This is a genomic window from Streptomyces sp. CBMA123 (genome assembly GCF_014596465.1).
Classification (GTDB): Bacteria; Actinomycetota; Actinomycetes; order Streptomycetales; family Streptomycetaceae; genus Kitasatospora.
In genome coordinates this window covers 1-57,671 of the sequence record NZ_MECK01000610.1, presented here as the reverse complement: position 1 = coordinate 57,671, position 57,671 = coordinate 1, and the positions used below count along the sequence as shown (strand labels likewise).

Genomic DNA, 57,671 nt, shown 5'->3' with positions numbered 1-57,671 from the left:
GGTCAGCTCACCGGGCAGGCCCTCGCCCCGGTCGGTCCGGTCCTGCTTGACCCACCCCCGCAGCCCCTCCGGACTGACTCCGAGATCCCGAGCGATCTCGGTGACGTTCCGGTGCGGCGACGAGCGCACCAGCGCCACCGCGTCCCGCTTGAACTCCGCCGAATACCGCTTACTCATGTTGCTCTTGGTTCCCACCTGTGACTGCTTCCTCTGGGCTCATACGCCCCAGTGTCCAGGTGTCCAACCAGAGGGTGGAACTTCACCCGACGGCTCACCCACCGACCCGTCCACCCTGACCCGGCACTTCACCGCGCTGTGCCGGGCAGCCAGGCTCCGCCGCATCCGGTTCCACGACCTCCGACACACCGCCGCGACCCTGCTCCTCGAACAGGGCGTAGAACTCGTCGTGATCAAGGAACTACTCGGCCACGCCCACATCGGCGTCACCGCCACCGTCTACGCCCACGTCCGCTTCCGCCTCCAGCGCCAAGCCATCGACACCCTCGGCGACGCACTCCGGGGCCCCGAGAGCACCGACAACCCGCCAAGTGCAGAACCCGTCCGCTGACGTTGCCGTCAGCGTTGCCGTCAAGAAACCCGGAAGCCCTCGCCAGATTCGCTCTGGCGAGGGCTTCCGACTGCGAGGGAAACGCTTTGTTCCCTATTCAAGCAATCCTTTAGATCTCCAACTCGGATTGCAGGACAAGCCAACTCTGGATCTCCCGATAAATCCGCTCATCGACAATTCGATCAGCAATCCACTCGAGAGATGATAGAACCCGCTCAATCTCCTGGAGCAGTTGAACCTCTTCGCTAGCCTGATTTCGAATATCGGAGAGGTCATCGCCGGGCGAGTAGAACCGGTCCCTGCCCTGTTGGAGATCGTTACGGCGGCGATTAGCTGCCATTAGCACTTCCTCCCGAGAAAGAGGAATCCGCGCTACCGCTAGCCGTGCCGCACCATCCGGTGTCACCGACTCCGGCAATCCGCCAATTGGGGTGCGGCATCGCAATGCCAACGCGGCCAGCCTCACCATCCAGTACGCGGAATGGCATGGGCTCATGCCCCGTTCGTCGAGGGCGAGTTCCAACAACGAAACCGCGAAGTCGAAGTTCTCCCTGCGCTGATCAGTGGAGAGCACTCGCGCGGGGCTTACGCCCAGCTCAGCCGACTCCACCATGGCTAGCCACCACTGGGGCGACGCACCCTCGGGGAACTTGCTGTGAACCCAGCCCCGTCGCTCATCGCCCGGCAGCTGCCGGAGCTCGCTGTACTCTTGCTCGGTCCTTGTCACGGAGCCCTCCCGCCGTAATCCTTAATCGCCGACAAGGGTACGCGAATCCCCGCCTGCTCGAATGCATTGACGCCCTGCTGAAGGAATTGTGCCGCACATTGAGGACATGGAGTGTAGTGGCCGGTCATGTTGTCAATGGATGAGGCAACGCCGCGACTGGTGATCGTGACCTGCCCGGCGCCAATTACGGAGTTTCCGCCGGTCATTACCGTGTGATGAATGCCAGGCATGTCCGGAATGATATGCAGAGAGCCATTCTCTCCGACTGCCCAGAGGAACCGGCCGCCGCCACTAGCAGCCTGAGCGAACTCCGACGTTCCCGCCGTCATGGGCGTCACCCCAGCAAAGTCAGCCTCCATCATCTCGAGCGCCAGATCGCCCGGCTTGTTATTCGCGACCGGCCCACAATTGCTGTTATGCACGAGGACTGGCGTAGCCCCCGCCAGCACATAGTACGTGTGGATGTCGGCGATGGTGAGGTCATAGGCAACCTGAGGGGCGGTATCGTAGTTCCTTACCGCCAGGACAGTGGGAGTTCGGCCGTCTACGGTGCGGACCTTGTCGCCGGGGTTCAGGTCCGCGGCGTCGGTCCAGCGGTGTGTGGTTTCGTCCCAGAACGGGTGGTGCTGGGTACTGGTGAGGCTTTCCACCTTTCCGGGCTCGCCATTGGAGGCGTCGACCTGGAGTTTCAGATCGGTGAAGTGGTCATCGTCGGGCGTGCGGATGGTGCGGATGACCGACTTGGACTCGGTGTTCCCGGTGGCTGGATCCGTTGCCTCGACCTGATCACCGAGCCGGAGATCCTCGATGGCCTGGGTTGTTCCGTCAGCCAGGAGGACCCGCGTGCCCGGTGGGAAGCTGTGCGTCGCGCCCGCGAGCCGGCCGGCGAGGTCGCAGGCCTCGTTCGTGGCGGCTGCGGTCGAATTCTCTACCTTCTCCGCTTCGTTGGATGCCTTTCCTGCCTTTCCTGCGAACTGTCCGGCCTTACCGAGGAGGCGCTCACCTGGGATGGCACCCGCGAGGTTCTGGACGGCGCTCAGGTAGTTGCCGTCGTGGGCGTCGATGGCGGCGGACCCGAGAGCGCCCAGCGTGCTGAATCCGGGGGCGTACTGGAGCGAGTCGAAGAGCTCATGGAAGCTGTCCTTGAGCGTTCCGCCCCTGTAGATGATGAAGTTGTGGTTGCTGACGTAGTTGGGGTGCTCCTTGTTTCCGCTCCAGTCGTTCCAGTAGCCCTCAACCCATCCGTCGCGCTTGAACTGGAACGTTTCGGTGGTGACGTTGCCCTTGTCGTCGGCGCAGGTGCCGAAGCCGCCACAGACACCGTCGGGCCTGAGTCCACTGGGGTCGCTGAGGTTGGCGGGGTTGTTGTTGCTGTAGGCGTAGCCGTTGAGCTGCTGGGCGTCGGTGAGGTCGAGGACCGGGTCGACGGAGATGAAGCGGCCGTTGGCGGAGTCGTATTCGCGGGCTCCGAGGTGGGTGAGGCCGGTGGTGGAGTCGTTGGTGCCGCCGACGAAGCCGCGTTCGGTGGGCCAGGTGGCGGGTTTCTTGCCGCGGGGGGTGCCGAACGGGGTGGTGTCGCCTCGGGTGTAGGCGAGGTTGTCGGCGCTGATGGTGAGTTGGGCGGTTCCCTGCTGGTCGGGGATGAGGTAGTTGAGGCTGCCGTCGGAGGACTTGACGAGGGTGACGTTGCCGGCGGTGATGTAGCGGGTGCCGGTGACCTTGTTGGCGTTCTTGTCGAGCTTGAGCTCCTGGCCGTCCAGGTAGAGCGTCACCGCGTCGGGTTCGCGGCGCAGGAGGCGGGTGCCGTTGGCGTCGTAGAGGAAGGTCGTGCTCTTGCCCGCGGTGGTGGACTTGGCGAGGTGGCCCTCGGTGTTCCATTCGAGGGTCTGGTCGCCGTCGGCGGTGACGCGGCGGATGGTGTTGCCGGCCTCGTCGTAGGTGAAGGTGTCGGTCCGGGCTCCGGTGCCGGTGATGTCGACGCGGGACAGGGCGTGGGGTCGAGTGCCTCCCGGCACGGGGTAGGTGGAGGTCCGCTGGCTCTGGTCGCTCTGCTGGTTCTCGGTGGTCTGGGTGAGTTGCGTCCAGGGGAGCCAGCTGCCGGTCGTGTAGGCCCGCTTGGTGTAGTTGAGTGCTCCGCCTGCGGCCGTGATGAGCTTCAGGTCACCGCCCGAGCTGACGACGGCTGCCGAGGTGGGCTGGTCGAGCTGGCCGACGACCTGGCTGACGTTGCCCCAGCTCTGCCAGCTGGCGTCGGGCTTTCGGACGGTGTGCCAGATGGATCCGCCGGCGATGGCGGCGACTTCGAGGCCGGCGCCGGTGGCGGTCGCGGTGAGGTTGGTGGGCGTGCTGAGGGAGCCGGTGACGCTGTAGACGTCGCCCCAGCGCTGCCAACTGCCGCTGGAGTTGCGGATGGTGTGCCAGAGCTTGTCGCCCGCGATGACGATGACCTCGAGGCCGGTGCCGGTGGCCGCGCTGGTGACGCGGGTGGCGCCGGTGAGGCTGCCGGTCTCGCCGTAGACGTTGCCCCAGGTTTCCCAGTTGCCGTCGGGCTTGCGCAGGGTGTGCCTGAGTGCGCCGTCGGAGAAGGTGAGGACCTCCAGTCCGGAGGCGGTGGCGGACAGGGACAGCTGGTTGGGGTTGGACAGGGACCCGACGACGCCGGTGACGTCGCCCCAGGGCTGCCAGGAGCCGTCGGCCTTGCGCAGGGTGTGCCAGATCCTGCCGCCGGCGACGGCCATGATCTGCAGGGTGTTGTCGGCCCAGGCCGCTGCGACGTGTTCGACCGGGGCGGTGAGAGGGCCTGCCTGGGTCGTGGTGTGGAGGTTCTCGAAGTTGCGCCAGGTCCCGTTGGCGCGCTGCTGGGCGAGGTAGACCTGACCGTCGGAGATGGCGACGGAAGCGGTCTGGCTGTCGCCGGCGATGGCGACGGAGGTGACCTTGCCGGTGTCCATCAGCGGCCCGGGTGCGGCTCCGCTGGTGCGGTTGGTCGCCTGGGTGCGGTTGCCGGCCGCGTCGTAGGTGTAGCTGGTCCAGTACGGGTCGGCTCCGCCGACGTTGGGGCCGATGCCGGAGGTCGGCTTGGCGACGCAGTCGTCGGTCGCTGACCAGGCGTTGGTCAGGCGCTGGGCGAAGTCGTAGGTGTAGCACTGGGTGTCCGTGACAGCGGCGTCGTCGCGGTCGTCGCGGACTCGGGTGATGCTCCCGACCGGATTGTAGGTGTAGGTCTTCTTGTCGAGTGTCTGCGGTCGGGACTCCTCACGATCGGTCTGGGCGAGTGCGAGGCGCTGGGTGGCGTCCTCGTACACGTAGGTCTGAACGGCCCTGGATCCGATGTTGCCGATGACGCTCTGCTGGAGCTGTCCGGTCGGCGAGTACTGGTTGCCGAGGGAGTAGACCCGGCTGCCGCCGCTGACCGAGGTGGGCAGGCCCAGCGCGGTGTAGTTGCGGTGGACGGACTCCTGCGCGAGTCCTCCGCCGGCGGGATAGGTCGTGGTGTCCACCAGTCCGGTGTCGGGCGTGTAGGTCTGTGAGGTGGTGTAGGTGCCGGTGAGGAGTCCTTCGCTGTCCGGGATGGTGACGGCGGTCCCGGTCGGCTTGCCGGCGCTGTCGAAGCCGGTGGTGCTGGTGGTGTAGGCCTTGCCGTTCTCGAAGCGGGTGCTGCCGGTGGCCAGGCCGTTGCTTCCCGGGAGGGCGTCGTAGGCCCACTCCGCCAGCTTCGGACCGCTGGTGGAGCCGTCGAACATCGCCGTCTTGCGGCCCAGGATGTCGTAGGCGTACGCGAGCGTCTTGCCCCGCGCGTCGGTGACGGTGGCGAGCGTGCCGTCCGCGTTGTAGGTGCTGGTGGAGGTGCCCTTGTCCGGGTCGACGGCCTTGGTCTGGCGGCCGAGCAGGTCGTACTCCCAGCTCCAGGCGTTGCCCGCCGGATCGGTGAACCGGGTGAGCTTGCCCGCCGGGTTGTACGTGTACTTCAGCGTCTCGTACGCCGAGGCCGGCGCGTCGTAGTCCGGGCTTCCGCTCTTGTAGTGCCGCACCTCGGACGTGCGCCCGTGGGCGTCGGTGATCGTGAGCGTGGGGGTGCCGCCGTCAGGCGGGGTCGTCGCACCCCAGTTCACGCCGTAGCGCGTGGTGGAGCGCCACTTCTCGACGTTCAGCGACTTGAAGATGCTGGCGGTCGGCCGGTCGAGGCCGTCGAACTCGGTCTCGGTCTGGGACGGGACCTTGTTGTCCAGTCCGATCCACAGCGCCGCCTCCGGGGCGCCGTCGGCGTGGTACGCCGCGTTGGCGCGGTAGACCCGACCGTGGCTGTCGTAGAAGCTGTCGGTGATGTTGCGGCCGCCGTTGTGGGCGGTGCTGCCGCCGTGTGCCTCCTCCTGGACCTGGCGCGGGCGCAGTAGGCCGTCGAACAGGGAGATGCTGGTGCGGTAGTCGCCGCCTTCCAGGAGGGTCCTGGTCGTGATGGCGGGCTGCTTGCCCGGTTCGATGGTGTACGTGTACGTCGCGTTGGGCGAGGCGCTCTTGTCCCGGCCCGGGTTCCAGACGGCCGTGGTGCGGCCGAGGGCGTCGTAGCCGATGGAGGTGGTGCGGTTGTTGGCGTCGACGACCTTCACCGGCAGGGCGCGCAGGCCGTCGTAGGTGGTGGTGGTCGTGAAGCCCTTGGGGTTGGTGGACTGGACGACGATGGGCTGGGTGCCGCTCGCCGGGGTGTAGGACGTCGTGGTCTCCGCGTTGTTGACGTCCTTGACGGAGGTCACGCGGCCGTACTGGTCGTACGCGGTGGTGGTGGCCGTGAGGTAGTGCGGGGTGCCGCCGTCGTAGCGATCGAGGCCCTCCGCCGTGGTGACGTTGCCCTTGCCCGGTTCCGGTGCGGTGCCGAGCGGTCGGCCGTCGTAGGACGTCCTGGCTTCGCTCGTGACCGTTGCCGGTGTGGCGTCCGTCGAGCAGAGGGTGCTGGTGGTCTGGACGGACTGCGGGTAGGCGATGAGCCAGTTGGCGGTGTCCGGGGTGACGTAGGTGGTGCGGGTGCACTGCTCGTCGCCGGTGACGTTGGTGTCGCCCTCGTCGGAGACGGTCCTGGTCTGGCCGTAGTCGTCGAAGGTGCGGCTCAAGCGGAGCGTGCGGGCGGTGCTGCCGTCCGGCTGGAGCGCCTTGGTGGTCTCGCTCTCGGTGCGGACCATCGTGGCGGTCAGCGGCGGCAGGGCTGCGGCTTCGGGCCGGCCCGGCTCGGGCGGCAGCGTCGTGGTGGGCTTGCCATCCTTGGTCGGCAGGGCCTTCACCGCCCGGCTCGCGGTGCCGCGGAGCCAGGGAGTGCTCACGGTGCTCGTGAGGGGCCGACCGCCGTCCTGGTCGTAGGTGATGGTCTCACGGACTTGGCCGGCGAGTTCGTTGCTGTCCTTGATGCCCTGGAGCGGATTGACGGGCCTGGACTGGCCGTTGGCGAGGGTGTCGCCGTCCATGCCCTGGAAGTAGACGGTCTCGGTCAGGCTCTTGTTGGAGTCACCGACGCGGGTGCGGACCCGCTGGTAGCCGCGGAAGTCGTTCCAGGTGCGGTCCTTGTCTGCGGTGAACTCGGAGTTGTCGCGCCGCCAGGCGGGGCCGTCCAGGTACTCGTATCCGGTGACCTTGTCGGGGGATCCCGAACCGGCTACCAGGTCATGCTCGGTGACCGTGACCACGAGGTACTTGTGGAACCAGTCGAGGACCGGGTCGACCGCGCCCTCGGGGGTCCACCAGGACGGGTAGCAGCGCCTGGCGTTGCTGTCCGGAGCGGGCAGGGATCCCGCGACGCAGTCGATGTCGCTGTACTTGATGTCGGTGTTGGAGCCGGTCTCGGAGGTGATCCGGTTGATCCGGTACCGGTTCATCGGGGGGCGGCCCTCGGCGGAGTCGACCCGGTTGGGGCGCAGGTCCCCGCCGAAGGTCACGGGCTGCAGGGTCGACTGGGCGCTGCCGGCTTTGGCGGTGCGGGTGATGGTCTTGAGCCACAGGGCCCGGCCGCCGCTGTCACCGGTGGCGGGGAAGTCCTGGTCCAGGCTCCAGGCGTCGATGTCCTTGTAGCTGCCGTCGCCCTGCAGGGCCTGGGTGGTGATGCCGGTCAGGCGCTTCTTGGACCAGAAGGTCGGGGCGCCGTTGCGGCAGTCCTGGTTCTGGTCGCAGGACTGGTCGACGGGGGTGTCGTACCAGTTGGCGGCGTTGGCCTTGGTGAAGGAGCAGTCGGCTGCCACGCACCGGTCGGCGGTGGAGAAGAGGACCTTGCCGGCCGGGGAGGCGCTGTAGACCTGGCCCGCGCGGTGGCCGTACTCGATGTGGTTCAGCGTGGCGGCGCGGGCGTATGCGGCGTCGGCCTTGGGCGTGCCGGTGCCGGCGCCGATGTTCTTGGCGTAGGCGTTCTTCTCCTGGTCGTAGAAGTACGCCAGCGCGTTGCCGTGCGGGTCGACGACGTAGTCGAGCTGCCAGCGCCAGGCCCGGTCGCGCGAGGAGTCCTTGAACGCGGGGGCGTAGCCGGGCTCGCCGGGCTGGTTGCCGAACACCGGGACGGTCAGGGCCGAGCCGGTCTCGGGCTTTCCGGCGCTCCATCCGGGCAGGCGGTTCTTGCCGAAGAAGTACTGGGTGCCGTCGGTCGTGGTCACCTTCCAGTACTCGTTGTCGGTGTCGCCGTTGGCGGTGTCCGACGTGTTGCCGTTGAGCTTCTCCACCCGCGAGCCGTCGTCGTTCGACAGCTTCCAGGTGCCGGTGGCATCGTCACGGACCAGCGCCGAGGTGTTGCCGTTGAGCGAGACCGCGGCGTTGTCGGACTTCCAGCACAGGTCGCCGCCGGAGTCGGGAGCGTTGTTGCCGGAGCCCTTGTCTCCCGCGCAGGCGGTGTAACTGCGCTCGATGAAGCCCGGGTTGTAGTCCCAGCCGTCACCGATCCAGGAGGACTGGTTGTTGGTGGACGCGGTACGGCCGTCGATGGCCGCGGACGAGTAGCCCAGGGCGACCTTGGGCACCATGCCACCTGGCGCCGGCGGCACCTGGATCGGATAGGACCAGTTGAAGGAACCGGTGTTGCCGCCCACCGACCAGGTGCCGGACGGAGACAGCGACGTCGCCTTGTAGTTGCCCTCGGGGCCCGAGGCACCGGCCGTGGCGGCCAGCACGGTCGCGCCGCCGGCCGACGTGTCGGCGGCCTGGGCGAAGGACGCCTTGACCGCGCCACCATGAGCCTGGCTGTCGGCGGCCGCGACGGCGACGTCGGCCGTGAGGGTACCGGTCTTGGTGTCGTTCGAGGTGGCCAGCGCCGTGGCCGTGCGGCACTGCGGCTGATCCGGGGTGGTCAGCGCGCATGCCGGCAACTGGACGAAGGTCAGGCGGGAGCCCCAGTCCGCGCCGAACGACTCGCGGAAGGCCTTGTAGTCCAGTTGGACACGCGCCTTGTCCGGGGCGGCGCTGCCGGCCACGGGCTGCAGATGGACGAGGAGTCCGTCGAGGCCCACGGTGGCCGCTGCGGTTCGGTCGGACAGCGCCACGCGGACCTTGGGCTGCTGCCCGGCTGCCGGGCTCGCTCCGACCGACGTGACGGTCAGCGGCAGTCCCGGCGCCTTCGCCTGGGCGGACTGCTGTTGCGCTGCGGTCGGGGGCAGGGCGATTTCGGCCTGCCCTTCCTTCGGCCATGCCGCTGCGGGAGGCGCGGTCGGGGGCTGGGCGGCCTTCGAGTCCGGGCGTTCCGCCACGACCCGGGACAGCGGAACGGACTCGGTGTGCTGGACGGGCGGGAGCTTGAACTCGTTGCCGGCAGCCGCCGCGATGGCGGGTATCTGTACGGCAGCGGCTATCAGGGCCGTCGCAGCCATGGGCGCGAGTTTACGGAGCACAGGTCGTGTTATTGCCTCGGAACGGCGCTTTCGCGGTCCCGGCGAGGCGCCCGTGTCGGATGGATACATCCGCTTCATTCCTCTTGGTCGTCTTGTGCGGGTGCGATCACACCCGGCGGGACGCTACCAAGACCGACGGACGGAACGGGTACCAATGGTCTGTCAAAACTTGGACCTGACCCGTCTTTTATCTCTCTTTCATAACTCATCCACATCCCGGCCGACACTATTCCGAACTAGTGCCGCACCATAAAAGACCGACTTGTCCGCTGATATCCGACGGGTTGACTGACACTCCGTGACATGTGATCACGATGTGGTATCCGATTTCTCCGTCCTGCGGGGCACAGCCGCCGGTATGCCCCCTGGGTCGTCACTGCCCGCTTGCATGATGAGGGCGCCTGCGAACCACAGAGAAAGAGAAGGGGATGCATCATCACAACGCCCACCGAATAGGGCGAACCGCCCGGAAGTCAGTGGCCGCACTGATCGCCGCAGCCGCCGTCAGCTTCGCCACGCTGGGCCAGATCCCTGCCCACGCCGACACCGGAAGGCCGTCCACCGCTCATCAAGCGAACACGCTTGAAGAAGCCGCTGTTCTGAAAGCACGTCAGAGCGGAAAGTCCGTCGATGTCACGGATCGCCAGGACGAGTCCACCGATCTCGTGGCCAACCCCGATGGCAGCTTCACCTGGCGTCGCCACGCGAGGCCGGTCCGCGCCAAGGTCGACGGACACTGGCAGGCAGCCGACGCCACCCTGGAGCGCCGTCCGGACGGCAGCATCGCCCCCAGGGCCTCCGTCTTCCCCATGACGTTCTCCGCCGGCGGCAACGGACCGCTGGCCACCATGGCGAAGGACGGCAAGTCGCTCGCCATCACCTGGCCGGCCGCGCTTCCCCAGCCCGAACTGGACGGCACGACGGCCCTGTACCGGGACGTGCTGCCCGGAGTGGACCTGAAGATCCTCGCCGAGGCGGACGGCTTCGCCCACCATCTGGTCGTCAAGACCCGCCAGGCCGCGGACGACCCCCGCCTGGCCCAGATCACCTACGGCCTCAAGACCACGGGCATCACCCTGAACAGCGGCCCGGACGGCCAGATCGCCGCATCCGACAACAGCGGCCGTGCGGTCTTCACGGCAGCGGCTCCGCGCATGTGGGACTCCCACGCCCCGGCCGACGCACCCCAGCCCACCACCGCTGCCCCCTCACCGATGGCCAAGGTCGCGCTGGCATCAGCCGCGCAGTCCGCCGACAGTGCCCCCGTACCGGACCCGGTCAGCCCCGGTGCCGCCGAGCACGCGCCGAAGACGATGACCACGCATGTCAGCCCGGACTCGCTGCGACTGACTCCCGACCCCGGGCTCCTCCACGACCCGAACACCGTCTTCCCCGTGGTCATCGACCCGACGTTCACCGACGGCTGGCGCAACCGGTGGGCGGTCGTCTTCTCCGCCACACCGGACGCCGCCTACCCCAACGGGGACGGCTGGCACTCGGACAACCCACCGGACGAACCTCGCGTGGGCTACAACGGCAGCGGCAACACGCGCTCCTACTTCGAGATGAACACCCGCGGCCTGGCGGGCTCCACGATCCTGTCGGCGACCTTCCATGTCGACGAGACCCACTCCTGGGGCTGCGACCCAGCCGCGGCGGGCAACACCGAACTGTGGGTGACCGGCCCCATCAACTCCACGACACCCACCTGGAACCGTCAGGCCTCCTGGGACCGGATCCTGGCCGCCCAGGCCTTCGCCCACGGCAACCCCACCTACTGCCCCGGAGTCCAGGGCCAGGACTTCAGCACCGACGCCCTGCGCGAGGCCGTCCAGGGAGTCGCCAACAGCGGCGCGGACAGCTTCACCCTCGGGCTGCGCACCCCTGACAACTACCTCGGCAACCACAACAGCTACAAGCGCTTCAAGAACAACCCGTACCTGGAAGTCACCTACAACCACCCGCCCTCGCTCGACGACTACGCGGCCTGGGAAGGCCAGTGGACGCCCGGCAGCAGCGGCAACGTCAACGTGCCGTGCGTCAGCGACCCCGCCGCCTGGCCCACCATCGGACGCAACGACATCGTCCTGACCGCCAAGATCTCCGACCCCGACGGCTATGTGAAAGCCAAGTTCGAGGCCTGGGACCACGACAGCGGGCAGGCCTTCCCCCCGGTCTGGGCGGAGGCCCCCAGCGGCACCTGGGCCATCACGAGGATCAGCGCCGACAGCCTGCGTGACGGAGGCCGCTACAAGTGGCACGTCCAGGCCGAGGACGGCCTCGCCGTCACGGGCTTCGGCCGCGACTGCGGCTTCAACGTCGACCGCACACCACCGACCAAGCCGACCGTCACCGCCGCGGACGGCCACAGCATCGACGTCGGCGAGGTACCGCCGCGCACACAGCGCACGCTCAAGTTCGCCTCCAGCGACCAGTTCGGCCTGAAGGGCTTCTGCTACTCCCTCAACAAGCCCCTCCCTGTGGTCAACCAAGGCTGCGGCGGCACCTGGGCTGACGCCGGTCCGGACGGCACCGCCACCGTCTCCGTGACCCCCACCATGTGGCCGACCAACCGGCTCACAGTCCAGGCCATGGACAAGGCCGGCAACCTCTCCCCCTACGACGGAACGGACGGCGGTCCCAACTCCAGCACGACACTGATCACCACGGCCAAGAACCACTTCGTCCACGACGCCACCGACCCGACTCTCGACGGTGACCGGCCCGGCGACCTCACCGGCGACGGGTACGCCGACCTGGTGGCCGCCACCAGCACCGGCGACCTCGTCCTCTACCCCGGCCGCGGCGACGGCACCTTCGACCAGCCCCGGACCGTCGCCACCCCTGGCTGGTCCGGAGCCCTGATCACCCACCGCGGTGACTTCATCAGCCAGACTCCCGGCCAGACCAAGGACGGCTACGAGGACTTCCTGGTCAAGCAGGGCAGCAGGCTCTACCTCTACCCCGGCAACGGCATGGGCGCCCCGGACGAGTCCCGGCGCACCGAGCTGCTCCACCCCGGCGGAGGCGACTGGTCCAGTACCAGTCAGATCGTCGCCGCCGGCAACCTCGACGGCAAGCCCGGCAGCGACCTGATCACCAAGGACGGCGACGCCCTCGTGCTCTACAGCGGCACCGACGCCGGACCGCTCGCCGCCGAAACAGGCACCACCCAGCTCAAGCCGGGCGTCGTCATCTCACCCGCCGGCTGGAGCGACTACGACGTCCTCGCCCCGGGTGACGTCAACGGGGACGGCATCCCCGACCTGCTCGCCCGGCGCAACACCACCGATCCCGGTGGCGGCGACTACGGAAACATCCGGCTGGTCCTCGGTACCCGCAGCGCCGACGGAGGCGGGTACCAGGTCGGCAACCCGGCCACCGGCGCGCTCTACGCCAAGGGTTTCGACCCGCAGCACCGGCCGCTGATCACCTCACCCGGCAACCTGTACGGAAGCGTCACCGACAGCGGCCGTGGCTACTCCGTGTTCACTCCGACCCCGGGACACACCGTCGGCGACGTCGTCGCGGCCACTCCAGCCGATGCCACCGCCACAGTGACGTACTACACCGCCGACGGGACCGCGCAGACCACCACCTGCCCCACCGGCTGCCTGCTCACCTACCCGGGCACGCCCACCGGGCTCGGCCTTCCGCGTCTGGCCTCCCGGGGCGACCTGCACACCACCACCGCGCTCGACGGCGGGCAGAGCCTGCGGAGCCCGGCCACCGCCATGACGCGTGCCGCCAACGGCACGCTCGTCGCGGTGAAGGTCACCGCCGACGGAAGCCTGTGGGCGACCAACCAGGTGAACACCACCGCCGGTTTCCGCAACTGGTACGCGCTTAGCGGCCAGGGCCGCCACACCGGCGACCCGGCGTCCATCCTGTCGCCGGCCGCCGGAGGCACCGTCCATATCTTCGCCCGCACCCGCACCGGCCAGATCGTCGACTACGCCCAGACCAGCCCCGACGCGTCCTTCAGCCCCGCCGTAGCGGTCGGCAGCTCCGCGCCGGTGTTCGCCCAGGACCCCGCCGTCAGTCTCGCCACCAACGGCGGCATGATCGTCACCGCCGTCGACACGGCGGGCGACCTGTGGGCGACCAACCAGTCGGCCGCCGGATCGCCGTTCGCGGCCTGGAACAAGATCAGCATCGCAGGAGGCCTCACCGGGCGAACCGCCTCCGTGCTGTCCCCTGGGGCCGGCGGCACCACCAACGTGTTCGCTCGCACCACCAACGGGCACATCGCCTACTTCGGGCAGAGCGGCCCCACGAGCGCATTCGGCACCGGCACCTACCTCGGCGGCAACTCGCCCGTCTTCGCGGGCGACCCCAGCGTCACCGTGGCGGCGAGCGGTGGCATGATCGTGGCCGCCATCGACGTCAACGGCGACGTCTGGGCCATCGACCAGTCCGGCCCCGGAACCGACTTCCGCAGCTGGTACCGGATCAGTCTCAACGGCGGCACGGGCGGTGCCACCAGCATCGTGCTGTCCGCCGGAGCAGGCGGCACGGTCAACATCGTCGCCCGCACCGTCAACGGACACATCGCACTGTTCGGTCAAGGCGGCCCGACCACCGGATTCAGCGCCGGCGCGTACCTCGGCGACCCGAGCATGATCTTCGCCGGCGACCCCCGCGTCATGCTCTCCGACAACGGAGCCATGATCGTCACCACCACCGACGCAGCCGGCACCACCTGGGCCATCGACCAGCCCGCAGCGGGGGCAGACTTCCGCTCCTGGTACCAGGTCTAACCACCAACCAGAGGAACGAAGCCGGCTGACCTGGCGGAAGACGCCAGGTCAGCCGGCCTTCTCGTCTCCTCTGTCATAGGACCCGGCCGTGCTGTTCCCCGGCCATCGGCACGCCCACCGCCGGTACCGGACCGGGGTCTTCCCGGTCGCTGAGCACACCCACAGCGCACACGATCAAGCTTCCCATCGTGCCATGCTGCCCGGCTCTGAGGGTGAGGTCAGATCAGCATCCCCGCGCACGCACCAAGGTGTGGGGGTCGAAGGGTTCGTCGTTCCAGCCGTGGGCGGAGAAGCCCCGTCCGCCGGAGAAGTAGTGGGTGAGGGCGGCGTGGGAGGGCGGGAACATCGGCAGCGGCAGTGCATCGGCTGGGGACCAGATGACGTCCAGGTGCTTGTCCGGCTCGGTGTTCGTCAGTCCGCCGTGCCAGGCGGTGGCGAGGAACACGGACAGGAGGAACGGGCCCGTGCCGTCCCAGCTGGCCCGGACCTGGACCGTGTGGACGAGCCGCAGGTGCTCCGGGGCGACGATCAGCCCGGTCTCCTCCCGGAGTTCGCGGGCGGCGGCTTCGTCCAGGAGCTCACCGACCTCGACCTTGCCGCCGGGGATCGTCCACACCGGTGTCGTGCTCCACCTGGTCGCGGCGTAGTGGACGGTCGCGACCACGCCCCGGTCTCGGTCGTGGGCGATCACGGCCACGACCTGGCGAAGGCTTTCCACGTGCTACCTCCAGGAAGGTTGTTCGGGCGGTCGGTGCGGGGTGGCGCAGCTGCGCCGGTACGGTGCGGGCGTAGCCGATGATCTCCTCGTCGTGGTGGTCGAGGGCCCAGCGCGGGGTTGGTGCGAGCTCCCCGCCCGCCGACTCCGGAGACGGGCACGCCGCCAACGAGATGGACCTGGAGTGAAGCTTCGCGTCGGAGGGGCCACGCGCGTCACGATGGTGACCCCCATCAGCACGAGGAGGACACCATGAGCGGCACGATCCCCCCGGGCGCCCGGGGCCGGTGGCGCGACCAGCGCGGCCGCGACCTGCGAGGCCCCACTCGGGTGCCGAAGCACCCCACTCTGCCCCAGCCGGGCCAGATCCCGGCAGACTCGGAGAACGAGGAGGAGACCATGACGCCCCAGAAGGGTCCGGGTGGCGACGACAACAACGGGGTCGGCGGCGCGCCGCCGACCCCGCCCGACCCGGCCAACCCGCCGCCGTCGAGCGGCAGGTGCGGAGTGGAGTCTGGCCGAACACCCGGATCCGGTACGCCGAACGGCTGACCCCCGCAGGTGTGGGGAGGAGGCTTTCCGACCTGCGGCGTAGCGCGGCCTTTGCTGTTTCTTGGCCCTGCCGCGTAGCTGGCAAGAGGGCAGGCTTGGCGGGCTGTTGTGGTGTCAAGGAGCGCGCTCCATCGTGCCATGCCGTTCGCCGATGTGGGTTGCGGGCGGAGATCGGCTCTCTTGACGAGACGTATGACCAAGGGGCGGCGCCAACCGCGACTGGCCGCTTCTACGCCGGCGGGTCCGGTTTGAAGGTGCGGGTGCGGTGCCAGGGGCTGATGTGGCCGGTGTCGGTGACGGTGATGTAGCCGCGTTCGTAGAGGCTGTCGCAGCCGAGGCTGCAGGCGACCATGGCGATGGTCGCGAAGTCGCGTTTCTCGTCGTCGGTGCAGATGGCGCGCTTCGTGATGTGGGCGGCTATCAGGAAGCCGGCCGGCAGGGTGCGGCCGCAGAGGGCGCACTCCTCCGTGGGACCGGGGAGGAGGTGGCGCTTCAGGGCGGCTTGTTCTCCCCGGCGGGCGCTCGTCGCGGTGCGTTCGAGTTCGCCGTCGTAGGCGGTGGCGGTGGCGGCGTTGGCGTCGGCCTGGGGGTCTGGGGGGGGGTGTGACGGCAGAGGAGGCTTCGAGGGCGAGATAGGCCTGGAGGGTGTCGCTGTCGTCCTGGTCGAGGATGTAGATGCCCTGGATGTGCGCTCGGGTCTCCAGGCGAGTACCGGCCCAGGAGGCCTGGGCGGGCTCCAGCGGCTCCGCGCCACTCCTGGGCGGTGGCCACGGGAGCTGACCGCACCACCAGGCCAGCCCTCTCCGGGGCCGCGACCGGACCTGCGTCGTTGGAGAGATCCTCCGCAGGAACCGGAGATGCCCCGGCCAACGGCGCAGGACGCGATCGCCGGCCTGAGATCAAAACATCACGTTGTCACCGTCCTGCTACGGGCGTCCGAGGGAGGAACCCGTCCGATGCGGTTGACGTCGTGGACCACGGAATCAGGCAGGTGCGGTCGGAGGAGTGGTCGTTGATGGATTTCAAGGCGCGTATGGGGAACCTGGGCAACCGCTCGCGGGCGGCTCTCGCCGTGGCGGTCGTCGTCGTGGCGGCGAGCGCCTGGGTCGTTCCGACGGTCACCGGGTCGACCCCCACCGCCGACCGGAACGTCACGCACGGCCAGGACGGGACCGCCGACGGCCACGGCGCCCAGGACGGCGGCGCCCAGGACGGTGGCGCCCCGGCCACTGGCGGCGGCGCCGCACAGCAGGGGGGTGTGCCGGAGGGCATAGCCCACGCCTCCGAGGCCGGTGGCAACGCCGTCAACATCACCATCGACGACGGCCCCGACCCGGTCTGGACGCCGAAGGTCCTGGACGTGCTCAAGCGGTACGGAGTGAAGGCGACGTTCTGCATGATCGGGCCGCAGGCCAAGGCCCACCCCGACCTGGTCAAGCAGGTCGTGGCCGCCGGGCACCGGCTCTGCGACCACACCGTGGACCACGACACCACCATGGACAAGAAGCCCGTCGCCTACCAGGAGAAGGAGATCCTGGACGCCAAGAAGATGATCGAGGAGGCGGCGGGCAGTCCCGGCGTCGTGCAGTACTACCGGGCGCCCGGCGGCTCGTTCACCCCGGACAGCCGGCGGATCGCCGCCGCGAACGGGATGCGTCCGCTCGGCTGGAACGTCGACTCCAAGGACTTCGAGAAGCCCGGCACGGCCGCCATCGTCGAGACGGTCAAGAAGGAGCTCTCCAACGGCCCGACCGTCCTGTTCCACGACGGCGGCGGCGACCGCCAGCAGACCGTGGACGCCCTCGGTCAGGTGCTCGGCTGGCTGAAGGCCCAGGGACGCCCCACCGGCTTCCCGGTCCGCACCACCCCGTGACACCTCGTCCGCCCGTGAAGCCTCGACGCCCGGCCCTTCCCCGACCACAGCCGCCCCGCCGTTCGGGCAATCGTGCCCGCTGCCAGGGCGACGCCGAGAGACGACGACCCGCCGGACCAGGCGTCACCCTGCCGCTCCGCCCGGCCTGGGACCGGCCAGGCAGGCCATCGGCGGTCACGGTGTCGCGTCGGGAGCGCCCTGCGAGCCGGGGCGTGCGATCCGCTGTCAGAGGGGCTTGGCAGGATGCTCCCCATGCTCGCCATCCGTCCTGACCAGCGCCGTGACAACCGGCCCGCCCGGACTGCTCCTCCCGACGTTGAAGAAACGGGCACCACGTCCCGCCGCCTCGCCCAGGACAGAGCCAGGCAGCAGCAGGACCGGCAGAAAGTAATCGCCTTCAACTCGGAGGGCGCGAGGTTCTTCACCAGCGTGAAGCAGTAGGCCTCGGCCAGGTCGGGGAATCTCTCCTCGAACCACAGGTAGTCAGCAGCGGTCACCGTCATGACGCAGATCGTCGCCCATACATCCGACAGCGCGGCAGGAGAAGCGTGGGCCCTGTGGTCGGGAGCGGACCAGGCTACGGCGCGATACGTACGCGTCAGAGAGCAAGGTTGAGGATCGGCTGCTGTGGCCGCCTGGTTGGATTCCCGCGACTGCGGTGAGGTTGACGGTGGGCGTCGGCGGCCGCCCCGTTGGCGCGGGGATGAGCTTTCCGACCTGCGGCGAAGCTTGGGCTTTCCAGTCCAGACTGGGGGAACTTCACGGTCGAAGCCGACGTCCATCTCCGAGGCCACCCGGAACCGATCGTCCTTCAGCGCTCCCTCGTGCTCTGACGCCAGTGGGGCGGGACCTCTCCGGCCAGGATGGGGGAGGGGGCGTACTCCTCCGACTTGGGTGGTCCAGGCACCGGCTGACCCCCGCTGGCGCGGGGAGGAGCTTTCTGACCTGCGGTACGGCTTGGCCTTTGCTGTTTCTTGGCCATGCCGGACGGCTGGCAGGAGGGCGGGCTCGGTGAGCTGTTGTGGTGTAAAGGAGCTTGCTCCATGGTGTCACGCTGCCCTCGAGCCGGGCGGTCACAGCCAGTAGCTGTGCAGTTGGCGCGTTGCCGTGCCTCGCGGCTGCCACTGTGACGGTCCGGGTGGGCGGCGGTCCAGTTCACGCTCTCCGGCCAGATCCCTGGTGTGGCGTCAGAACATGCTAGGGCAAGGGCTCGTGAGTGTCCGAATCTCTGTGGCGTGACGTGTACGCACCTCGTTAGACTCCGCCAGCTCGATCACATGTGTGATCTTTTCGTGAGCATTACCTGCCCAATCTGGGGGGAACAGATGAACGTGCTGCCGATCGGCAGAAGAGTACGACGGAAACGAGGTCGAGGCGGCCGAGCAGCCGCCTCCGGAGCGCTGCTGTTGGCCGTCCTGGCCTCGATGGCGGGCCAGTCGGCGCCGGCCCAGGCCGCTGGGGCAGCGCCCACGGCAGCCGCCGCGCCACAGGTGAGCCCGAGCCCGACTACGAGCCCGAGCCCGATGCCGAGCAGCACAACCGCCACGCCGCAGGCGAGCCCGAGCCCGACCGCGGGCATCACGACCGCCACGCCGGACCACAAGGCCGGCCAAGGCCGAGAGGCGGGCCCATCGGCCGCCGCCCGCGAACTCAAGCAGGCCGACCCGAGCGGCCCGTGTCCGACGGCGCTGCAGCCCGGCACGGTCGCGAGCTGCACCCTCGAGCAGAGCGCGACTGCGGTCTTCAGCCTCGCCCTGCCGCAGCAGAAGGACCTGCTGCTCGCGCAGATCGTCGCCACCCAGGGATCGATCGTCCCGACCGTCGTCGCGCCGGACGGCACCACCGTGACCTGCGACGATCCGGTCGGTCCGAGCTGGGGCAGCAGTCAGGCCCTGCGGTGCGCCACCACTCAGGCGGGCACGTACACGCTGAAGGTCCGAACCGTCACCAGTTCGGCGACCGGCCTCGCGCTCTCCTACCTGCCGCTGCAGTCCACCACGGACTGCCGGACGGTGAACGCCGCCGACCTCGCCCTGGGCGCCCCGACCGTCTTTAGCGGCTCCCTGGCACTCGGCGCGGCCGGCGACTGCTATCAGGTGAAGGACCTCGCCGCCGGCGACGTGCTTCGCACCGATGCCACCCAGCCCGGTGTCACCCCCGTCGTCTACGACGCCACCGGCGTCCAGGTCTGCGACAAGTGGACCTACCCGGACTGCCGGCTCACCGGCTCCGCGCCGTTCCGGATCACCATCCAGCGCTACAACGGCACGGCCCAGGCGTACAACGTCTCTGCGGCGCGGCTCTCCCATCCGGAGGGCTGCACCCTGGTCGAACCCCAGGCCTTCGGCGACTCCCCGGACCTGGCCTCCACCGCACACTGCCGGACGCTTCGCGTCACGGACTCCGCGCGGTACAGCTTCGGCCCGGTCAAGAACGACGGTTCCGTCCCCGGCAAGCTGTTCGCGGCCGACGGGACCCCGCAGGGAGGACTCTGCCCGCAGGGCGCCTGCGACCTGACCCCGGGTGACTACACCTGGGCCGTCGACGCGTACACCGCCCCGGCCGGCGCCTTCGGCATGGCCTTCCACTCGGCCAAGGAGACCCGGGGCTGCGTCGCGACCGGCGACACCGGCCTGGCGACCGGTCCGGCCACCGGCACCTTCGGCGGGCCGGGCCAGCAGCTCTGCCTGTCCCTGCCGACCGCTTCCGGCAAGGGCGTCTACCTGCTCAACCGGACGCCCGCCGACGGCGCGCCGGTCGCGGCCCAGCTCCTCGACGCCACGGGCGCCAAGCAGTGCGAGACCAGCGGCAGCCGGGCCACCGTCTGCAAGCTGACCGGCACCGCCCCGTTCCGCGCGGTCCTGACCGGAACGCCGTCCAAGGCCTACGGGCTGGTGCTCCACCGCACCGAGGAGACCGCCGGCTGCACCGCCTGGCCGCAGAGCGGCTTCGACGGCACCTGGGGCGTCGAGGTCCCGCTGACCGCCGCCGCACCGCAGGCCTGCCTGAGTCTGCCCGCGGACCAGCACTCCACCGTCGAACTGGTCGACTACACCAACACCAAGAACCAGCTCAACGCCGACGTCACGGTGGTCGACGCGGCCGGAACCCCGGTCTGCACGGGCGTCTCGTACGGGAACTCGGCCAAGACCTGCCAGCTGGCCGCCGGCACGCCGTACACCGCGCTGCTGGACGGCTGGGGCGGGGCGGACGGGTACAAGCTCGTCCGGCACGACATCTCGCCGGGCGCGAACTGCCTGACCCCGGCCTCCACCAACGTCGGCGGCCCCGGCGTCTCCTTCGACCTGACCTCCGCGCTCGACGCCCGCTGCGTCCGGGTCACCGCCGAGACCAGTGACAAGTTCATGCTCGCCGTCCGGACCTCGGACGGCCCGAACGGTACGAACGCGCTGCTCAGCGTGGTCGACGCCCAGGGCAAGCCGCTCTGCACCCAGATCGGCGCCGCCTGCCAGCTCACCGGCGCGAAGTCGTACACCGTGGTCGTGCTCGCCTCCGGATACAAGGGCAACCCGATCCACACCATCGTGGACACATGGAAGGTGCGCACCGCCGCGGGCTGGGCGCCCGAATGCACCGCGAACCCGATCGCCGTCGAGGGCTTCCCGCAGCGCAGCGGAGTGCTCGCCGACGACTCCGCCGCCTACTGCGCGGTGATCGACATGAAGGCCAACCAGTCCTTCAACGTTGTCGGCACCAGCAGCGCCGCCGGGCCGAACGACATCCCGCGGCTGCGCCTGGTCCGGGACTCCCGGTGGACCGGCGACTACGGATACCAGTGCACCTCCAACTACGGGTCCTTCGGGGGCCGGTGTCTGTCCGACTCACAGGCCGAGCAGGCCGTGCTGCTCCTCACCAGCGCCACGGCCGGCACGCCGGTCGAATACAGCATGCAGGGCGTCTGCGACTCCGCCTGTCCGGTGCCGCGGCCGCAGACGGCACTGACCTCGGTCAGCCCGTCCACCGGCGCCGCCGGGACGAGGGTCCAGGCCGTGATCAAGGGCACGGGGCTCAACCTGGGCAGCAAGGCCAAACTGGTCGGCAACGGAGCCGCCAGCCGGCCGCTGATGTCCACACTCTCGGTGAACGCCGGCGGCACCGCGCTCGACGTGCTGCTCGACACCAACGGACTGGCGCCGGGCAGCTACGGCATCGCACTGGACGGCGTCTACGGGGTCTCGCTCCCCGACGCCTTCACCGTCACCGCCGCCACCACCCCGGCCAAGAGCCGCTTCCTCCCGATCGACCCGGCCCGTTTCCTGGACACCCGGGACGGCACGGGTGCCCCCGCGCAGAGGGTCGGCCCCGGTGGTGTGGTCAGTCTGCAGGTGGCCGGGGTCAAGGGCGTTCCGGCGTCCGGGGTCACGGCGGTCGTCATGAACGTCACGGCCGTCGACCCGGCTGAGCCCGGGCACGTCACGGTCTACCCCGACGGCGAGCCGCTGCCGGACGTGTCCAACCTCAACTTCGACACCGGGCGCACCGTCGCCAACCTGGTGACGGTGCCGGTGGTGAACGGCAAGGTCGACCTGCGCAACGCCTCCGGCACGGTCGACCTGCTCGCCGACGTCACCGGCTACTACACCGACGGGGCCACCGGATCCCTGCTGACGTCGATCGACCCGGCCCGTTTCCTGGACACTCGGGACGGCACGGGTGCCCCCGCGCAGAGGGTCGGCCCCGGTGGTGTGGTCAGTCTGCAGGTGGCCGGGGTCAAGGGCGTTCCGGCGTCCGGGGTCACGGCGGTCGTCATGAACGTCACGGCCGTCGACCCGGCTGAGCCCGGGCACGTCACGGTCTACCCCGACGGCGAGCCGCTGCCGGACGTGTCCAACCTCAACTTCGACACCGGGCGCACCGTCGCCAACCTGGTGACGGTGCCGGTGGTGAACGGCAAGGTCGACCTGCGCAACGCCTCCGGCACGGTCGACCTGCTCGCCGACGTCACCGGCTACTACGGTGACTCCGGATCGACCTTCTCGCCGACCACTCCGGTCCGGCTGCTGGACACCCGCAGCGGCATCGGCGCCCGGGCCGGAACGGTGGGCACCGGAGGAACAGTCAGTGTGCCGGTGACCGCGCTCGAGGGCGTGCCGGCCGCCGGCGTGACCGCCGTGGTCCTGAACGTCACGGTCACCGAGCCGACGGCGGACAGTCAGCTGACCGTCCACCCGCACGGCACCGCCCGCCCGGACACGGCGAACCTCACCTTCGTCGCCGGACAGACCACGGCCGGCCTGGTCGTCGTCCCGGTGGTGGACGGCCGGGTGACGTTCTTCAACGGCAGCGGTGACACACACGTGATTGCCGACCTGAACGGCTACTTCACGGCCTGACCCGCATACCCCCGAACGTCGTCGTGCCGCCCGAAACCCCGGGCGGCACGACGACGCCGTTCGGCGGACCCGCCCGTCACGAACGTGACCGCCGGAGCACGCCTCCAGCGACCTGCGGATGCTGGCCAGTCCTCGGCTGATCCCTGCGGGTGCAGGGAGGACTGGGTGCCGGTCGAGCCGCTGGTCCGGTACACCGGTTGACCCCTGCGGGCGCAGGGAGGACATTTCTGAGCTGGGCTGATTCGGCGGTTTTGCTGTTTCTTTGCTATTGCTGCCATGCGAACGCGTCAGTGGCACAGCTGATCTGTTGAGGTGTCAAAGAGTCGACCCCATCGTGCCACCCTGCCAATGATTCCGTACCGAGCTTGTGACTGATCCAGGGCTGGACCGACCCGGTGGGTCCGCGCTGATGGGAGCTGACCGTGGACGCATGCGATGACGGCGAGCGTCCCCCGCCCGCGTTACCTGGTTGCCCAGTCTCGCCCGCCCGCCGTCCGGTAGATTCTGCGGCCTGCTGATCGGCACACGAAGCGGCTGCGGGCCGCAGGTTCGACACGGGGGCGTGGCATGCGGGGCGGACAGGGGCGGGATCGGCGGGTGGCGGACCTGCTGGAGTGCTGGCGGGCCATCGAGTTGTTCAGTCCGCCGACGATCCCGGAGGTTCCCCGCAAGCGCCGTGCGGGCAGGCTCCGCGCCTCCGACGCGCTGGTCGTGGACCTCACTCCGGCCGCGGGCCAGGCCGCGCCGGTGCTGCCGTGGGATGCGGAGCACCCGGAGACCGCGGCTCACCTGGCGCCGCACGGGATGGTGTGGCGGCATGAGGTGTACGGCGGCGTGTTCGACCTGGAGCTGCTGCGCCGGGCGATGATCGCGGTGCTGCCGGAGGGCACCGAGCCGGATCCGGGGGTCCCGCAGGAGGAGTTGGAGCTGTCGGGGCGGAGTGCGATGTTCGCGCTGGTCCTGGACGAGCACGGGCGTCCGGTGGAGGGGACGTCGGTGGTGTCGGCGTGTGCCTGGGCGACGGGGCGCCTGTTCGATCCGGGGCCGTCGGCACCGGGTTGGCTGGACGGCTTCGAGGAACTGGGCGAAGCGTTCGAGGTGGCGGTGGCTCAGCTGGCCGCCGCGCCGATCGCGTACACCGCCGGGAAGCGTCCCGCCCCGGGCCCGTACGGGCTACCGGTGTTCCGGCCAGTGGGGCCGGTACCCATGGCGGAAGCGGGCCGCTCCTGGCAGCAGCTGCTCGCCGAGGTCCTGGGCGGTGCTGCGGTGGCGGCGGTCGGCGCGCTGTTCGGCGAGGTCGCGGGCGCCGCCGTCCAGGGGGCGACGGAGCCGCTGGTGCGGCGGGTCGCGGACTGGGTGGCGGCCCGCCGCCCGGCACAGGACGGCGTCACCGAGACCGAGTCCCAGGCGCCCGCCGACGCCGCGGCGCCGGCTGAGCCCGCCGCCGTATCCGACACACCACCGTCCGCGGAAGCGGACACGGAAGCCCCCGTCGCCCGCCCCGTCGCGTTCGCCGACCTCGTCGCCCTGACCGCCCAGATCGCCCACCTCTGCGGCGTCCAGCACCACCTCGACCCGCGCGTGATCCGCGTCCGCAGCCACCTCGTCCGCCTCCCGCGTGACCCCGGGGCCAAGCCCGCCGCCAACCAGCCGTTCCTCAACAGCCTCCTGCCGCCCGACCTCGCCCGGGTCCGCGGCTCCCTCGCGGAGGACGGCGCCGGCCTCGGCCCCGCCCTGGACGCCTACCTGGCCTCGCGCCACGACCTCCCCGTCCACGCCCGCACCGACCTGCGTCAGGACCGCCGTACTGTCCTCGACGGCGTCTCCCCCGCCCTCGTGCCCGCCGGACGGTGGCCCGCCAAGGCGCGGCACCCCCTCGCGCTCAGCCAGCAGTTCGCGGTCGACCGCATGCTGGCCGACCGCGAGGGGACCGATGGCGGCCTGTTCTCCGTCAACGGCCCGCCAGGCACTGGCAAGACCACCATGCTGCGCGACCTCGTCGCCGCGCTCGTGGTCGAACGGGCCACGGTGATGGCCTCCTACCGGCGGCCCGAGGATGCCTTCGTGGGCCGGGCCTGGCAGGGCAGGGACCGCCAGGGACGTCGCAAGCGCTACGTTGCCGCCCTCGACCCCAAGCTCACCGGCTACGAGATCGTGGTCACCTCCTCCAACAACGGCGCCGTGGAGAACGTCACCGCCGAACTTCCCGGCGCCTCCGCCCTCGACGAGCACTGGCACGGCGGCCCCGACCACTTCTCCGACCTCGCCTCCGCCCTCCTCGACGGCGCGCCCGCCTGGGGCCTGGTCGCCGCCGTACTCGGCAACAAGGCCAACCGGACGAAGTTCGGCCAGCGATTCTGGTGGGGCAGCCTGCCCGAGAAGGAGGCCGACGCGCGTACCGCCGCCGGGCTACCGCCGCTGCGCGGCATGAACGCGATCCTCGGCGACTGGATCCCTCCCCGCGTCCCGAGACCGTCCCGGGCCCCGAAACCGGCTGACGCCCCGAAGCCCGCCCGCACGGCACCGGGCGAAGGAACCCAGCCCCCCGCCGGCCCCGCCCAGCCCGTCCCCTCCTGGCACGACGCCGTCGACGCCTTCAAGGCCGCCCGGACCACAGTCGAACGCCTGCGCACCGAACGCGCCCGCCTCGCCGCCGCCCTGGCCGACACCGAGTCCGGCCGCGACCGGCAGCGCGTCGACGCCCTGCACACCGCCGTCGCCCACGCCGACCAGCGCGTCGCGGCCGCCGAGGCCCGGCACACCGACGCCACCACGGCTGCCGTCACCGCCGGATCCACCGCCGCGGCCGCCGAAGCCGCCCACCGGACCGCCACCCAGCGCGTCCCCCGGGCCCGTGAAGCCCTCGCCGGCGCCCGCGCCGACCTGGCGGCCGCCCGCGAACGCGCCCACCACCACCGCCAGTACGTCGACGCCCTGACCGCCCGCCACGAAACGCCCCTGACCACCGAACCCGGCCTGCGCGCGGGCCTGCGCCGACTGCTCCAGACCACCGCCGAACGCCAGGCCGCCGAGCAGCAGCACGAACGCACCCAGGCCGAGATCCTCGACCTGCTCGTCCAGCAGCGCACCGCCCTGGAGGACGCCTACGACCACATCGCCCGCTGCGTGCGCGCCGAGGAACTCGCCGCCCACGACCTGCACACCGGCTCCACCACCGCACTCGCCGAAGCCGCCGCCGCCCTCACCCGCGCCCACGCCCGCGAGGACGCCGCCCGCACCGCCGAGTCCGCAGCCCACGACGCCGTCCAGCGGGCCCGGCACGAGGCGGCGGCCGCCCGACGCGACCTGGCCACCGCCACCGCCGCCCTCGACGCCGCCCACCGCGACCTCCGCCAGGCCGCCACCACCCTCCCCAGCCTGCCCCTCGACTGGACCCACCTCGACGACGCCGAACAGGAACTCGGCTCCCCTTGGTCCGACGAGGCCTGGTGCACCGCCCGCAGCGACCTGTTCATGCGCGCCCTCGATCTGCACCGCGCCTTCGTCGCCAACAACGCCCTGCGGATCCACGGCACCCTCCGGGTCCTCATGGATCTCATGGCCGGCACCAGCGGCCCCGTCCCCGACGAACAGGTCGCCCAGGCCTGGCAGACCCTCTTCCTCCTCGTCCCCGTCGTCTCCACCACCTTCTCCTCCATCGGCAGCATGTTCGCCCGCCTCGGCCGGGGCAGCATCGGCTGGGTCCTCGTCGACGAAGCCGGCCAGGCCACCCCGCAGGCCGCCGTCGGCGCCCTCTGGCGCGCCCGCCGCGCTGTCCTCGTCGGCGACCCCCTCCAGCTCGAACCCGTCGTCACCATGCCCACCGCCCTCCAGCGCCGCCTCCTGCTCGCCCACGGCGTCGACGAGGAATGGCTCCCCTCCGCCACCTCCGCCCAGGCCGTCGCCGACCGCGTCAACCGCTACGGCACCTACCTGCCCGACCCCACCGGCAACGACGACGAGACCGTCTGGGTCGGCTCACCCCTGCGCGTCCACCGCCGCTGCGAAGACCCCATGTTCACCGTCAGCAACCAGGTCGCCTACGACGGCCTCATGGTCTACGGAACCCACCCCCAACCCTTCCCCGACGCCGACCACGACGGCCTCCTGCCCAGCCGCTGGCTCGACACCCCCGACCCCACCCGCAACGGCGACGACCCCTGGGGCGAACGAGACCGCCGCGCCCTCGACTTCGTCCTGCGCAGCCTCCACCGGCAACGCGTCACCCCGGAACGCGTGCGCATCATCGCCCCTTTCCGCGCCCTCGTCCGCGAGGCCCGCGAAACCTGCCGCACCCACCCTGGCTGGACGTTCGAGGTCCTCGAGGAGCGCTGCGCCACCGTCCACAAGGCCCAGGGCAAGGAAGCCGACGTCGTCATCCTCCTGCTCGGCGCGGGCCGCCGCGGCGCCCGCGACTGGGCCGCCCGCACCCCCCACCTCCTCAACGTCGCCGCCAGCCGCGCCAAACGCCGCCTCTACGTCATCGGCGACCGCGCCCTGTGGGCCCCACTGCCGCATTTCGACGTCCTGGCCGCCGAACTGCCCGTCTACCACCACGTCGACGACCGCGACACCTGGCCCCTCGACGGCCCCGAAGCACCGGCATCATCCGTGTAGTGCCCGCCGGAGCCATCCCAAGGGCCGGCCGCGAGACCGACCGAAAGACCCACCCACACCACTGCAGCGGGACGAGCCCCGGCGGTTCTGTTCGAGGCAGCCCTCAGAGCAGCTCCGTCACACTGCAACCCGCGTACCTGTGTTCACGCGCACCTGCGTGGTGACTTGCCAAGTCACCACCGCGCACACAGCTGCCCCCGCAGGTGCGGGGAGTCGATCTCGAACATGATCACGCCGAGGGCTTCCGGCTGACTCCTGCGGGTGCGGGGAGGAAATGCCGTCGGCAGCACTGCCGGAGTAGCCGCACGGCTTACCCCTGCGGGTGTAGGGAAGACTCCTCCGAGCGGGATCCCCCGGTCGCGGGCCATCGGGCTGACCCGCGGGTACAGGGAGGACTCGGTCTGCGGGACGTCACCTCGCCGATCAGCCCACCGCCCCCCAACGGGTCCGGACGAGCGCGATACAGCGAGCTGAAGCCGACTGCGATGGCTGATGTCTGCGAGTGCGATGAATACAGCGGGCCGTGGGAATTGAGCCCGCCGTTCGACGACCGACCCTCGCAGCTGCGGGGAGGAAGCGTGACCTCGGCCGTGAGCGCGTGAAGGGGCGTTCGTCCGGCATAGGGAGTGGAGAACGGGTCTCTCCGGTACCTAACGGCCCGATTCACCGTTCAACACGGCAGCAGAACACCGCGTTCGCGGATGACGAGTTCTTCGCCCTCGGTAAGGCTCGCGTACGTGATGACCTCATCCAACAAGCGGAACGCGCCGCCGACCTCTCGGCGGGCGGTGACGATTCGTTCGGCCATGTCAGAACTGACATCGAGGACCCGGGAGATCGTCTGAGCGTCGGCGCTGTTCAGATCCAGCAGGCCGCCGTCATCGTAGCCGGTGCCTCGGCCTGGTCGGCCGATACCCAGTTCACGGGCGATGGCGGGATCATCCTGAACGATGCGACGCGCCTCGGCGCGCAGAGTTCGGGCCTGTTGGACGGCGGCGAGAGCACCACCGGGCTCTGGCGAGAAGGCCGGCATTGGTCGTTGAGTGCCATAGATCCGGGCCCGGTACGGAGACAGGAGGATCGGGGCGATGATCATCCCGGCGAGCGCGGTGAAACCTGCAGCAGGAGGAATGATGAGGCCGCCTGCAAGGATGACGGTGAACACAATGGCCAGTCGGCGAGCCTTCGCTGCGTCCCGCGAATGAGCCCGAGATAGCCGCGTGGTGGCGTGCCAGAACGGTGCGCAGGCGAGCAGGCCGATGCTCAATATCGGCGTAAGGACGTACCAGAGGCCGGGGCGACGTTGGGCGGCTTGGGTGGGGTGCTGACTCACGAAGGCAGCGTATCGATGACTGGGCGTCAGATGTGCTCGTACGGGGAGACCGGATTGACTTGCACCGAACTTCGCGGAGACGCCCGGCATCCACCTGATCTGGTATGGCTGACCCCCGCGGGTGCGGGGAGGAGGCAGGTGAGCAGCACCATGTCGAAGGATCATGTCGCCTTGGAATGGGGTTGCCGGGCGGGTCACTGTGACGGGAGCGACGGTGCAAAGGCTTCGGCGGTGTTGTTCCGAGGTTACTTGCAGACCGGCACGATTGACGCTGTACGGTGCCGAGTCATCGATGCTTCAGCGGACATGGCGACGCTCGGCCCCCAGCTCACCGAGGTGATCAGCCGTGCCAGCGATGTGCTGCTCGCCTACTACACAAGTCACGGCCTGCTCGACGACCGAGGCCGTCTCTACCTGGGCCTGACGCGGGCGGTCCCATCCCTGCTGCACTACACCGCGCTACCGATGAATGTCATGCGCGAGGAGATGGAGAACAGTCCGGCAGCCATCAGGATTCTGATCCTGGACTGCTGCTTCCCCGGTCGGGCCATAGAAGTCATGGCGGATGATCGGAGCCCGTACGCCTCGCCGCCTGGATGCCGTCGACCGCTCCTGACCTCAGGCTGTCCCACACAGTCGACCTGAACACCGATCTGGACCACGAAGACCACCAGTACCACCGCGTCCGACTCTTCCTCGAAGGGGGTGACGACCTCGATTGCGTGAAGGGTCGTCTATCACCTCCATCCGACGTTCGCGGAGCCAGACGTCACCGTGACGGACCCGGAGACCGGGTTTGAGTTGGCGATCTCCGTGTGGGGGACCTTCACGGTCACAGCCGACGTCCGTCTACGAGGCCAAGCGGCACCGACGACCCTTCAGCGAATTCTCTACTCTTTACCACCGACCGGCAGGACTTCGCTTGCCCGGTCGCGGCGCTCCAGCCGCCAACGGGCCACGGGCAGAAAGCCGGGTGCCCCTTTCCGCCTGATCAGGCGGAAAGGGGCACCCGAGGGAGTGTCAGCTGCTGGTCGTCAGCAGGCGGTTCGCCAGGGCATCGGCGAGGCGGTAGGCCTCGTCGGCAGAGAGGGTGCGGCAGATGGCGTCTGCCAGTTCCTCGACGTTGTGCCAGTCGACGCGGTCCAGGCCCGAGTCCGGGGCAGCCGTCGCCGGCTGTTCGTCCGACGGAGCCACGGCCCGCTGCTCCGGCATCGGGAGGGGCTCGGAATTTTCCGCGGAAAATCCGTCGGCGCCCGGAGCCGGCTCGGGGCTCGGCAGCGGAGTGGGGGAAGCGGGCTCCGGCCGGTTGGCAGCGGGAGTCGGCCTGACCACCTCGGCGACCGGCCGAGCGGCGGGCGCGGCGGGCTCCGGGACCGGGGGCTGCTGCACCGCAGGCTGCTGAACCGCAGGCTGCGGAGCCGGCGCGGCAGCGGGAGCCTTGGCAGCCGCCTTGGCCTCCAGCTTCGCCGCGCGCCTGGCCGTCACCGCATCGGCGTCGGCCTGGAGCAGCTGCTCCAGCTCCGTCGTCTGCTCGGCCAGGGACATCTCCTCGATGCCCTTCACCGAACCCAGGCGACGGGCGACGTTGATGGAGACGCCCTCCTCGCCGCGCGCCTTGGCCCGCACCTGGCGCTGCAGCTCGGGGTGGAGCTTCAGCAGGTTCTTGCGGTGCGAGATCCAGCTCTGGGACCAGCCCTCCGCCTCGGCGGCCTCCTTGGCGGTCGGGTACTGCGCCACGATGAGCAGGACCGCGTTGGCCTCCTCGATCGGGTCGAAGTCCTTGCGCGCCATGTTCTCGTCGAGCGCCGCCCGCAGCAGGGTCGCCTTGGACTCCGCCACCGAGTCGTCGACGACGACCAGCAGTTGCTCGCGCCCGTATAGCTGCGCGGCGGCCCGACGGCGGTTGCCGTTGACGATGACCACGTCCTCCGGGCCCGCGCCCAGCACCTGCCGGTCCTCCGGCCACAGCCGGAGGTAGGCGGCCGGGGTGACGGCGAGGCAGCTCTGGAGCTGGCGGTCCTTGATGCTCGCCAGGTCGGAGAGGTCGCCCAGTTCGTCACGCGGGTTGCGCGGGTTGGGGAGGCAGCTGGCGGTGGGGATCCACCGGGCCGGGGAGTCGTTGGCGCTGTCCACGCCCGGGGCGTCGACGACCGCGTCGGCGGCCATCGAGGCGAAGGAGACGCGACGGCCTGCCATCAGCGACCCCCGTAACCGAGCTCGAGGGACAGCCGGAAGAAGTCCTCGCGGGCGCGGTAGGCGGTGCCGCTCTCCTTGTACTGGGTGACGACCGTTCCCTCGGCCACCGCCCGGGAGTGGATCTTGTACCGGCGCAGGACGGTCTTGGCGTGCGGCCATCCCCGTGCGGCGATGTACGCCTCGGTGTCCTCGAGGTCGGCACGGCCGTCGCGCGGGTCCCAGTTGTTGACGACGACCCGGTACGGGATGCCCATCGGCTCGATGACCTTCTGGATGGTCCGCGCCGTGGGGTCGAAGCACAGCGGCTCGGTGATCATCGGGACCAGGACGTCGTCCGCGATCTCCAGAGCCCGGCGCAGGATCTCCTCATCGGCCAGGGTGCCCGGCGTGTCGATGAAGATGTGCTCGTACTCGTCCTTCGTACCGAGGACGTCGAACGTGCACGCCGCCAGGTTGACCGTGGTGGTGGTCTTGCCGACGCCGCCCTTCTGGTTGGCGATCACGTGGATCTTCGCGCCGGTCTTCTTGAGGTGGACCAGCTGCTCTGCGTGGTCGTGCGCCGCCATGAAATCGAAGGGCAGATTGTCGCCCACCCGCTCGGCCCAGACGACCGCGGACCCCTGGGGGTCGGTGGACACGACAAGCACAGATGGCTTCATGATGTTCCGTTCTCTCCGTGGGCTTCCCGGGCGGCGTTCGCCCGGTACTGCGGACGCCCGCCGCTCAAAGCCGTGGGCGGCGGACTGGGACAGCATTCCAGACGATCGGCTCGGAGCTTGACGCGACCCGCGTGTGTTGGCACACAATGCCGGACGTGCTGGGCAGCCTTTCCTGAATTGGCGGACTGTTCGCAAGCGGACGTGGTGGTGACCGAGGCACTTGACCGCACTGCCTCGGAGCGACTGCCCCTTCCCGATCCGAGGACGCCACGGCCCCCGGGACTCGGACGGCCGAGCGCGCAGCACTGCCGGACGGGTCGTCGGCGTCGGCCCGGCTCTGCCGACCCCGTGTGGTTGCAGCCGGTCTCGTGGCTTCCTGCGGGGTCGCCTTCAGCTGGTCGACCGCGCCGTTCCCGGAGCCGGCCGGCAGAGCACGCGCCCAGGTTGGCGCAGGCGCGGCGGTGCCGTCGTGGCGTCAGGCGAGCGGGCCACCTCCGGACGTGCGGTGGCCCTGCCGCGGTCTGCCGTCCACCACCGGATCGCGGGGGCTACCAGGGGACGGTCCGGCCGAAGCGGTCCAGGTACGCCAGGCCGGGCGTGCCCAGCCGGGAGAGCAGGACGTCCACCAGCAGGGGGACGGTCTCCTCGATGGTGAACGGCGCGTCCGGACCACCCAGGGCGGTGCGGATCCAGCCCGGCGCCATGAGGACGAAGGCGCGCTGCGTCCCACCGTGCCGGGCCGCGAGGCTCCGGAACAGCATGTTCAGGGCCGCTTTGCTCGCGCGGTAGACCTCGCGGCCTCCGGTCGTGTTGTTCGTGATGCTGCCCTGTCCGGAGGACATCGCCCCGATGAGTCCCGCCGGGGACACCAGGTCCTCCAGGGCTTCGATGACGCGCAGGGGGCTGAGCGCGTTGGTGACCATCACGTCGACGAAGTCGGTCGTCGCCACTGCGCCGATGGGCGTCCGCTCGTTGTTGGTGGTGCCCGCGTTGACGAAGAGCACGTCGAGCCGGCGGTGCGCGAGGCGTTCGTGCAGCAGGGGCAGGTGGGCGGGGTCGTTGATGTCGAGTCGCTCGATCGTCACCCGCCCGTCGGCGTGGTCCGCGAGTTCGTGCAGCGGCGTTCGGGCGGTGGTGTCGCGGACGGTGCCGACGACGTGCCAGCCCCGATGGAGGAACTCCGCCGCCATCGCGTGGCCGAGGCCGCGCGAGGCCCCGACGACGAGAGCGGTCGGCGGGTGTTGTTCGGTGCCACTCATGGACATCCGGTCATCTCCGTTCTTCGGGCGTTGGATTCCGGTCGGGCCCCGTCGAGGCCCGGAGCCGGCGCAGGGAGGTGAGCGCTGCCGCGACCCCTCGACCCGTGGGCCCCAAGTGTTCCGTCCGCGCGGCGGCGCAGGCGAGCGAAGAGCCCTCGTTCGTACGATTGCCGACATGACAAGGGCGCTCATGACGGAATCCGCTGCACTGCAGCCTGACGACGTGCGAATCATCCGGGCGTTGCAGATCGCTCCGCGGGCGTCGTTCGCCGCGATCGCGACCGCCCTCGGTCTGACCGAGGGCGCCGTCAACCGTCGGTACCGCCGCCTGCGCGCCGACGGTGTCGTCCGAGTGGCCGGTGTGGTCAACCCGGGCGCCCTGGGGCAGAGCAGGTGGCTGGTGCGACTGCGCTGCCGCCCCGGCAGTGTCGCGGCGATCGCCGACGCGCTCGCCAAGCGGGACGACGTCAACTGGGTGTCCCTGGGCGCGGCGGGCTGCGAGATCACCTGCGCGACGCAGTCCCGGACGCGGGAGCAGCGCGAGGACCTCCTGGGGCGGCGGCTGCCCCGCACGGCCGCGGTGATCGACATCAACGCCTTCGCCATGCTCCGCCAGTTCCTCGGCGGCCGCGGCCACTACTGGTCCGCCCTGGAGGGCACGCTGTCCCCGCAGGAGGAAGCGGCGCTGGGGAGCGGCGAACCCCCCTTCACCGAGGCGCCGGTCGTCACCCGCGAGCCACTGCGCCTCACCCCCGAGGACGGGCGGATGCTCGACGCGCTCGGCGCGGACGGCCGCGCCAGTCTCGTCGATCTCGCCACCGCCGCCGGCCTCACACCGGGACGCGTCGCGCGACGCCTCGACACGCTGCTCCAGCAGCGGGTGGTCCACCTCGACGTCGAGATCGCCGCAGCGGCCCTGGGCTACCACACTCGCGCGAACCTCTGGCTGCGCGTGCACCCGTCGGCGGTGAAGAGCGCGGGCCGCGCGCTCGCGCAGGAACCCGGGATCGCCTTCGCCGCAGCCGTCTCCGGGCCCTGGAACCTGCACGCCGTGGCACACTGCCGGGACCTCGACGAACTGTTCGAGTTCACCTCGGACCGCATCGGGTCCCTGGCCGGACTGCAGAGCATGGAGGTCTCACCCGTGCTGAGGCTCGTCAAGCAGGCCGGCACCCGGCTCGTCGACGACCGCCTGGTCGAGCCGTCCGGCGGCCAGTTGCTCTGACCGGATCATCGGTGCCGCCGATGCCCGGCGAAGCGGGCGTGCGCCGGTAGGGGAGGAAGCCGTGACCGCGCGCGCCGCAGACTCGCCGGTCCGGACACGTTCTTCGTCGTCGCCCCGAGCACCGGAGCGGAACTGATCGGCCTCGCCGCCGGGATGAGCGGCCGCCGGGACGGCGGCACATGCCCCCACACGGACAACGTCCGTGCCCGGCGTCGCTACGAAGCCCCCGGCTTCGCTCTCACCGGTCAGACCGGTCGGTCCGACGACGGTGAGAGCATCGTCCACTCCCAGTGGATTCCCCGGCGGTTCCCCTGGCACCCGGGCATACGGACGTACTCGTCGGGAAGCGAGCGTCAGCTGAACGCCAGTGAGTTGTTGGCGTTCTCGTAGACGGTGTAGTCGGCTTTCTGGCCGTCGGGCTGTTCCTTGCCGTAGCCGCGGATGGTGACGGTGAGGTGGAGGACGTGGCCGTCGTGGACCATGTACTGCTCGATGGCCTTGTCGATGGGGTTCTGGGCGATGCAGGGGTAGGGCTCGTCGGCCTTGGTCGAGTAGTCGTATTCGATGACCGAGGCGTTGACGGCGCCGTGGTGGAGCATCGACTGGGGGGCGTGGATGGGTGTGATGAAGAAGGGGTCCGGGATGTCGTTGCAGTTCGGCGGCTTGCCCTGGCTGGTCTTCATGGTGTCGAGCCGCTTCTGTGCGTACGTCCGGGGGTCCTGGGTGTTCTTGCCCTCGTCGCGCAGGTCGATCTGGATGCGTCCGTCGGGGCTGGCCCAGGCGGCGTCGTCGCTGCCGATGGATGCCGTGTAGTCCTGGGGAACCGCGACGGCGAAGCCCAACGACTCCACCTGTTGCGCCTTGTAGCCGGCGGGGATGTTCGAGGGGCTCGGCGTGCCGACCGGCCACAGTGCCCAGGTGGTGGCTGCGGCGATGACGGCCAGGCCCACGAGGGCAGCGGTCGCCGTGCGCCGTTTCGTGCCGCCGACGGCCGCGGTGGCGGCGCGCAGCCGCAAGGTCAGCGCGGCCGGGAGAACGGCCGTCGGGGCAGGCGTGTCGAGCGCGGTCGGCACGGGCTGAGTGCTCGCTGTCGCCGCCGCGAGCTGGAGCTGGGCCTGCGCGGCGGTCGGTCGGCGGGCGGGGTCGCGCTCCAGCAGCGACATGATCGGCACGGTCAGCGCACCTGCGCGGCGCGGTTCGGGCACGGGGTCGGTGAGGATCGCGGCGAGGGTGCTCTGCGGGTGCTGCCTGCGGTAGGGGTGGAAGCCTTCGACCGCCTCGTACAGGAGCACGCCGAGGGCCCACAGGTCGGCGGGCGGCCCGGGACGCTGGCCGGCGGCGCGTTCGGGGGAGAGGTAGGGGACGGAGCCGATCACGACGCCCGTCTGGGTCAGGTCGGTGCCGCCGTCGATCTGGGCGATCCCGAAGTCGGTGAGGATCGTCTCGCCCGTGCGGGTGCGCATGATGTTGGCCGGCTTGATGTCCCGGTGCACCACGCCGGCCGTGTGGACCGCGGCCAGCGCGGCGGCGATCTCGCGGCCGATCCCGGCCGCCTCGCGGACGCTGAGCGTGCCGGCGGCCAGGACCGCCTCCAGGCTCTCGCCCTCGATCAGTTCCATCACCAGCCAGGGCCGGCCCTCGACGGTCTCGATGTCGTGCACCCGGACGATGTTCGGGTGCCGCAGGGCGGCTGCGGCCTGCGCCTCGCGTTCCATCCGCCGGAAGCGCTCGTCGCGTTCCCGCTCATCGACGCCGTCGGGGAGCACGGGTTCCTTGAGCGCCACCTGGCGGCGCAGCCGCTCGTCGGTGGCCCGCCACACCGTGCCCATACCGCCACGCCCGAGGCGTTCGTGCAGCCGGTAGCGGCCGCTGATGAGCAGTCCCCTCGTGGCGGAGCCGTCCGCCGTTCCCCCTGAATCGGTCATGCCGCATATCTTGGCGCAGCCCGCACGCCCGGCCAATTCCCGGCAGACTCCAGGCGACGGGGGCGGCCCTCTCCTCCAGCGCGCTCCAAGGCTCCCCCCACGAATGGTCGGTCTGGAGCGGGGGCTGGGAGCTTGTTCCTCACCGTCTTGCCCGGTGACGCGGGCGCGGTGGTGATGAAGGCGCCCTGTCCGTCCCGGGCTGCTGCGGGGCGGGCCCGGCCCTTGGCGACGGTGCCGAGCGCGTAGGTGCCGACCAGGGCCGCACCGGGGATCACCACGGCCTTCTGCTGTCGAGGACTCATCTTCTTCATCTCCCTCCGGTGTTGGTTGCCGACCACCATCTCACCAGGCACTGACAAACCGGGGCGGACCAACCACCGAGCATGCTTGTACGATTTACTAAAAAGGCGTGGACAGTGTCGGAGGGGAGACGTAGAGTTGCCCTAGCGTTTCGAGTGAGATGGATAAGCGTGGAGGTTGTGGGTGTGTTCGTGACGACGGGTCAAGCCGGGACGGCCCTGGGGTGCTCGATCCCGACGGTGAAGAAGCTGATGGCCACCGGCGTGATCCCCGGCGTGCGCGACGTCGGTCGGCAGGTGTTCCCGCTGGCCGCGCTCCAGCAGTTGCAGGCCTGCCCGGCCGCCGACCTGACCGCGCTCGGCACGCCCGAGGTCGCGGTGCTGCGCTCGGACGCCCCCGCGCGGGTCGAGGAGGCGGACCGGGAGTGGATCGGCTTCGGCACCGTGCTGGACGAGGCGCAGTTGCTGGCCGCGCTGTCCGGCTGGTGGCGGTGCGATCCGGCCCGGGTCGCGGCCGGCGCCGTGCTGCCGGTGACGGTGGCCGGGTTCGTCGTCGCGGTGCTGACCGGCCTGGCCGAGTGGGAGGGCGACGGCACCGTGGGCACCGCGGGGCGCTACCGCTTCCCGAAGGCGCGCCTGGCCGGCTACCTGACCGACCTCACCGCCCCCGCCAACGCCGCCACCCCGTCCGACCCCGAGGACCTCCGCCTCGCGGGCCTGCTGCTCGGCACCCGCCTGCCGTCGGTCTCCGGCGGCCCGATCGCCTACGTCCCCACCACGACCACCGCTGACCGGCCCGCCACCGTCGTCGCCGAGGGGGAGTGACCCGCTGATGGACCGCAAGACGTACACCGCCGAGCTCGCCGGTCTGCGCGAGCTGCGTACCGAGATCACGGCCGCCGAGAAGCAGGTCGCGGCCGCGCAGAAGGAGCTGGACAAGCTCACCGCCCGGCGTGCGCGCCGGGTCGCCGGCCTCGCGGGGTACGAGGGCGCGAAGGCCGACGCCGTCGCGAAGGCCTCGGGCCTGTCGGTCGGTGACGTCGTGCGGATCGCCCCGCTGCTGGACCCGACCCCGGCCGTCGTCCGCGCGGCCAAGACCGCCGACCAGGCCGCGCCGGGGCCCGCCGAGGCGCCGAAGGTCGAGCCTGTCACCGAGCCCACCAGCGCGGTCGCTCCGGCGCTGGCCCGCCCCGCCGCCGGACTGGAGCAGCCGACCCCGGCCCCGGCCGTCGAGGCGCCGACCGTCGAGGCGCCGACCGTCGAGGCGCCGACCGTCGAGGCGCCGACCGAGGTCGAGGACCAGGTCACCGTCGAGCAGCCGACTCCGGCCACTCCCGTAGCCGAGATGCCGAGCGAGGACGGGGACCAGGTCGTCGCCGGGCAGCCCGCCCTCACCACCATGGGCGCATCCGTTGCTCCGTTCGCGGAGTCCACTACTTCGGTCGCTCCGGTCGCTCCGGTCGCTGCCACGCCGCGTCCGGTGGTCGAGGCCGGCCCGCGCGAGCTGCCCACCCTCCCCGAGGGCCCGGCGGGCGCCCGATTCGAGGCCGTGACCACCGGCCTGGTCTCCAAGCGCCCGAACTTCGTCCAGCAGGCCCGCAGCACGGTGTTCCTGGACGCCGCGACCGGCGACCTCGCGGTTCGCGACCAGACCGTGCGGCTCGACCTCGGCGCCCGCACCCCGGGCGAGATCCTGGACGCCGTCCTGCACGCCGCGCCCGGGACGGAGCGGATCTACGTCACCGCCGGCGCCCCCTGGCACGACGGAGCCGAGCGGTACTCCACGCTCAAGGACGCGGTCGCCGCCTGGCTGAACACGCCGTCCGAGCGCTGGACCACCGCGGTCGGCTCCGGCCGGGACAAGCTCGCCGGCCACTTCGTCCACCAGCGCCAGCCGGTCGGCCGCTACGCCCCCGCCGCCGCGCCGGACGGCGGCAGCACCGAGATCCGTTCGATGGGGGAGTGGTTCGACCCCGACGGCGCCGACGTCGTCACCTGCCGCCAGGCGTTCACGCTGCTGTGGCAGGCGCTGCGCCGGCACTGGGACGACGCGGTCCTGATGGGCTCGCCGTCGCAGACCGGCCGGGACCTGTGGTCGCGCACCGTCCCCACCAGCGGCAAATGGGCCGGCGGCTACCCGGTGCTGTCCGAGGAGCTGCGCGGCCTGCTGCACGCGACCGGCGGTCAGGGCCGTACCGAGCTGGTCCTGCCGCCGCGCGTTCCGGAGCAGCTCCCGGCGCTGGTGGAGTACGACCGCACCTTCGCCTACGCGAAGCACCTGTGGAAGTCCCCGGTCGGCACCCCGCGCCGGATCACCGCGGCCGCGTTCGCCGCGATGACCGAGCAGGAGCAGACGAAGGCGCTGATGTCCTGCTCGCACTGGAACGTGCGGGTGACCGTCCCGGCCGGCTGGAACCACGTCGGCCTGCTTCCGGCCCCCGTCACCGGGGACCGCGCCTGGGTCTACCCGTCCGAGCCCGGGGCCGTGTTCACCACCTGGGCGGGCGGCGCGGAGATCCATCTCGCGCTGTCGAACCACATCGCACCGTGGCGGATCGAGATCCTCGGCGGCCTGCTGTGGGAGGACGGCAAGCCGCTGGACGAGTGGGGCAAGCGCCTCAAGGCCGCCTGGGCAGACCTGACGAACCTCTCGAAGGTGCACGGCGACGAGCGCCAGCGCCAGGCGGCCTACCTCGCCTCCCGCGCCGTCCGCAGCGTGCTGCTGTTCGGCCTGGGCGGCTTCGCCCAGCGCCCGCGCCTGGTCTCCGGCACCACCCCGCTCGGCGAGGCGCTCCCGGCCGGGGTGGAGATCCTCGGCCAGGACGGCGAGGTCGTCACGTGGCAGCGGCAGGCCGGCTTCTCCCGCGACCCGTATGCCCACCCGGAGTGGGCGGCCTACGTGTGGTCGGGGGCCCGCGCTGCGCTGCTGGACATGAGGTACCGGCAGGGCAAGGAGGTCATCGGCCACGCCGGGGCGCTGCACGCGAAGCCCGGCACGGTCGTGTACTTCGGCACGGACGGCATCGCGCTGACCGAGCGCCAGCCCTGGCCGTACCGGGGCGAGCCGGGCGACTACCTCCTCAAGGGCCATCTCACCGGCCCCATCGAGCACCCGACGAGCCAGGAGCAGTACCTCAAGCTGCGCGCCCAGGGCCGCGCCGAACTCGCGCAGATGGGAGCTGACCAGTGAGTCCGGCCGACCCGAACAACCCGAACGAAGCCGCCCGCCTGACGCAGGAGCTGATCGACCAGGGCTACACCAAGCGCCAGGTCGCCCGGATGCTCGGCCGTGACGCCTCGCTCGTCTCGCAGTTCTTCACCAAGGGCAAGGGCGCGGCATTCGTGAACGCGCTGCGTCAGGTCGTGCGGGCGGTGCGCGGCGGCGAGCGCGACACCGAGGCGCTGTCCGGCATCGCCGAGGCGAACACCACCCGCCGGACCACGAAGACCGGGCAGAAGGCGCGGGTACGTGGGAAGGACGTCGTGGGCGAGGCGGGCGGCAGCATGGCCGGCCGGGCCGGCAAGCAGGCCATCCGCTCCGGCGCGAGCCACCTCGCGCCCGTGGTCCACGAGACCGGCCAGGCGGGCGGCCGCCTGGCCTTCACCGTCCGGATGAAGGCCGACCAGTACGTCTACAGTGCGGGCTCGGAGAAGGACTCCGGCGGTATCCGCCGCGGCTTCATCCCCCGCTCCGACGGTACGGAGGAGCGCACCTACGGCTCCGCCTCCACGGGCGGGTTCGACGCGGCGGAGTGGTCCCAGCGGGTCGCTGACCACCACGGTGACGTCACCGAGGCGATGCGGGCCTGGCTGGTGGAGACCGGCCGCGCGGTGGAGGACGCCGACATCGCCTACCTGGAGGTCCGCGGCTGGATCCCCGAGGACCAGCAGTAGCTCCGGTCGGCCCGTGACTGAGCGCTTCAGTTGGCCGGTGAGCGGTTGAACCGGCCGGTTGAGCAAAGACCCGCAGAAAGGATGGCGTGTGAAGACGCTGGTGGAACAGAACGTCGTGGAGGAACTCCAGACCGGGGGAGAGGAGGCGGTCCGCCTGTACGTCGCGGCCTGCGCCGAGCGGATGGCTCCGCTGTTCATCGGTCTGCGGACGGGTGAGACGGGCCGGGAAGCCGACGTGGAGCTCTACACGGAGTCCGTGGCCGGCCTCTGGCGGACCGACCGACCGCTGTCCGACGCCGCCGAGCGGGCACGCCTGCTGGACCGGTTCTCCGAGCTGCAGCCCACCGAGGACGGCATCACCGACGTCGTCGGCACCTCCACGTTCTTCGCCTGCCTGGTCCTGCGCCACGCCCTGCTGGCCAACGGCACCGGGAGCGCCGACCACGCGGTGTCATGCGGTCAGGCGGCGCTCACCGCGATCGGCATGCTGGACCGGAACACCGCGGGTGCCGCGTTCACGGCCGAGGAACGGCGACTTCAGAAGCTCTCGGTGTCCGGCGACGCCGCGGGGGTGTGGGACACAAGCGTGAGAGCCGGGCGGGAGCGCCTTCGCGCGGTGGTGAGCCGCATCGTGACAGAAGCCCGCTGAAACGGCCGCTCGACCGGCCGACTGAAGTGCTCAGTCACAGGGCGGCCTCTCCCCATCCATGACCTGGCCCCGGGGAGAGGCCGCCCGCCCCGACCCTCCCACAGCCCCGCCAGCCCCGCGCCGTCGTCTCAGCATCCGAAGGAGTAGCGCAGCCTTGGAGACCACCACCGCCAGCGCCGAGCAGGACGTGCCGGCCGGGCTGCGCGCCCAGGCCGTACCGCCGCTCCCGGCGCAGCCGTCCGGCACCACCGCGGTGAACCCGCTGCCGCTGCACTGGTTCCAGAAGGACGCGGTGGCGGCGGCGGTGCGGGAGGTGAAGGACGGCGGCCGGGCCACCGTGGTCGCGGCGACCGGATCCGGGAAGACGCTGATCGCGGCCGGTTGCGTGCGGCGTCTGGCCGCTCGGGGCCGGGTGCTGGTGCTGGTGCCGACGATCGAGCTGCTGGAGCAGACCGCCGAGGCGTGGTCGCTGCGGGGCGGTCGCCGGGGCCTGGCGGTGGCGGCGTGCTCGCGGGAGGAGGCGTTGGAGAGCGCGGAGGCCGGCGGGCGCGTCCACGCCCAGGTGACCACGCAGGCCCCGCGGATCGCGGACCTGGTCGCCACCGAGAAGGCCGGCGAGCCGGTCACCGTGTACGCCACCTACGCCTCGCTGGAGCGGATCGTCCAGGCCCACCGCGACTTCGGCCTGCCGGCCTGGGACCTGGTGGTCATCGACGAGGCCCACCGCACGGCCGGTTCGGAGGGCAAGGCCTGGGCCGCGGTTCACGACGACGCCCAGGTCCCGGCGAAGCGCCGGCTGTACTTCACCGCCACCCCACGGATCGCCGACGACCGGCGCGCGAAGGACGGCCTGGCCGACCTCGCCGACACCGGCAGCGACGGCGCGGAGAAGCTGCCCGCGCTCTGCTCCATGGACGACGAGACCGTCTACGGCAAGACCGTGTTCACCTGGACGCTCGGCCAGGGCATCGAGCACGGCTACCTCGCCGACTACCGGGTGCTCGTGCCGGTGGTCACGGACGAGGACCTGCGCGAGCTCCTCAACCTCCCCGCCGTCGCCGACCTGCGCTCCCAGCGCACCAACGAGGAACTCCTGCGCCTGGCCCTGCAGATCGCGGTGCTGCGCGCGGTCGCCGACCTCGACCTGCGCCGGGTCATCACGTTCCACTCCCGAGTGTCGGCGGCGCGGGAGTTCGCTAGCACCCTGCTCGACGCCTCCCAGCTGCTGGAGGACGCGGAGCGCCCGGAGCGCATCTGGGCGAAGGCGGTGGCCGGCACCGACCGCCTCAAGGACCGCCGGGCCGCCTTCGCCGAGTTCAAGGCCCACACGGGTGAGGACGGCGAGGAGTGCGGCATCCTCAGCAACTCCCGGCTCCTGACGGAGGGCATCGACGTGGCCGCCGTCGACGCGATCTGCTTCGCGGACCCCAAGAGCTCGGTCATCGACATCGTCCAGGCCGTCGGCCGGGCACTGCGCCAGTCCCACCGCCAGGGCAAGGTCTCCTGGGTCATCATCCCGGTCTACCTGCCGACGCCGGAGGTCGGCGACGACACGGCGGCCGCGGACCCGGCCGAGGTCCACGACGCCGGCGAGGCGGTGAAGGCCGAGGCCGACGCCGAGATCGAGGCCGGCTCCTTCCGCACGATCTGGCGGGTCCTGCGCGCCCTCGCGGCCCATGACGCCCGGGTGGTCGGCCGGATCACCGAGCTGCGCGCCGGCCGCTCCCAGGGCACCGCGCACACCACCGCGACCACACCGGCCGAGGGCGAGGCCGCTTCGGTCCGGGAGGGCGAGCAGCAGCCGGCCCCGGTCGAGTCGCCGATCGAGTGGCTCAAGATCGACGCCCGCCGGCACGCCGCGAAGATCCTCCAGACCGTCAAGCTGCGGGCGTTCAACCCGCGCGCGGTCGAGTGGCAGCGCATGCACGCCGTCGCGGCGGTCTTCCACCTCCAACACGGCCACCTCGACCCCACCGACAAGACCAAGCACGCCGAGCTGATCTCCTGGCTCACCCGCCAGCGCCACCTCCACGGCCAGCACCTGCTCGACCCCGCGCGGATCTCCGAGCTGGACGCGCTCGGCATGATCTGGTCCAAGCACGCCAACGCCTGGGAACGCGGCCACGCCTACGCCGCCGCCTTCCACCACCAGCACGGCCACCTCGCCATCCCCGCCACCGCGAAGCTCGACGACTACGCGGTGGGCGCGTGGATGCGCCGCCAGCGCAAGGCCGACAACCTCACCAAGGACCAGGTCGCCAAGCTGGACGCGCTGGACGAGCTGTGGCGCCTGGAGCCGGACTGGAACCGCTCCTACCGCCGCCTGCTCGCCTACCTCGCCGCCGGCGGCACCCTCGACGGCCCGGCCAACCGCACCGGCCTCGGCGACGACCCCGCGTTCCGGCCCGGCGCATGGCTGCGCAAGCAGGCGGGGGCCCGCGCCGACGGCAAGCTGACCGACCACCAGACTGCGCTCCTGGACGCCCTCCACCGGCACACCGAGACCGTCACCGGCTGACGGCGCCGACCCCGTCGCTGTGCGGTCCGGGCTGGGACGACGTCTGCCACCCGCCTTGCGGGGTCAGCCGTCCTGTTGCCAGGAGGCGCGGCCGTTGGGAGCACGTAGGGGTTGTGGTGGACCCCCCGCAGCCCGCCGTGGTCTCTGTCGCCGGAGGGGTCGCGTCGGTGCCTCCGCTCGCGCCTTGCCAGTGGCGCTTCGGTCGCCCTGGCCGGCACCGGGTAGCGTGGCCTCTCGATGATCTCGGGGGGCCGTGTTGATCGTGTTCGTGGGTGGGATTGTTATCGGGCTGCTTCTGGCGGCCGGTACGGGCGTGGGCTACCTGCTCGGCCTGCGGCGGGTCGGCCTGCCGCCGGCACCGGCGCAGGCGGCGGGCCCGCCTGCGGACGCACTGCCCGGGGCCGTCCGCGCCGGTGCACCGTCCGCCGCTCTTCCGACCGTTCAACCGGATGCCGCCCTGCCCGCCGTCAAGTCGTCCGCCGCCCCGACCCCGCGTGCGCGGCGTGCGGCCCGGGGGCTCGGGGAGGACGACCTACTGGCGGTCGAGGCCCTGCGGCTGGACCTGGGCGCCGCCGTGGCCGCCCGCACCGCCGATGCCGACCCCGCCGAACGCACTGCCCAGCGCCGGGCCGAGGCGGCGCTGGCGTCCGCGGAGCGGATCAGGGACGGCGCGGGAGAGGCCGAGTCGTTGAGTTCGGTGCTGGGCCAGGGCCGTACCGCCCTGGAGGAGATGCTGTCCAGCCGTGCCGAGCGGCGCGAGGCTGCCGCGATGATCGCGGAACTGCGCGAGCGGCTGGAACTGCTGCCGCCGCAGGACTGCGCCCCGCAGGAGAGCGCGGACCCGGACGGCCCGGCACCGGACGGTGCGGACCCGGCCGCCGAGGCCGCAGAGGCGCTGCGCGACCGCCGCGCCGCCGAGGCCGCGCTGGAGCGGGCCGAACAGGCGGCCCGTGGCCTGGAGGCGGACCGCTTCAAGCGCGTGCTCGGCGCGGTCGGCAGCGGACGAGTGGCGGTCCTGCGCCTGGAGGCGCGGCTTGCCGGCCGGCGGGTCCCGCTGGAGCTGGTCTCGCCCGAGGAACTGGCGAAGGCCGAGTGGGAGCTGCGGGCGGGCGTGACCCCGGACCCGTACTGGTTCGAGGGCACCGGGCCGGTCGAGGTCCCGATCGACCGCCCGGAGCCGGGCAGGGTGGCACTGCTCGACATCTCGTGCGAGAGCGAGGACCGCTACCTCCACCTTCACCTGCTCACCCGGACCCGGGGCACCACCGCCGAGGCGCCCTTCCACGAGGGCACCGACCCCTACCGCGGCCGGGTCCTGGTGCCGGCCGAGCGGACGCACGTCAGGATCAGGACCCAGCCCGAGGCGCGCTGGTCGATGCGGCTGCGGCCGCTCTCCGACGCTCGCGCGCTGACCGGCGCGCTGACCGGCAGCGGGCCGGAGGTGCTGCGCTTGCCGTCCGAGGGAGACCTACGCCTGTCCGTCCACCTTCGCCAGCCGGGTGAGAACGGCAGCGTGCAGCTGGTCTCCGCGCAGGAGTTGGCGAACGGAGTCCCCGTCGACACGTACGGGAACTTCGGGCGGACGGTCGCCTTCAACATGGGCACCTTTCGGCGCACCGAGGAGATCACCGGGCCGGGCCTGCTGGTGGTGGACACCCCCGGCACCTGGGAGTTGGAGCTCGATCCGGTGGTGCCCAGGAAGAAGCGCTGACGCCCCGTCCGTTCGGCCCCGGGCGGTTCGGCGAGCGGGACGACCCCGTCGTCGACGTGGTCAAGCCCGCTGCGGGCGATGACCCGGGTCCCCGACGGGCAGGCTTGCCCAGTACCCGTCGGCCCACACCGCGCGGGCTGGGTCCTGCGCCTGCGGGTGCCCCTCGGCAGCCCGTGGTGTGGCGAGTCCGGCTGCGGCCCGAGAGGCGGGGCGGGCGCCGGCAGCGCCTCGGCCCGGACCGGGCGGCTGCCGGTCCGGGCCGAGGAAGGGGCCGGCGGGTTAGCGGAGGGCCTGTGCCTCGGCTTCATGCTTGAGGTTGGCGACCCAATGGTGGAGGGAGTTGTCGAGGGCTGCCTGGAGCACTGCTTGGTTGGCCGTGACCGGCTCGCCGGTCCAGGACTCCTCGGTGTGGACGAGGACGCCGTCGCGGGTGGGGGTGAAGGTCCAGACGTGGACGGCGGTGATGCCTTGGGCGGGACCGCCCCAGACGAGGCGCCTGCCGGGGACGACCTGCTTGACGGTGGAGGTGATGTCGAGGCCTTCGGTGCTCCAGCGGAACACCGAGCCGGGGCGCAGACGGCCGGGGGTTTCCTTGGTCATGCTCTCGACGTTCGGCTGCCAGGCGGGCCAGTTCCCGACGTCGGTCTGGATGTTCCAGATGGTGCGCAGCGGGGCGTGGACGAGGATCTCGGTGCGGGTGATGACGGGGGCCTGCTGGTCTATCTGCACGTCGCCCGGGTGCTTCGCACTCGCCTCGGCCGTCGCGGTGGGGCGGTCCGTGGTGAGAGCGGAGGCGGAGGTGGAGGTGGTCAGCAGGAGTGCCCCGATGACGGCCCCGGTGACGGCCCCGGTGAGGGCTGCGGTTCTGGCTGTGGTGAGCGTGCGCAAGTCTGTGCTCTTTCGTGGGAGGTGTGGGTCTGCTGGGCGTCCCCGGGGCGGTGGCCGTCCCGGTGTTCGTCACAGGGGGCCGTCGGGGATCCAGGAGCCGTGGATGCCGGCGGTCACCCGTCGCGGGAGGTGGACGGTGGCGATCCGGTCGAGGCCGGCGGCGTCCAGGACGAGCAGCTGGGAGGCGTCCTGCTTGAGGTCGGAGACCACGGTCAGGAGGTAGCCGTCGTCCTCCCGGGTGCCGCCGGCCGCGGGCACGAACACCGCCTCGCTGGGCAGCCGGGCGTCGCCGACCTGGCGGACGCGCCGCGCCCCGGTGCTGCGGTCGTACTTGACGATGCCGTAGCCGCCGAAGCCGTCCTGATCGGGGAAGGAGATCGCGTACTGGTAGCGGTTCTCCAGGCCGAGGTAGTCCTCGTTGAGCGTGGGGAACTCGATGGGCAGGTCGTCGATCACGAGCTCCTGCACCCGGTTGGCGGCCAGGTCGACGATCCACCGGCGGTTGTAGGAGCGGGCGTTGGGCTCGCTGCCGCGGCCGGGGGCGCCGACCCACCAGTTCCACGACAGTTGGAAGCCCTCGCGGTCCACGGTCGGGCCCTCCAGGACGATGCGGCCGTCGGCGTCCTCGTGGGCGTTGGCGACGTGCAGCATGTTTCCCGGCTCGATCGGGAACCAGCGGACGGCGGCGGCGCCCTGCGGCCCGCGCGGCATGACGCCGATCCGGGCGGGTTGTGCGTCCTGCCAGGAGTACGGGATGCCGGAGTGCTCGGCGGGGTCGAAGGTGACGGTGCCCTCGACGAAGACCACGTGGTTGCGGGTGACGGCGAAGTCGTGCTTGAGGGAGGCGGTGGCGCCGGGGATCTCGGCGCTGTGGGTGACGTTGCCGTCCGCGTCGGCGCGGTAGTACGTCAGGAACGGCGGGAAGGGCGAGGAGCCGAAGAAGTGCAGCTCGCCGGTGAGCGGGTCGCTCTTGGGGTGCGCGGTCATCGCGCTGCGCAGCTTGCCGTCGAAGTCGAACGGGCCGACCGTCTCCAGGTCCCTGGTGAGTTCGAAGGGGAAGTTGGCCTCGCACAGGGCGAGCAGTCGGCCGCCGTGCTCGATCACGTGGGTGCCGGCGGTGGAGGCGGTCAGGTCCGGGCCGTTCTCGGTCAGGTACGGGGCGCCGTCCAGCGCGGGGGTGCGCACCCAGCGGTTGCGGTACCACTCGGCGCGGCCCTCGCGCAGCCGGACGCCGTGCACCATGCCGCTGCCCTTGAACCAGTGGGTGGGGGTGACGCCGGGCTTCGGGTTGTGGCTGTTGCGGACCAGGCGACCGGTCAGTTCGGGCGGCAGGGCGCCCTCGACGGTCAGCTCGGTGGCGGTCAGCTCGTCGGCGACCGGGGTGTAGTGGCCGGTCAGGAAGGGCTTGTCGGTCATGGTCGGTTCCTCGGGGCCTCGGTGCGGTGGTGTGGGGAGCGGGCCGGGCGGCGGAGCGACCGGCGCGTGGCGGTGCGTCAGGCGCGCCGTTCGGCGCGGTTCTTCAGGCAGGCGAGCCAGTTCTCCAGGGAGGTGCGCAGGGCGGTGCCGAGCTGGTCGGCGTCGGCCTCCACGGGGGCGCCGCTCCAGGACTCCTCGGTGCTCACGAGCACCCGGTCGCCGGTGCGCTCGAAGGTCCACACGTGGACGCCGTCGATGCCGTGCGCGGGGCCGCCCCAGACGATCCGGGCGCCGGGTACCAGCTCGTGGATGGTGGAGGTGATGTCCAGCCCGTGGGTGCGCCAGGTGAACGTGGTGCCCTCGGCGAGCGGGCCGTCCAGGCGGGCTTGGTCGATGTCGGTGTTCCACACCGGCCAGTCGCCGATGCCGGTGTGCAGGGCCCACACCCGGTCCAGCGGGGCGTCGATCTCGGTGGACAGGCGGACGATGACGGGCGCGGCCTCGTCGATGGTGGTCATGGCGGTGTTCCTTTCGGTCGGTGTGCCGGGGGATTGGTGGTGGATCGGGTGGTCAGCGCCGGCCGGGGACGGCGCTGCGGGGAGCGGGGTCCGGGGTGGTGGCGGCGGTGCGCCGGGTCAGGCGGGCCGCGAGCAGGGCGGTGGCGGCCAGGACGGCGGCGGAGGCGGCGAAGGCGGTGCGGTAGCCGGAGGTCAGTGCCTCCAGGTGGGGCCGGTGGTCGGTGGCGTGCGCGGTGACGGTTTCTGCGACGGTCGCGAGGACGGCGAGCCCGACGGCGCCGCCCACCTGGCGGGTGGTGTTGACCAGCCCGCCCGCCAGGCCCGCGTCCGTCCCGGCGACGCCCTCCACGGACAGGGCGGTCAGCTGCACGAACGCGATGCTCAGTCCGATTCCGACGAGGACACCGGGGCCGAGGACGTCGGTCAGGAAGCCGCCGTGGGCGCTGATGCGGGAGAGCCACAGCATCCCGGCCGCCTCGGTCAGCAGGGCCCCGACCACCACGGCCCGGTGGCCGACCCGCCGGGCGAGGGCGGGGGCGAGTGCGGCACCGGCCATGTTGGCGCCCGCGAGGGGGAGTTGGCCGAGCCCGGTGGTCAGCGGGTCTTCGCCGAGGACCTGCTGCTGGTAGAGCGGAAGGAAGTAGAACAGGGCGATCCACGTCGAGCCGAACAGGGCCATCAGGAGGTTCCCGGCCGCCACGTTCCCGCCGGCGAACAGGCGCGGGGGAACCAGCGGGGCCGGGACGCCGCGCTCGATCCGGAGGAAGAGCAGCGCGAGTGCGGCGGCGGCGACGAATGCGGCGAGGACCCGGGTGTCGGTCCAGCCGACCCGGCGGGCCGTGGTCAGGCCCCACACCAGGGCGGTCAGGGCCAGGGCGCTGGCAGCGGTTCCGGCGAGGTCGAAGCCGGCCCTGTCCGCGGGGGCGGCGGACGGGACGAGTATGACCGTCGCCACCAGGACCGCGACCGTACCGATTGCCACGGCGTGGAAGATCCAGGGCCAGCCCCACGCCTGGGTGAGGAGCCCCCCGAGGACCACTCCCGCCGCACCCCCCGCACCGGAGACCGCGCCCCAGAGCGCGAGTGCCCTGTTCCGGCCGGGGCCCGGCGGACGGAGGCCCATGGCCAGGGCGAGGGCGGCGGGGGCGATCGCCGCCGCGCCTGCGCCCTGGGCGGCGCGGGCGGCGATGAGGACACCGGGCGAGGAGGCCAGCGCGGCGGTGGCGGAGGCGGCCCCGAACGTGCCCAGACCGACGAGCAGCACCCGGCGCCGGCCCAGCAGGTCGGCGGCGCGCCCGCCGGCCAGCAGCAGCGCGCCGAAGGCCAGGCCGTAGGCGTTGACCACCCAGGTGGTGGCGGTGTCGGAAAGGCCGACGCCGTCACGGATCTGCGGCAGCGCGACGTTGACGATGGAGGTGGCGAGCATGACGGTGAACTGGCCGGCGGCCAGTACCGCGAGGACGGCGCCGGGAGGCGGTTTGCGCATGCGAAGTCCTGACGAGCCGGTGGAGGACGGGGAAGGCGGCGGCGTTCCGCGCCGGGCGGGTGCGGCGCCCTTCAGCGCGGGGCGCGTTCGGCGGCGGACTTCAGGTGGAGGAGCCACTGGAGCAGGGACTGGTCGAGCGCATGCCCGATGCCTGCGGGGTCGGCTCGTACGGGCACGCCGTCCCAGGACTCCTCCGTGGCGACGATGGTCGCTCCCGCCCGAGGCGTGAGCGTCCACTGATGGATGGCGGTGATGCCCTGGGACGGGCCGCCCCACAGGATCAGGCGGGGTGCCTCGAGCGCGTACACCGTGGAGGTGATGTCCAGCCCGGCGGTCCGCCAGTGGAACACCGCGCCCGGTGTCAACGGGGTCAGCGCCCGGGCCTCGGTGATGTCCGGCTGCCAGGACGGCCAGTCGGGAACGGAGGTCAGCAGGTCCCAGACAGCGGTGGCCGAGGCACTGATCGGCAGTTCACGACGGGCGACGACCGGAGCGGCCCGGTCGATCCCCGAGGGCGTGTTCTTCATGGGGTCGAGTCTCGTCCGACCGGCCCCGCCCCTTCATCGGCGAAAGTCACCTAGGCGACTGCCTAATCCCCGCGTAGACGGCTACCGAGACCGGGTCGTCCGGGGCCCCGCGGGTCGTGCGGAGCCCGGCGGGTCGCGCCGAGGCACCGCGGAACAGTCCGCGCCACGGGCGCCGGAGGGCGTCCCCCCTGGGCGGGTACCGGGGGACCGGTCCCCCTCCTGCCCCCACGCACATGGTCGGTCGGACGGGCGCGCTACGTCGCCGGGCCGAGGACGGCGGCGAGCTGGCGGCGGGAGGTGATGTCGAGCTTCTTGAAGACGCTCCGCAGGTGGGCGTCGATGGTCCGGGGGCTGAGGAAGAGGCGGTCGGCCACCTCGCGGGAGGTCGCACCGGTCGCCACCAGCCTGGCGATGTTCAACTCCTGACCGGTCAGCAGCTCCATCACCCCGAGCGCGGCGGACCTGGCCTGTTCACCGGCGGCGACCAACTCGGCTCTGGCCCGTTCGGCGAACCCCTCCGCCCCCATCGCGGTGAACAGCTCGTGGGCCGCGCGCAGAACGTCGCGCGCCTCCCGTCGACGGCCGTCCCGGCGCAGCCACGCCCCTTGGTGGAGCAGGGCCCGGCCGTGCCACAGCCGCAGGTCGGCGGCGTCCAGCCGTGCCACTGCCTCGGCGTGGAGCGGCCCGGGGTCGTCGGACAGCAGAGCGGCGAGGTGGGCGCGCACGCCGAGCGCCCAGTCGGTGCCGGCGGCGCGGGCGTGGTCCGACAGCCGTGCGAACGCCTCGCGGGCCGCGTCGTCCTCGCCGCAGCGCAGTGCCGCTTCGACCAGTTCGGGCAGTGCGAGGCTGGAGACCCCGACGTCACCGTCCGTCAGGGCAAGCCGGGCCGATGCCAGCGCCGCGCGGTGGTCGGTGGTTCCGTTGGCGTAGAGGGCCGCCGCCGCGTGGGCGGTCGCGGTCAGCATGCCCTTGTGCCGCGCGTGGGACTCGGCCAGGACCCGGGCGATCAGCGGTTCCGCCTCGGCGGCTCCGCCGCGCAGCGCGGCGGCGAACAGGCGGCCGTACCAGTGACGCGGGACTCCTGTCACCTCGGCTATCGCGTCGGCCTCGCTGTTCAGGGCGGAAGCGGAGAGCAGGTCACCGCGTTGGACGGCAGCCATGGCCTGCATCCAGAGCCCGACCGGGAGCGTCATCAGCGTTCCGCCGGCCCGTGCGGCGGCAACGGCGCGGGTGGCGATCCTGTCCTCCAGGGCGACGTCCCACAGTTCGATGGCCAGCAGGGCTGCGAGGGACAAGCGCCCGGTCCAGAACGGATCGGTGACGTTCGACAGCAGTTCCAGCAGCCTCGGGACCGCTGCCAGGTCGTCGTCGAGGTAGGCGACGAGCGCGTCCAGCAGTTCGTCGGCCGTGGTGCGCTCCCCCGCCGTGACAGGGGCCCGCCGGGCTGCTTCGAGTGCGTCGCGTGCGGCTGCGGAGGCGCGGCCCACGACAAGCCCCGCCTGCAGGGCGTCCAGCAGGTGGAGCCGGGCCCGGTCGGGATCGAGACCGGCGGCCTTGATGAGATGGCCGACCGCGTCGGCCGCGCCGTCCCGGAAGAATGCCGCCCGGCCGCGCAGGAGTTCGGCCTCTACCCGGCCGGCGCCGTCGATCGCGCCGTTTTCGGCCGCTTCGACCAGCGTGATCGCGGTCTCGAAGGAGCCGGCCTCCAGCGCGGCTCGGGCCGCGGCGAGGCTTCGGTCGGCCCGTAGGCGCGGATCGTCCGTGAGGGCCGCTGCCTGTTCCAGGAAGGCGGCCTCGGCTGCGGCACCGCCCCTGCTCCGGGCGCGCTGCGCGCAGCGCAGCAGGTCGGCCGCGACGTCCTCGTCAGGACGGGGGGCAGCCTGTGCCCGGTGCCACGAACGTCGGTCGGGCGCCGTCAGCGGATCGGTGACATCGGCGAGTGCCGCGTGGACGCGGCGGCGCTCGGCCGGTGACGCGGACGTGTACACCGCCGAGCGCACCAGGGGGTGCCGGAACCGGGACTGCCCGCCCAACGCGATCAGGTCCGTGGCTTCGGCCTCGGTTCCGGCCTCCGGCGGCACGTCCAGCACGTCGGCGGCCCGCCACAACAGGCCCGGATCCCCGGTCGGCTCCGCGGCCGCGACGAGGAGCAGCGTGCGTGCGCCCTCGGAGAGTCGGGAGATCCGCTCCTGGTAGCTACGCTCGATGCGGCTGGCCGGCGAGACCGGAGCGGGCAGGCCGAACCCTCCGGCCAGACCGGCGGGGCCGAGCCGGCGCGGCAGTTCCAGCAGGGCGAGCGGATTTCCGCGTGCCTCCGCGAGGATCCGTTCGCGGACCCGCTCGTCCAACGGGCCCAGGAGGCTGGTGGACAGCAGGGCCCGGGCCGCCTGGTCAGGCAACCTGGACAGCGTCAGCGACGTCAGCCCTTCGAGTTCCGCGACGGTGTGCGGCTCACGGACTCCGAAGACGATCGCCACCGACTCGTCCGCGATCCGCCGGGCCACGAACGCCAATACCTGCGCCGACGCCCGGTCCAGCCACTGAGCGTCGTCCACGACGCACAGCACCGGCGCCTCGGCGGCGGCGTCGGCCAGCAGGTCGAGCAAGCCGAGGCCGACGGTGAAGCGGCTCGGTGTGCCACCGTCCCGCAGTCCCATGGCCACAGCCAGGTCCTCCCGGTGCGCGCAGGGCAGCCGCTCGATGCGGTCGTGCAACGAGCGGGTGAGCTGGTGCACCGCCGCGTAGGCGAACTCCGCTTCGAACTCGGCCCCGTTCACCCACAGCAACCGCACGCCCGCCAGCCCTTCGGTGGCATGGCGCAGCAAGGTGGTCTTCCCGATACCGGCCTCGCCGCGAACGACTGCCGCCCCGCCCTGCCCCGCTCGCGCGGTGGCGAACAGCTCAGCGAGAGCGACGCGTTCGGTGGGCGGAAAGTACTGAGAGCCGGTCACGGGAGCCACTCCGGAATCATGACATGCGCTCTGAGCTGGACGGATACCGGGACCGAAAGCTGTCCCGAGCCCTTCGTACCCGGGAATGCGACCGGATGGGCGCTCCGACCCCGACCGCGACACCCGACCTCCAGCACGCGCTGCGCGCCGAAGGTCACCGGTGCCAGGGCCGGGCCGGGCCGGTGGCGTTGGCCAAGCGGCAGCAGGCGGTGGCGACCTGGCGCGCGATGCCTGGGGCGGTTCCTGGCGGGCCGGCACGCGGCACGACCACGACGGGGACGGCTGGCGCGAGTACGACGACGCCGTACCGGGCATCGCCACCACCCTGGAGCTGCTGGCCGAGTACGGCCTGCTCGGGCCGGTCCGGTGGCGCTACGACCGCGCGCCACTTCGAGGTGTGCACGCTGGCCTACCTGGTCCAGGAGCTGCGGACCGGGGATGTGGCGGTGATCGGTTCGGAGTCGTACGCCAACCTGCACGACCAGTTGTTGTCCTGGGCCGAGTGCGAGCCGCTGGTCGCCGGGTACTGCGAGCAGGCCGGGCTGCCCGCCACCGCGCAGGGGTTCACCGCGGCGCTGAGGCGGAAGCCGACCGAGGTGGCGGCGAAAGTTCAACGAGCTGCTGGCGAACTGCCTGTCGAGGAAGTCGGCGACGGGGCGGGACTGCCGGTGGGCGGCGAGTTGTCCGCGCAGGTCTGCCAGCCCCTCCGCAGTTCGGTGCGGAGGGGCTGGTGTGCCGGCCATCTCGTGTGACGGGGACTTGTTGGCGTCTTTGAGCGGCTTCGATGTGTTTCCGCACGCCTTGGGTGGTTCGGCTGTTACACCGTGGGAGCGGGGATGTAGGAGAAGGCGCCGGGCAGGGTGGTGGTGCCTCCCGCGGTGGTGACCGTCAGGTCCGCGGCGCCGGGGGCGCCGGGTGGCGTGGTGATCGTGACGGTGGTGTCGGAGACCACGGAGAAAGGCACGGGCGTCCCGGCCAGCGTGACCTGATCGGTCGTGGCCAGAGCGGTGCCGGTCACGGTCGCCGCCGTGCCGCCTGACACCGGGCCCTCGTTCGGGCTGACCGCGGTGAGGGTCGGGGCGGCGGTGTAGGTGTAGGTGAGGACGTCGGCCGTTCCTCCCGCGGTGGTGACGGTGACGGGCACGGTGCCGGCCGCGCCCGCGGGTGCGGTGACGGTGAGCTGGGTTTCGGAGGTGCTGGTCGGGCGGACCGTGGTGGTGCCGAAGGTGACCCCGGTCGCGGTGGTGAGGCCGTACCCGGTGATGGTGACGGTGGCGCCGCCTGACACCGGGCCCTCGTTCGGGCTGACCGCGGTGAGGGTGGGCGGGCCGATGTAGTAGAAGGGCGCCGTGTTGCTGGTGCCGCCGGGGGTGGTGACGGTCACGTCGACCACGCCGGTGCCGGGCGGGCTGATCACGGTGATCTGGTTCGGCGTGTCCCCGGTGATCGTGGCCACTTTGGATCCGAAGTGGACAGCGGTGGCGCCTGCCAGGTTGACGCCGTTGATGGTGACGACCGTGCCGCCGCTGGTGGGTCCCTGGTCGGGCGCCACGCCAAGGAATTCGATCACGCTGACCGTGCCGGCGCCGTTGTTGGTCACATAGGTGGCCTGCCCGTTCGGGGTGATCGCCGCACGGGAGGGCTGGGTGCCGACGGTGTAGGTGGCGGTCACGGTGTTGGTGGCGGTGCTGATCACGCTGACCGAGTTGGACCCGAAGTTGACCACCCAGATCTGCGTGCCGTCGGGGCTCCTGACCGCCCCGGCCGGGCTTGTGCCGACCGGGATCGGGGCGCCGGTGACCGTGTTGGTGGCGGTGTCGATGACGCTGACCGTGCCGCTCCCGTTGTTGGCCACGTAGACCCGCGTGCCGTCCGGTGTCACCGCCACCCCGATGGGGCCGGCCCCGACGGGAACGGTTGCCGTCACGGTGTTGGTGGCGGTGCTGATCACGCTCACCGCGGCGCCGCCTTGGTCCGACACGTACACCCGTGTACCGTCCGGCGTCACCGCCACGCCATTGGGTGCGGCACCGACCGGGATGGTGGCGGTGACCGTGTTGGTGGCGGTGTCGATGACGCTGACCGTGCCGCCCCCGTTGTTGGCCACGTACACCCGCGTACCGTCCGGTGTCACCGCCAGCTCGAACGGGCTGCTGCCCACAGCAATGGCCGGACCCGTCAGGGCGTTGGTGGCGATGTCGACCACGCTCACGGATCCGGCGCTCGCGTTGGACACGTACGCCCGAGTCCCCGACGGTGTGATCGCCACGCCCACCGGGCCGCTGAACCCGGAGACAGTGGCCACGGTGGCCAGAGCGGCGGTGTCGATCACACTGACCGTGCCGCCCCCGTTGTCAGCAACATAGGCGAAGCGCCCGCTCGGCGTGAAGGCTATACCAATGGGCCCGGCCCCCACTGTCACGGTGGGATCCTCGGCCGCCCACGACAGCATCGGACGGGTCGGCGCGTGCAGCACTCGCATCAGCGTCTCCTTTCGGTCGCGCGGGCTCCCCGCACCGTCCCACCGACGGGACGGTGCCAACCCGGCCCGGGCGACACTCGACAGGCCGCTGAACTGCCATGGCCTGCCTCATCCCGCCACCGGCACGGGATGGGCAGCCCACCAGGTAGTCGCGTCAAGTCAGCCACACACAGTCAAGCCGCCACCACCATAAGCACCATCGTCCACCCGAACGGCCGAGCGCGCCGGTCCATGCCGCCTGCCCCACCGCACGAAGGACGCCCAACGGCTCGGCGGGCGCGGGGCCTTCGGCGCTGTCGCCCGCTGGGCGCTGTTCGGATTTCGTAAGCACCGGGGTGCTCCTCCCAGGGCTCCGGGAGCGCTTCGATGGACGTGTGGAATCCAAGCCCCCCGGCACTCGCCCCCGCTACGACCTCCAACTGCCGCCCCCGCCGCCGTTCCTGCGACGCGGACCGTTCTGCGACGGCGCGTTCCGCTCGCCGCTGCACGAGCCGCGTACCGCCGTCGTGATCGGCCGGTGGCTGGGCGCCGCGCTGATCGTCTGCTTCCTGACCGGCCTGACCAGCCATCTGCTCCAGAACCCGCCGCACTGGCTGGCCGGCCTCCTGCCCTCCCGCCCCGCGAACGGCTACCGGGTCACGCAGGGACTGCACGTGGTCAGCGGGATCGCCGCGATCCCGCTGGCCGGGGCCAAGCTGTGGACGGTCTACCCGCGGCTGTTCGAATGGCCTCCCGCGCGCAGCGTGCTGCACGCGCTCGAACGGCTGTCCATCGCCGTCCTGGTGGGCGCCACTCTCCTCGAGCTGTTCACCGGCCTGCTGAACACCCTGCAGTGGTACGTGTGGCCGTTCCCGTTCCGGCAGACCCACTTCTGGCTCGGCTGGCTCGCCATCGGCGGGCTGCTGGTCCACATCGCCGTCAAAGCCCCGCTCATCGCCCGGCACTGGAGAAGGCGGCGCGCGGCGCCGGTGACCGGGCGCCGGGCGTTCCTGACCTCGGTCACCGCCGCCGTGGGCGTGGTGACCCTCACCACGGCCGGGCAGGCCGTGCCCTGGCTGCGGGGGTTGGATCTGCTGGCCCCGCGCCGCCCCGATCTCGGCCCCCAGGGCCTGCCGGTCAACCGGACAGCCGCTCAGGCCGGGACGACCGACGTTCCCGCTGACTGGCGGCTCCAGGTCGAGGGCCCGGAGCCGTACCGGCTCACGCTCGCCGAGCTGAGCCGGCTGCCGCAGCACGATGTGGTGTTGCCCATCGCCTGCGTGGAGGGGTGGAGTGCGAGCGCCCGCTGGACCGGCGTCCGGGTGGCGGACCTGCTGGCGCGAGCCGGCGCACCGGCGGGCTCCGCCGTGCGCGTCACCTCGCTGGACGCCGGGCCGTACGGGGTCATGGTCATGCCCGCGCAGTACGTCGACGACCCGCTCACCCTGCTGGCTCTCCGGGTCAACGGTGAGGTCCTGGCCCCGGATCACGGCTTCCCGGCCCGGATCATCGCGCCTGACCGACCCGGCGTGCTGCAGACCAAGTGGGTCGCCAGAATCGAGGTGATCTGATGACCGCCTGGCTCCGCGGCGCCGTGCTGGCCGCCGGACTCGCCCTGACCGGCTTCGGCCTGTACGGGCTGCTGAACGACGTCCACATCACCGACCCGTGGGACGTACTGGCCTGGGTGGTGGGGGGCCTGGTGGTGCACGACGGCCTGTGGCTGCCGCTGCTGTGCCTGTTCGGCTCGTCCCTGGCACGAGGACCGGTCCTGCGCGGCTGGCTGATCGTCGCCGCATCCGCGACCGCGATCGCCCTGCCCGCCGTGCTGCGGGCCGGGGCCGACGACGCCAACCCGACGGTGCTGCCGCTGCCCTACCAGCGCAACTGGCTGCTCGTCCTGGCGGCCTCCGCTGTGCTCGCGCTGCTGGTCGCCCTCGTTCGACGATGGCGGCACCGGCCCGGGTCAGGAAGCGGCCGGGCACCGCGCGAAGACCCGTCGTAGGACCGTCCAGCACCCCCGGCGGCGGGTCGAGGACACCCGCCACGGAGCGGTCCGCCGTCCCCGCCGGAGTGAAGGCGGTGCGCGGCCGCGCCCCACACACGGGCCGCCCACCACTTGGTTCAACGTGGCCCGGCACCCTCGGGGTCCACCTGCCCGGTGCCGGGCCTCAGTGCGGCCGCGCGCCCGGTGGCAGGATCCGGGCGACCAGCCGCAGCGGTGGGCTGTGGCGGAAGGTGAGGGTGAAGCCCACCCACTGGCCGGGCCCCAGCGGGGGCGGGGCGGCGATCATCAGGTCGGCGTCCTCGGGGGACATCGCCAGTTCGCCCCGGGCGGGCACGGTAGGGCGGCGACCGGCTGATCCTCGCCCTCGCAGCCATCCACGCCGCCCGGCCCGGCGCGATCCGCTGCCTCCAGCTCGACGACCTCGACATCGGCGACCGCCGGCTCGTCATCGACGGCCGCGTCCGTCCCCTGGACGAGCTCACCCTGCAGGCCGTCCTCGCCTGGCTGGAGCACCGGCGACGCCGCTGGCCCGACACCGCCAACCCGCCCACGATCGCCCGCGCCCACCAGCACGCCGCCGGGGCGCGTAAAAGGGGGACCTGCAGAAGGAGCCTCCCGGTGGCGTCGACACCGAGCCCGACGACCACGGCCTCGGACGCTCGCGTGGCGGGCTGACCACCAAGGTGCACCTCGCGGTCGAGCAGGGACAGAAGCCGCTGTCCCTGCTCGTTA

At 71.5% G+C, this 57,671-nt stretch carries 36 protein-coding genes and 4 pseudogenes (1 of these 40 running past the window's edge); 20 read left to right on the top strand and 20 right to left on the bottom strand.

Annotated features, from left to right (window positions below; translation table 11 throughout):
- Nucleotides 1-177, bottom strand: partial view of a transposase gene (locus BG452_RS39240; RefSeq protein WP_188309122.1) — the 5' portion only. 114 nt of this gene lie to the left of the window's left edge; only the first 177 of its 291 coding nucleotides appear in the window; its start codon is at nt 175-177; the stop codon falls past the left edge of the window.
- A 79-nt stretch (nt 178-256) separates the two neighbouring features.
- Between BG452_RS39240 and BG452_RS39235 the strand changes: the two are divergent.
- Nucleotides 257-568: pseudogene (locus BG452_RS39235) on the top strand (tyrosine-type recombinase/integrase); the annotation flags it as partial.
- 109 nt (nt 569-677) lie between these two features.
- Here the strand turns inward: BG452_RS39235 and BG452_RS39230 are convergent.
- Both BG452_RS39230 and BG452_RS39225 read right to left on the bottom strand, forming a co-directional pair.
- Nucleotides 678-1,295, bottom strand: coding sequence for a hypothetical protein (locus BG452_RS39230; RefSeq protein WP_188309120.1), 618 nt, complete (start codon nt 1,293-1,295; stop codon nt 678-680).
- Nucleotides 1,292-9,124, bottom strand: coding sequence for a polymorphic toxin-type HINT domain-containing protein (locus BG452_RS39225; RefSeq protein ID WP_188309119.1), 7,833 nt, complete (start codon nt 9,122-9,124; stop codon nt 1,292-1,294). The genes BG452_RS39230 and BG452_RS39225 overlap by 4 nt, the downstream gene beginning before the upstream one ends.
- Nucleotides 9,125-9,810: 686 nt before the next feature.
- Here BG452_RS39225 and BG452_RS39220 point away from each other — a divergent pair.
- On the top strand, nt 9,811-13,905 hold the full coding sequence (locus BG452_RS39220) for a DNRLRE domain-containing protein (RefSeq protein WP_188309118.1): 4,095 nt from the start codon (nt 9,811-9,813) through the stop codon (nt 13,903-13,905).
- 223 nt (nt 13,906-14,128) lie between these two features.
- Here BG452_RS39220 and BG452_RS39215 read toward each other — a convergent pair whose 3' ends face one another.
- Nucleotides 14,129-14,623, bottom strand: coding sequence for an NUDIX domain-containing protein (locus BG452_RS39215; protein ID WP_188309117.1), 495 nt, complete (start codon nt 14,621-14,623; stop codon nt 14,129-14,131).
- Between the two features lie 249 nt (nt 14,624-14,872).
- On the opposite strand from BG452_RS39215, the gene BG452_RS39210 reads away from it, so the two are divergent.
- Nucleotides 14,873-15,172: a hypothetical protein gene (locus tag BG452_RS39210; RefSeq protein WP_188309116.1), complete on the top strand. Its 300-nt coding sequence runs from the start codon at nt 14,873-14,875 to the stop codon at nt 15,170-15,172.
- A 229-nt stretch (nt 15,173-15,401) separates the two neighbouring features.
- Here BG452_RS39210 and BG452_RS39205 read toward each other — a convergent pair whose 3' ends face one another.
- Entirely contained in the window at nt 15,402-15,926 is a 525-nt protein-coding gene (locus BG452_RS39205; protein ID WP_188309115.1) for a hypothetical protein, read from the bottom strand.
- Nucleotides 15,927-16,187: 261 nt separating this feature from the next.
- On the opposite strand from BG452_RS39205, the gene BG452_RS39200 reads away from it, so the two are divergent.
- Complete coding sequence (locus tag BG452_RS39200; RefSeq protein WP_223243390.1) at nt 16,188-17,045, top strand: polysaccharide deacetylase family protein; 858 nt, start codon at nt 16,188-16,190, stop codon at nt 17,043-17,045.
- 252 nt (nt 17,046-17,297) lie between these two features.
- Nucleotides 17,298-17,486 (top strand): hypothetical protein, encoded by a 189-nt coding sequence (locus BG452_RS39195; protein ID WP_188309114.1) that lies wholly within the window; start codon nt 17,298-17,300, stop codon nt 17,484-17,486.
- Between the two features lie 5 nt (nt 17,487-17,491).
- On the opposite strand, the pseudogene BG452_RS46530 reads toward BG452_RS39195, so the two are convergent.
- Nucleotides 17,492-17,548, bottom strand: a pseudogene (locus tag BG452_RS46530) (hypothetical protein); the annotation flags it as partial.
- A 1,020-nt stretch (nt 17,549-18,568) separates the two neighbouring features.
- On the opposite strand from BG452_RS46530, the gene BG452_RS39190 reads away from it, so the two are divergent.
- Nucleotides 18,569-22,399: a hypothetical protein gene (locus tag BG452_RS39190; protein WP_188309113.1), complete on the top strand. Its 3,831-nt coding sequence runs from the start codon at nt 18,569-18,571 to the stop codon at nt 22,397-22,399.
- 597 nt (nt 22,400-22,996) lie between these two features.
- The gene (locus BG452_RS47440; protein WP_188309112.1) at nt 22,997-27,016 is read left to right on the top strand and encodes a DEAD/DEAH box helicase; all 4,020 of its coding nucleotides are present in this window, start codon (nt 22,997-22,999) and stop codon (nt 27,014-27,016) included.
- A 670-nt stretch (nt 27,017-27,686) separates the two neighbouring features.
- Here BG452_RS47440 and BG452_RS39180 read toward each other — a convergent pair.
- Nucleotides 27,687-28,349 carry a hypothetical protein gene (locus BG452_RS39180; RefSeq protein WP_188309111.1) on the bottom strand — a complete coding sequence of 221 codons (663 nt, stop codon included), beginning with the start codon at nt 28,347-28,349 and terminating at the stop codon, nt 27,687-27,689.
- A gap of 138 nt (nt 28,350-28,487) precedes the next feature.
- Between BG452_RS39180 and BG452_RS39175 the strand changes: the two genes are divergently transcribed.
- Both BG452_RS39175 and BG452_RS48305 read left to right on the top strand, forming a co-directional pair.
- Nucleotides 28,488-28,994 carry a hypothetical protein gene (locus tag BG452_RS39175; RefSeq protein ID WP_188309110.1) on the top strand — a complete coding sequence of 169 codons (507 nt, stop codon included), beginning with the start codon at nt 28,488-28,490 and terminating at the stop codon, nt 28,992-28,994.
- 93 nt (nt 28,995-29,087) lie between these two features.
- Nucleotides 29,088-29,222 (top strand): annotated as a pseudogene (locus BG452_RS48305) (pYEATS domain-containing protein); the annotation flags it as partial.
- Nucleotides 29,223-29,369: 147 nt separating this feature from the next.
- On the opposite strand, the gene BG452_RS46515 reads toward BG452_RS48305, so the two are convergent.
- The 3 genes from BG452_RS46515 to BG452_RS39160 form a co-directional block, all read right to left on the bottom strand.
- The gene (locus BG452_RS46515) at nt 29,370-30,545 is read right to left on the bottom strand and encodes a ParB/RepB/Spo0J family partition protein (protein WP_223243389.1); all 1,176 of its coding nucleotides are present in this window, start codon (nt 30,543-30,545) and stop codon (nt 29,370-29,372) included.
- Nucleotides 30,545-31,204, bottom strand: a complete 660-nt coding sequence (locus tag BG452_RS39165; RefSeq protein ID WP_223243388.1) for a ParA family protein — start codon at nt 31,202-31,204, stop codon at nt 30,545-30,547. Before BG452_RS39165 ends, BG452_RS46515 begins: the two co-directional genes overlap by 1 nt.
- A gap of 548 nt (nt 31,205-31,752) precedes the next feature.
- Complete coding sequence (locus BG452_RS39160; RefSeq protein WP_188309109.1) at nt 31,753-32,469, bottom strand: SDR family NAD(P)-dependent oxidoreductase; 717 nt, start codon at nt 32,467-32,469, stop codon at nt 31,753-31,755.
- A gap of 217 nt (nt 32,470-32,686) precedes the next feature.
- Between BG452_RS39160 and BG452_RS39155 the strand changes: the two genes are divergently transcribed.
- Entirely contained in the window at nt 32,687-33,688 is a 1,002-nt protein-coding gene (locus BG452_RS39155) for an Lrp/AsnC family transcriptional regulator (RefSeq protein ID WP_317621437.1), read from the top strand.
- 353 nt (nt 33,689-34,041) lie between these two features.
- Here BG452_RS39155 and BG452_RS39150 read toward each other — a convergent pair whose 3' ends face one another.
- Nucleotides 34,042-35,613 (bottom strand): serine/threonine-protein kinase, encoded by a 1,572-nt coding sequence (locus tag BG452_RS39150; protein ID WP_188309107.1) that lies wholly within the window; start codon nt 35,611-35,613, stop codon nt 34,042-34,044.
- 491 nt (nt 35,614-36,104) lie between these two features.
- Here BG452_RS39150 and BG452_RS39145 point away from each other — a divergent pair, with 491 nt between their 5' ends.
- The 6 genes from BG452_RS39145 to BG452_RS39120 all read left to right on the top strand — a co-directional run bounded on the left by BG452_RS39145 (nt 36,105) and on the right by BG452_RS39120 (nt 44,684).
- Entirely contained in the window at nt 36,105-36,737 is a 633-nt protein-coding gene (locus BG452_RS39145; RefSeq protein WP_317621436.1) for a DNA-binding protein, read from the top strand.
- A 7-nt stretch (nt 36,738-36,744) separates the two neighbouring features.
- Nucleotides 36,745-39,102, top strand: coding sequence for a hypothetical protein (locus tag BG452_RS39140; protein WP_188309105.1), 2,358 nt, complete (start codon nt 36,745-36,747; stop codon nt 39,100-39,102).
- The gene (locus BG452_RS39135; RefSeq protein ID WP_188309104.1) at nt 39,099-39,806 is read left to right on the top strand and encodes a helix-turn-helix domain containing protein; all 708 of its coding nucleotides are present in this window, start codon (nt 39,099-39,101) and stop codon (nt 39,804-39,806) included. The genes BG452_RS39140 and BG452_RS39135 overlap by 4 nt, the downstream gene beginning before the upstream one ends.
- An 88-nt stretch (nt 39,807-39,894) precedes the next feature.
- Entirely contained in the window at nt 39,895-40,455 is a 561-nt protein-coding gene (locus BG452_RS39130; RefSeq protein ID WP_317621435.1) for a hypothetical protein, read from the top strand.
- A 154-nt stretch (nt 40,456-40,609) separates the two neighbouring features.
- Complete coding sequence (locus BG452_RS39125) at nt 40,610-42,973, top strand: DEAD/DEAH box helicase (protein ID WP_188309103.1); 2,364 nt, start codon at nt 40,610-40,612, stop codon at nt 42,971-42,973.
- A gap of 268 nt (nt 42,974-43,241) precedes the next feature.
- A complete protein-coding gene (locus BG452_RS39120) occupies nt 43,242-44,684 on the top strand; it encodes a hypothetical protein (protein ID WP_188309102.1) in 1,443 nt (480 codons plus the stop codon).
- A 279-nt stretch (nt 44,685-44,963) separates the two neighbouring features.
- On the opposite strand, the gene BG452_RS39115 is transcribed toward BG452_RS39120, so the two are convergent.
- From BG452_RS39115 to BG452_RS47915, 7 genes are all read right to left on the bottom strand, one after another.
- On the bottom strand, nt 44,964-45,572 hold the full coding sequence (locus BG452_RS39115) for an SRPBCC family protein (RefSeq protein WP_223243387.1): 609 nt from the start codon (nt 45,570-45,572) through the stop codon (nt 44,964-44,966).
- Between the two features lie 69 nt (nt 45,573-45,641).
- Nucleotides 45,642-46,988: a carotenoid oxygenase family protein gene (locus tag BG452_RS39110; RefSeq protein ID WP_188309101.1), complete on the bottom strand. Its 1,347-nt coding sequence runs from the start codon at nt 46,986-46,988 to the stop codon at nt 45,642-45,644.
- A gap of 77 nt (nt 46,989-47,065) precedes the next feature.
- On the bottom strand, nt 47,066-47,506 hold the full coding sequence (locus BG452_RS39105) for an SRPBCC family protein (RefSeq protein WP_188309100.1): 441 nt from the start codon (nt 47,504-47,506) through the stop codon (nt 47,066-47,068).
- 52 nt (nt 47,507-47,558) lie between these two features.
- A complete protein-coding gene (locus BG452_RS39100) occupies nt 47,559-48,992 on the bottom strand; it encodes an MFS transporter (protein WP_188309099.1) in 1,434 nt (477 codons plus the stop codon).
- 71 nt (nt 48,993-49,063) lie between these two features.
- Nucleotides 49,064-49,519: an SRPBCC family protein gene (locus tag BG452_RS39095; protein ID WP_188309098.1), complete on the bottom strand. Its 456-nt coding sequence runs from the start codon at nt 49,517-49,519 to the stop codon at nt 49,064-49,066.
- A gap of 254 nt (nt 49,520-49,773) precedes the next feature.
- Nucleotides 49,774-52,470: an AAA family ATPase gene (locus BG452_RS39090; RefSeq protein WP_317621434.1), complete on the bottom strand. Its 2,697-nt coding sequence runs from the start codon at nt 52,468-52,470 to the stop codon at nt 49,774-49,776.
- 154 nt (nt 52,471-52,624) lie between these two features.
- Nucleotides 52,625-52,873, bottom strand: a complete 249-nt coding sequence (locus tag BG452_RS47915; protein ID WP_317621433.1) for a hypothetical protein — start codon at nt 52,871-52,873, stop codon at nt 52,625-52,627.
- Here BG452_RS47915 and BG452_RS39085 point away from each other — a divergent pair.
- The gene (locus BG452_RS39085) at nt 52,866-53,222 is read left to right on the top strand and encodes a hypothetical protein (RefSeq protein ID WP_188309096.1); all 357 of its coding nucleotides are present in this window, start codon (nt 52,866-52,868) and stop codon (nt 53,220-53,222) included. The genes BG452_RS47915 and BG452_RS39085 overlap by 8 nt on opposite strands.
- A 65-nt stretch (nt 53,223-53,287) precedes the next feature.
- Here the strand turns inward: BG452_RS39085 and BG452_RS39080 are convergent, their stop codons facing one another.
- Complete coding sequence (locus tag BG452_RS39080) at nt 53,288-54,952, bottom strand: IPT/TIG domain-containing protein (RefSeq protein WP_223243386.1); 1,665 nt, start codon at nt 54,950-54,952, stop codon at nt 53,288-53,290.
- A gap of 419 nt (nt 54,953-55,371) precedes the next feature.
- On the opposite strand from BG452_RS39080, the gene BG452_RS39075 reads away from it, so the two are divergent.
- Together BG452_RS39075 and BG452_RS39070 are read left to right on the top strand one after the other, a co-directional pair.
- Nucleotides 55,372-56,502, top strand: coding sequence for a molybdopterin-dependent oxidoreductase (locus BG452_RS39075; protein ID WP_411293088.1), 1,131 nt, complete (start codon nt 55,372-55,374; stop codon nt 56,500-56,502).
- Nucleotides 56,502-56,936: a hypothetical protein gene (locus BG452_RS39070; protein ID WP_188309095.1), complete on the top strand. Its 435-nt coding sequence runs from the start codon at nt 56,502-56,504 to the stop codon at nt 56,934-56,936. Before BG452_RS39075 ends, BG452_RS39070 begins: the two co-directional genes overlap by 1 nt.
- A 166-nt stretch (nt 56,937-57,102) precedes the next feature.
- Here the strand turns inward: BG452_RS39070 and BG452_RS39065 are convergent, their stop codons facing one another.
- On the bottom strand, nt 57,103-57,273 hold the full coding sequence (locus tag BG452_RS39065) for a hypothetical protein (protein WP_188309094.1): 171 nt from the start codon (nt 57,271-57,273) through the stop codon (nt 57,103-57,105).
- Between the two features lie 215 nt (nt 57,274-57,488).
- Here BG452_RS39065 and BG452_RS46510 point away from each other — a divergent pair.
- Nucleotides 57,489-57,671, top strand: a pseudogene (locus BG452_RS46510) (IS5/IS1182 family transposase); the annotation flags it as partial.

Excerpts from the sequence above, each read along its gene's own strand:
- BG452_RS39195 (WP_188309114.1), top strand. The coding sequence starts at position 17,298 with ATGCTCGCCATCCGTCCTGACCAGCGCCGTGACAACCGGCCCGCCCGG.
- BG452_RS39140 (WP_188309105.1), top strand. The coding sequence starts at position 36,745 with ATGGACCGCAAGACGTACACCGCCGAGCTCGCCGGTCTGCGCGAGCTG.
- BG452_RS39190 (WP_188309113.1), top strand. The coding sequence starts at position 18,569 with ATGCCGAGCAGCACAACCGCCACGCCGCAGGCGAGCCCGAGCCCGACC.
- BG452_RS39200 (WP_223243390.1), top strand. The coding sequence starts at position 16,188 with ATGGATTTCAAGGCGCGTATGGGGAACCTGGGCAACCGCTCGCGGGCG.
- BG452_RS39095 (WP_188309098.1), bottom strand. The coding sequence starts at position 49,519 with ATGAAGAACACGCCCTCGGGGATCGACCGGGCCGCTCCGGTCGTCGCC.
- BG452_RS39110 (WP_188309101.1), bottom strand. The coding sequence starts at position 46,988 with ATGACCGACAAGCCCTTCCTGACCGGCCACTACACCCCGGTCGCCGAC.
- BG452_RS39070 (WP_188309095.1), top strand. The coding sequence starts at position 56,502 with ATGACCGCCTGGCTCCGCGGCGCCGTGCTGGCCGCCGGACTCGCCCTG.
- BG452_RS39210 (WP_188309116.1), top strand. The coding sequence starts at position 14,873 with ATGAGCGGCACGATCCCCCCGGGCGCCCGGGGCCGGTGGCGCGACCAG.
- BG452_RS39100 (WP_188309099.1), bottom strand. The coding sequence starts at position 48,992 with ATGCGCAAACCGCCTCCCGGCGCCGTCCTCGCGGTACTGGCCGCCGGC.
- BG452_RS39080 (WP_223243386.1), bottom strand. The coding sequence starts at position 54,952 with ATGCGAGTGCTGCACGCGCCGACCCGTCCGATGCTGTCGTGGGCGGCC.
- BG452_RS39150 (WP_188309107.1), bottom strand. The coding sequence starts at position 35,613 with ATGACCGATTCAGGGGGAACGGCGGACGGCTCCGCCACGAGGGGACTG.
- BG452_RS39165 (WP_223243388.1), bottom strand. The coding sequence starts at position 31,204 with ATGAAGCCATCTGTGCTTGTCGTGTCCACCGACCCCCAGGGGTCCGCG.
- BG452_RS39225 (WP_188309119.1), bottom strand. The coding sequence starts at position 9,124 with ATGGCTGCGACGGCCCTGATAGCCGCTGCCGTACAGATACCCGCCATC.
- BG452_RS46515 (WP_223243389.1), bottom strand. The coding sequence starts at position 30,545 with ATGGCAGGCCGTCGCGTCTCCTTCGCCTCGATGGCCGCCGACGCGGTC.
- BG452_RS39160 (WP_188309109.1), bottom strand. The coding sequence starts at position 32,469 with ATGTCCATGAGTGGCACCGAACAACACCCGCCGACCGCTCTCGTCGTC.
- BG452_RS39105 (WP_188309100.1), bottom strand. The coding sequence starts at position 47,506 with ATGACCACCATCGACGAGGCCGCGCCCGTCATCGTCCGCCTGTCCACC.